Raw genomic sequence first — 57,671 nt, forward strand, 5'->3', positions numbered from 1 at the left:
TAGGCATAATGTGGAAAACCGTAATAAAAAGTTAAAAAACAATCTTATATTTGGAGAGTATATTAGTTAGTTAATATAAATTCCTAGGGGGAATAGGTTAAGTGCACATGTAAAAATGTGCACTTTTTTTTCTGTCTATTCTAATGAGAGAAAGAAATATACTTAAAAATATAAACAGTCCTGTTTTTAGTAAAATTGATTCTTATCAGTTTTTTTATGCCCTATTTAATTTAAATTGCCAAATGCGTTAATGGTTTCTAAAGCGCTTATAAAAGTTTTTAGATGATTCTATAATTAAAGCCTAAAAGCAAATAATGCAAACGCAGATAATACAAGCCATAAAAGATTTTGACATTACAGCACTCCATCAATTGCTAGACGATGACAAGTCTTACATGAATGTTACAAAAAACAAATTTATTAGTAGCTTAGAAAAAGGATTTAGAACAGCTAAGGCAAATGGATGTGAAGCTTTTGATGATGTTTTTTTCGGAATCTGTGAATACTGTAATAAAGGTTGTGAAGGCATGACATTTCTATCTGATTCAGGTTATTATTTAGATCTTTTTATTGAGACAAAAGATGAGATACATGTAGATGATATCTATGTTTGTAATAAGCTAACAAATGTTATAGATCTTAATAAAACATATAGTTTAGGTTTTTATTACTCAAAAGACGAGCTGGTAAAATTTAGACCTAGTGAAGATTATAAGTTGATAAAAGCTCAGTATCAACAATTGATAGCTGATTTAAAGGCATTTAAGAAGAATGTTCTATTTGACGATTTTATCATTTGGTTTGACAGTTTTAGTTCCTTAAGAACATCTTTACAGGATATCAGTATTTATCTTAAATTTCAATATAAATTATATAATGATGCAAGTGGTGTAATTGCTGATATTGAAAAAATAGCGAATATAAAATCAAATGAAGAGCATACTACAGAAGCTCTAATTAATTATAGTGATACACATACAGAGCGTGAAAAGCTTATATGGTTTTATGAAAACAGAAAAGATCACGATTTTATTAAAGGGCTTATAAATTTTGAAAAAATAAGAAAGGAAGGCTATATTATTTTAAAAACCCATGTTACAGAAGTTAAGATAGTAATAAAAGGTTATGAGTATATTATAGATTATTACATGAAGTTACAGCATTTTCATAATCTCATGGCCGAAAAATACAGTCCACTTCCAGAGCATTATAAGAAATCAAAAAATGGTTACCCTTGCGATTTATTAGTGTATTTAAAATTGCATAATAAGCATTTGGATATTGTTGAAAAATATCAAAAATAATTAGACTAAAGTTCTCATACTTCTGGAGTAGTAGCTTTAGAGTTTATCTTAACTTAGGTTTGATCATTTTTGGAAGAACAAAAAGGTTACAGCGTTATCTTCACTTTGTAAAGAGACCCAGGTATTTAGATAAAGCACAGTTTAAAGCCTTAATCGAACTTTATCCTAATTGTTATATTAATCACGGAAGAGAGCCTTTAGGTAATGGTATTTTTGAATGTTTGGGCAATACTATCTTTTATTGTTATCATCAGCCCATTCTTCATAGTTTTCGTACTGATCTTCATTAAGGATGTTCTTTAAGATATTAGATTCGACTTCAATACGTTTGTTTGCAGAGTGTTTTTCGAAAGAATCCTCTGTTTCAGAATCCCACCATTTGGTTAATGCTGTTTCGTAACGTTGTTGTTGCATATCGGTCATTTTAAACCTTGCATAGAGTTCCATTTGACGTTCAGGGCTGTTAAGGTTCCAGTTTTCGTTTATACTGTCTGTTTTTTCTTCGTAGGTATAAGTGTCTTCCTTGAAGTTTCCATCCGACTCATAGTTCCGCGTATCGGTGAGTTCTTCGTTCATTGGGTTTCTGGTCTCTAGAATGCTTTTCTCTGACGTTTCATTTTTACAAGAAAAAGAAAGTGTTACTAAGGTTATTGCAAAAATGTTATAAAAGTATTTCATTATGTTAGTCTTTAAATTCCGACTAAAAGTACAACCTATAGAATAGGGTTTTTAGCTCAAATCATTTAAAAGTTAGTGCATTAGGTTATTGTATTTGTTATTTAATCTTTTTCAATTTTAGAGATTAATCGTTTTGTTGTGACTCCATGTAGTAAAATGGATAGTAAAATGATCAATGCGACGATAGAGAATATGTGATTGATATCTTTAAAGTTACCATGTTTAATGGCATAAGTGAGGTAAAACACAGAACCGATACCGCGGATGCCAAAAAAGGATATGGCCCATTTTTTTTTAGAAGTGAGTTTAGCTTTGTACAAGCTAAAATAGCCTAAAAAGGGACGTGCAATGCACACTAAGAAAGTACCAAATGCTATTGTGGCAATGGAGTTGAAGTTAAGGATGCCACCGACTAAAGAGCCCCCAAAGAAAATCATCCAAAAGATAATAAGAAACTTTTCTACGTTAGTGATGAAGTCTAAGCTTGGGTCGCTTTCAGTTGTTTTGTTTTTAGTATGTTGGTGGTAGTGTGCAAAAAGGCCAGCCATAAAAACACTTAGAAAGCCATAGCCATCTAAAATCTCTGCGAGCCCGTATGAAATTAGGGTTAACGAAAGCGCTACGAATGCTTGGTGTACTTTTAAGAGGTTATATTTAGCTAGCTTACATGTGAAGTAACTGTAGGCGAAACCGATAGCGACCCCCACCAATAGCCCAACGGTAATTTTAAAAAGCATGTAGTACCACAGCCATTCTTTCCATTCTTGGATGCCTAAAGTTCCGTTTTGAGACCATACAATAGCTAGAAATACAAAGGGAAAAGCTAGGCCGTCATTGAGTCCGGCTTCTGCGGTAAGATTATACTGAACGCCTACATTTTTAGTGTCGATAGTTTGTTTTTTATTGAGTTGTATTTCTGACGCTAAAGCAGGGTCTGTAGGCGCTAAAACCGCAGCTAATAGTAAGGCCACCGGCCCATCAAACTCTAAAAGGTAATAGGCGATTAGAAAGACGACCAACATGAATAAAGGCATGGTAAAGCCGAGTAAGCGTAAGGGCATAAGCCACTCTCTCCATGAGTAGTTAAGTCCGATTTTTAGACCCGCCACCATTAAGCTGATAATGACGACTAATTCTGAAAACCTTAAAGTGATATCAATATCCCAGACGGGGTTTGGCCAAGGGAGCGGGGTTTTTAAATAATACAAAATGGCTCCTAATAGTAATAGGGGAATTGTGAAACTGATTCTGAATTTTTTTAATAAGATGGGAAGGAAACTCGCTAGAAGTGTTGCGATACCAATAATGAGCAAAACAGTGTAATAATTTTTCATGGTTGCTGTGTTTATCACCGTTAAATTTTGAAAACTTTAGGGTTTAGAATCTTATTTATTCATTGCGATTCAAAACTCTTTATATTTTTTTTAATCTATTGACTCAGTTCCGTTTTTTAGTGGCTTATTTGGTTAGATAGGTGGTGATTGTGAGGTTTTAGTAAATTTATTCCTCTTAAAAAGGTCTTTCATTTATTATAACTTCTTGCTTCTCTCTTGCTTCACTCTTGTTTTACTCTTATTTTATTCCTGTTTTATTGTAGCTTTTTTCTTGTTTAAGAGGTGCCTGATTGTTCTTATTGTTTTTGTTCTTTTTTAGTTTTTTTTTAGTTCTTTTTTAGTTCTTTTTTCGTTTTTAATGCGTTTTTAATGCGTTTTTAATGTGGTTTTAATGCGGTTTTTGGTGGTTAGCTGTTATTAGAATTGTTAGATTTCTGTTTCTTACATGTCTGACTTTTTAAATTACTAGTGGTCTGACCCGAGGCTTACCCGAGGTACACCCGACGCATACCCGACGTAGCTCTTGTTTGGAGTGTTGCTAAATGGTTGTTTGTGTCGGTGGTGCATTGTGAGGTTTTCATTTTTATAGAATTCTTAATTGGATTTCGGGTGTTGGTGTTATTTCTTCAGTTTAGGTTGTGTTTTTTATTTGAATTTTAGAACATTATTTTAAAATGGGCTGTTTTATTGTAAACACCTACAAATGAATTGTTTGTTTTTTGAACTGTTTTTTATGCGTCTGGTTTCTAGTTGTTAGGTAAAGTGATCGTTTACTAGCTGTAAGATTTGGATTTATAGTCGGCTAGTTTTAACCCATTCTAGATCGGTATTCTTCCTTAATTTACTTTATTATACTAAAAAGTTTTGGGTATTTACCGCGATATGTTATAGCTACTTTATGCCATAGGTTGTCCGTGTCTAAAATTTTAATTATTAATGAGAATAACAATTCATTTATTAGATTAAAGGGGACTTTGGATGGTTTGCTCTTTTTTGCTGGTGGTAGTGTGTAAAAAGGCCCGCCATAAAACCACTTAGAACACCCTAACCTTCCAAGATTTCTGCGTATCTGTATGAGATTAGGGTTAAAGAAAGCGCTACGAATGTTTGGTGAACTTTTAAGACCTTATATTATGCTAGCTTATATGTGAGAAGTCGCTGTAGGTGAAACCGAAAGGGACCTCCACCAATTAGGTGTTAAAAATCTTTATCTTTTTTTAATCCTATTAACTCTGTTTTGTTTTTTAGTGTCTAATTTACTTGTTTAAGTGTGAGTTATGGGTTTTAAGGTTTTTAAATTCCTTATATGATAAGGAGCGTTTTAAACCGTTGTTGCGCTATTCTTTAGAGAGTTGGTCTAAGAACATTTTAATGGACACCTCTGTAGGTATGTTTAGTTTTTTCTTTAATCGGCTTCGGGCTACTTTTACCGTATCTGGTGTTACATTTAAGATGGTGGCCGTTTCTTTTATAGACAAATTCATTTTAGTTAATAAGCAATAGCGAATTTGTGTATCTGATAGGTTTGGATATTTGTTTAGTAATTTAGCCGACATGGTTGGGTATTCAGATTCTATTCTTTTTGTAATAATAGATACATCAGAAGCAGATTTAATAAGGTCGTTTACTTTTTGCTTAGCAGCTTCTAACTTTGGTATTACTGGTTTTTTTATTTCGTTTAGTTCGTTTTTAATTAATGTTAGTGTTTCTATACGTTGTGATAATGCAATAGCAGAAGCTTCAAGTTCGTTTTCACGAAGTATAATTTTTTCTTCAAGTAATTTTTTCTCATTATTCATTAGAACTTCTATAATTTTTTCTCCTTTTTTATATTTTCTAAATAATAGAATACTTCCTAATAGTAAAATTATACTTGCAAGTATGGCACTAATAGTTAAATAATAGAGTTCCTGTTTTTTGTTTTTAATTTCTAACAACTCCATGTCGAAAAGCATTTGTTGACTTTTTTGTTTTTCTTTGAGGAGTTTTATGTTAGAGTCAATATAATTGGAAAGCGCTTTTTTTTCATTAGATCTTAAACTGTCCACTAATGCATCTTTTTTTTGATATATATCTACAGCTTTTAAATATTGCTTATTCTCTGTGTAATATTCAGCCAGTCTATCGTAGGAATCTTTTTTATATTCAGAGCCATGTGCAAGTTTAGAGGCTTCTTTTCTGTAGGTAATTGCTTTGTCTAGATTTCCTGCCGCATGATAGAATGTGCTTAAATAAGCCGTGTTATTAAAAATAAGCTGATAGTCTTTGTTTTCTAAGCAATATTTTCTCACAGCTAGGGCCGAGTCAATGGCCTTTTGGATATCGCCTAAGTTATAATAATCATTTGCTAACTTATTTTTAGTCCACCAGATTTCTGGAATGTCATTATTTTTTATGGCTAATTTTAATAGTTCTTTATGTAAAGGATAGCTTTTTTCAGGTCTTTTTTTGTGAACATAATTTGCAGAAATATTTTTTAATAAAAGCTTTTTTGTAAAATCGCCTACATTAACAGTATCTTTTAATAACGGGGTCAGTACTTCGAGTGCTTTATCGTATTGGAATTTGTGGTAGTAAATTTCAGCGATTGAGATGTTGTAGGCTATAAATAATTTTGTATCTCCCTTTGAAATTAATGGATAAACCTTAAAATAGCTTTTTAAGCCTTGTTCGGGCAATCCAAATCCATTAGCTAATATTTGCCCTTTATTTAAATAATATTGAGGAAGTTTTAATCTTTTAATTAGTAGGGTATCTTCTTTTATACTTTTTGTAGCCATTTTTGTTTCAAAAAGATCGGCATAATGTAAAACACTATCAATATTTGGTTTTGAATTTACGCCATAATACCACATTAATGATTTATAAGCGGAAAGTATGCCTTGGTCGTAAGATAGTTTTTTTGATTGTCTTAAAAGTTTGTTATGCACAAAATAAGCTTCTTCAGAAGCTTGTCCGTAAAATTGATTGTGTAAACTGTCTAAATCACTAATTTTAATTAAGGGTTCATTATTTTGCGCATAGCATGTGTTACCAAAAAGGAGGGTAAAAAAGAGTATGCTTGATTTTTTTAAGGTATTTAAAAACATAATTACTTTATGATTTTGTTCGTTTGAGATGCTAATTCTTCTCCAAAAAAAAGAGTTGTTATTTTTCTTTTTGAATCCAGAGATTATTTAAATCTTATAATGATAATAAAAGTTTATCATATAATTAAGGCATTTAAATTTATATGGATTTTTTTGTGATAATCATGATTTTGGAGTGATTTTTTATTGAAATCAATGCGTTTTTAAGCCTTATATTGAACTCTAATGTTTTTATTTTTTAGAGTCGTTCATATGTTAATTTTTTTGCTTGTCATTATTTTTTTAGGTAAGCACTACTTTAGTTGCCGTTGTTTTTTTTAAGATAAATTCAAGTAAAAGTCCGAAGTTTTACTTAATTCTCATTTATTTAGTAATATCTCGTTATTTTTTGTTGTAATTTATTTATTTTGTTAACAAGTTGTTTTTCAGGTTTTTGCGCTTATTTTTTTTTATTAATTTTAACATGATTACCTTTTGATAACCCTTAAAATTCAAAAATAAGGAAGATAATGTTCAACTTGAGCTTCATAAGTTTAAAATATTTAATTCTCTTTAAGAAGATTCCGTTTTTAAACTAAAAAAAAACACTAACTATTTAATCTTGACTTTATGAAAAAAATTACTTTTCTATTTATTCTAATGATTGCTTTTTGTTGGCAGTCTAATGCTCAATTTACAGAGAGCTTTGAAACCGAAATACCAGCGACATGGACTATTTTAGATCTTTCTAGTACAAATGGTTGGGTCTGGGATGATACACCAGAAGATGAAGGTGCGCAAGATGGTGTTGCTATTGCAAGGATTGAATCGGGATATGACGCTGCTAACGATGATTACTTAGTTACACCTCAAATTTCGGTGACTTCTGGTTTAAACGATAGATTAACATTTTATACCAAATCAAGAAGTGGTTTGTTTTCAGAGCCTTACGAGGTATTGTTGTCTACAGCCACAGCTACTGCTACGGACTTTACTGTAATTCTACAGTCAGAAAGCGAAGCTCCTGATGAATGGACTAAAGTGACTTTGGACCTTTCTTCTTATAATGGACAATCGATTTACGTTGCAGTTAGGACAACATCTTATAGTAATTGGGAATTATTTGTTGATAATTTTGTAAACGACACATTCCCTGCATGTATGGAGCCTACAGATTTAACAGTGATAAATACATCTAATGTCACGGCCGATTTAGCCTGGACAGAGAATGGTACAGCTACTTCTTGGAATTTGGAAGTTGTTGATATTACTGCAGGTGGATCTGTAACGGGTGCTTCAACTGTTAGTGGCGTTACTAACCCTTATACTTTATCTGGTTTAACGGCTAATAACGATTATGAATTTTATGTGCAAGCTGATTGTGGCGCAGAAGGGCCATCTATTTGGGTAGGTCCAATGGCATTTACGACGACTTGTGAAGCTTTTACAGCTCCTTACACTCAAAATTTTGAGAATGCTGGTGGTATTCCAGATTGTTGGACAATGTCTAGTGATTCAGGAGAAGAAGATTGGTTTTTTAGAGATTCTGGTCCAAATCATGTAGGCGATGGTGGTGACATAACAGGGGCTACACTATCAAATGGCTATTATGCTGTTTGTGATGCGTCGAGTAGCCATGGTCCTAGATATTTATTGAGTCCTATAGTGGATGTAAGTACATTAACAACACCAGAATTACGTTTTTATGAACTGAGTAATGCTGAGGATTCAAATAATGCACAATTAGATGTCGAAGTTTGGGATGGTGCTGCGTGGAATCTTATGGCAACATATAATACAAATACAGTGGATTGGGAATTGAAATCTATAGATCTAAGTGGTTTAACATTTACTGGGCCAACACAGGCACGTTTTACCTTTTCTGAACCTAATGGAGGTGGTGATGATGATATTGCTATTGATGATGTTATTTTTGATAACCCTATAGCTTGTATTTTTCCTGCAGATTTAACAGTTGCAAATGTTACGGCTACAACAGCAGATTTGGTATGGACAGAAACTGGTACTGCTGTAGCTTGGAATATTGAAATTGTTAATCTAACTGCAAGCGAAACTGCAACAGGTGTGGCAACACTATCTGAAGTTACTAATCCATATACAATAACTGGTTTATTGCCAAATACCAATTATGAATTTTATGTACAGTCAAATTGTGGTGCCACCGATGGAAATTCGTTTTGGATAGGACCAGTATCATTTCAAACGGATTGTAATGCGCTTACAGCGCCTTATACAGAAGGTTTTGATAATGGTGGTGCTATACCAGAATGTTGGAGAATGTATAGTGATTCGGGTGAGGAAGATTGGATTTTTCAAGATTCAGGATTAAGTCATGTTGGTGATCATGGTGTACTAATAGGAAGTACAGTGACAGGAGGTTTCTATGCCGCAGCAGATGCTTCTCAGGATCATGGTCCTAGATATTTGTTGAGCCCTTTAGTAGATGTAAGTACATTGACAACACCAGCATTAAGTTTTTATGAAATAAGTAATTCTGAAGATTCAGAAAATGCACAACTAGATGTCGAAGTTTGGGATGGTGCAGCTTGGAATCTAATGGCAACTTATAATACAAATACAGTAGGTTGGGAATTGAAAACTTTAGACATTAGTGGTTTAACGTTTACCGGACCAGCACAAGCGCGTTTTACATATTCTGAAGTTATTGCGCCTGGTGATGTTGACGATGATATTGCTATTGATGATGTTACTTTTGGAGAGGCGCCTGCTTGTATGGCTCCTACAGATTTATCTGTATCAAATATTACATTAACTACAGCAGACGTCGCGTGGACAGCTAATGGTAATGGTACTACTTGGAATATTGAAGTTGTTAATTTAACAGCAGGTGAAACAGCTACAGGAGTAGCAACAGTAACAGGAGTTACAAATCCTTATACTCTTACAGGTTTAACAGCTGATAACCATTACGAAGTTTATGTGCAGGCCGATTGTGGTGCAGAAGGAGTTTCTTTATGGGTAGGTCCGTATCCATTTGCAACTGCAATTATTCCTCCAGCTTGTGGTGGTCTTTTTGTAGATGGTGGTGGTAGCGATGGTAATTATTCGGAATCTGAATTTTCGTCTTCGACTATTCTTCCAGATTCAGCCGGAGAAGCCGTAACTATTACATTTACATATGTTGATATAGAGGTTGATACTTTTGGTACAGGTGAGCAAGATGGTTGTTATGACTATTTAACTATTTATAATGGGCCAGATAATACCTATCCTGTTTTAGCACAAACATTGTGTGGGCAAGACAGTAGTAATGGCGATAATACAATTGTAGCCGATAGTGAACTTCATGTTGGTGATTCTTTTACCTCTACAGATGCATCAGGAGCCTTAACTATTGAGTTTAGATCTAATCCTTATACTAATTTAACAGGTTGGGAAGCAACAGTGTCTTGTGCTACTTTAAGTATTGACGATCTGGTTAACGAATCTGCATTTACTTACTATCCTAATCCAGTTAAAAACACGTTGTCATTGAATGCTCAAAAAAGTATTGAAAATATAATAGTGTACAATATGTTGGGGCAAAAGGTGTTACATACAGCTCCTAATAGTATTGCAAGTGAGTTAGATATGTCTAGCTTAAGTACTGGTACTTATTTTGTTAAGGTTACTATTGAAAGTGTGACGCAAACGATACGCGTAATTAAACAATAAATTTATTAAAGCACACAGAAGCCACTTAATTTTACTATGTGGCTTTTGTTGTTTTTATTGATTTAGGGTTTAACAGTTGTCTGTTTAAAAATTGACTAATTTTTTTATCGCATTAAATAAAAAATAAAATGAAAAAGAATATCTTCAAACTGACCTTTTTAGCTTTCTGTTTGCTTGGGAGTTCAATAGCTTTATGTCAAACCATACCCTCACCAGTTGGGGTGTCTTGTTCTTCTAATAATTCTACTTACGTATTTACAGAAGAATTTGATGATTCTGATGGATGGGTAGGGGATATCACAACTAATAATATTGGTGGTAATTGGGAAGTGCCCGGTAATTCTGATAGTAGTGGAACTGGGCCAAGTTCAGCATTTAGCGGTTCACATTATATGAATTATGAAGCATCAGGTAATGTTAACCAGGCCTCATCATCAATAATTAGTCCCGTTATTGATCTTACTACAGCTACAGATGGGGCAGAATTGTCTTTTTATCTGCATGCTTATGGTGATAATATGGGAGAATTAGAAGTTGGAGTTTCTACTTCAATTTCGGGCCCCTTTACAAATGTATTTACATGGACAGGTGAATTACAGACTTCTAGTTCTGAAGCTTGGGTTCCGGTAGGTGTTAATTTGGATGCTTATCTCGGACAATCTATATATCTTAGATTTAAGAATACACGAATCACTCTTAGTAGTCGAGCAGACATGTCTATAGATTTAGTCCGTGTAGAAACCTGTGGGACATTTTGTATTTCACCAACACTTTCTCTTAACTATGTGAATTCTAATACTTCAAGTGCATCTGCTAGTTTTTATTGGGACGCAAATGATAGTGAAACGTCTTGGGAGTATGTTGTACAACCTTCAGGATCTGGTATTCCAGCTTCGGGTATAGCGTCTACAGTAACCAATATTATTGCAAATGATTTATTGTTTGGAACGGCGTATGAAGTATATGTAAGAGCAAATTGTACCAATGGGAATAGTATTTGGGCAGGACCCTTAACTTTTACGACGCCTATACAAACGAATTTTATAGTAGATTGTAGTGCAGGTCCTTTAGTAGAGTCACTGTGTTATGGAGATGGAGGCGTGACTAACCCTGAAGTATTTACTTTTACGAGTACAGATGGTACTCCTTTAACATTAACTTTTCAGTCTGGTTATGTTCAACAAGGCTGGGATCCATTGGTTGTTATTGATACCGATGGCTCTTCTATAGTTGCTTTTGAGGATTATTTTTTCGGTGACGAAGGTGATTTAACAGGTGTGACCTATACGTCTACAGGAAATAGAATTTCTTTTTATGTTGCTTCAGATGATTTTGTACCATCAAGTTGTGCTAATGGAGATGATCCTATGAGAGGCGGTATTAATTATACCGTTAATTGTGCTACCTGTACAAATTCAGAATCAACCTTTACAATTGTAGATGATTGTGATACTGGTGATCAGTTTTTATTAGATGTTAATGTTACCTCTTTAGGTACTGCTTCATCTTTAACCTTATCTAATAACATAGATTTAAATACGACCACTATAAATGCCGTTGGAACTTATCAAATTGGACCCTTTCCTTTCTTTACCGATGTCATCTATACTTTAAGTAATGACCAAGATATTAATTGTGTATATGATAGTTTACCCATAGTAGTAAGAGCTTGTCTTCCCGAAAATGATGAGTGTTTAAATGCTGAAATAGCAGTCGTAAATACAGGTGATGATTGTACGCTATTAAATTATGGGACTATATTATCTGCAACGCCATCTAATGTCTCAGGAACATCTTGTGAAGGAGACCCTGATGATGATGTGTGGTTTCAGTTTGTCGCTTTAAATGATATTCAAATCATAGAGTTTATAAATATTGTAGAAAACGAAGTATCTTCAGGTCTTAATCATGCCGTTTACGAAGGTGCTTGTGGGAGTCTTAATGAATTGTATTGTTCAGATTCAAACTCTAGTGTTACCCCTCAATTGACCATTGGTGACACTTACTATATTAGAGTATTCTCAGCAGGCTCTGAAGATGAAAACGTCACTTTTGATTTATGTATAAGAAAAGGTTTTAATAGTATAGAAGTAAGCGATAATGTATATACTGTAGACGAATTAGTACGCGATATCTTGTTTAATAGTCCCTGCGCTCAAGTCTCTAATATTACTTATTCTACAGGTATTAATTTTGATGATAGTCAGCCTAATGGTATTGGTTATTTCTCTATGGATGGTGATGGTTTTCCTTTTGAAGAAGGCCTATTATTAAGCACAGGACATGTTGTAGAGGCCGCAGGACCCAATGATGAATTAATAAATTCGGGAGGAACATCGTGGCTTGGAGATTCAGATTTAGACGATCTTTTAGGGGTATCCTCTAGAAATGCAACTATAATTGAATTTGATTTTGTGCCATTATCAAACACTATTAGTTTTGATTTTATGATGGCTTCAGAAGAATACACAGGAGCAACAGGCGGAACAGATGAGTGTACGTATTCAGATGCTTTTGCTTTTCTCTTAACGGATGCAGAAAACAATACCACCAATTTAGCTGTAATACCGGGGACTACAACACCGATTTTAACAACAAATATTCATCCAGAAAATGCGTCTTGTCCAGCGATTAATGAGGAGTATTTTGGAGAATACATCACTGAAGATTTACCACCAATGAATTTTAATGGTAGAACCGTTGTTTTTACAGCTCAATCTCCTGTGGTTATTGGTGAAACCTATCATATTAAATTGGTTGTAGCAGATGATGCAGATACACAATACGATACCGGTATTTTTCTTAAGTCTGGTAGTTTTGATATTGGAGAGTTAGACTTAGGTGATGATATTACTATTGAAGCAGGTACAGCAAGTTGTTTAAATGAACCTATGGTTTTAGACACCAACTTGCCTAATCTTGAACATTATTGGTTTAAAAATGGGTTACTTCTTGCTGATGCTACTGGATCTGTTATAACGGCTACAGAACCAGGAGTCTATACAGCGCAAGTCATATTTTCTAGTAACTGTATTCTTAGTGATGAAATTGTCGTTGAGTTTTTAGCTGTCCCAGTCGCTAATCCAGCCATTGATTTAATAGAATGTTCAACAACCAATCAAGCGCTATTTAACCTCGAAGAGAATGACAGTTATATTTTAGGATCTCAGAATGCTTCAGATTATACTATTAGCTATCATGTTTCAGAACAAGATGCTATAGATCAGTTAAGTCCATTACCATCTGTTTATAGTAATATTTCAAATCCTCAAGTTGTTTATGCGAGAATAGAAAATAATAATTCGGGATGTTTTTCTACAACCTCATTTTCTCTAATGACTACAGCTCCCTCACATACAGCATTGAGTGTAGATTTTATAGCATGCGATTTTGATAATGATGGCTTTGCTAGTTTTAATTTAGAGGATCATGATTTCGAAATTCTTAACGGTCAAGAAGCTTCTCAATATCATGTGTCTTATTACACCTCAGAAGCCGAAGCTATATCTGCTACAAATGCATTGTCAGGTTCTTATGACAGTACCGGCGAAACTCTTTTTGTAAGAGTAGAGTCTGTCGATTTCTCAGATTGTTATGTTACCAATAGCTTTGATTTAGTTATTGGCAATCAGCCGATAACCAATTTTTCATCAGATGTAGATTATGAAGTCTGTTCTAATGCTTCATCTCCCATAGATATTGAAGCCATTCCTGAAAATTATTCATTATCTGAAGTGTCTATAAGCTGGTATCGAGATGGTGGTTTAATAGCTGATGAAACTAGTTTGACTCTCCCTGTTTTAGAAGCTGGATTATATGAGATTGAAGTCCTATTTAATGCTACAGGATGTATAGGTGTTGCTGAGTTTACAATAATAGAGTTAGAGACTTGTGTTTTTCCAGAAGGTATTTCACCAGGTGTTACACCAGGTCAAAACGACACGTTTGACTTAAGTAGTTTTGGTGTCACTAAGCTAGAAATATTTAATAGATACGGAACACTTGTATATTCTAAAGATAATTATAGAAATGAGTGGCATGGTCAAACAAACGATGGGGATGATTTACCTGTAGGCACTTATTTCTACACCGTTATTTATGAAGGTGGAGCAAAATCTAAAAGTGCTTGGGTTTATATTAACAGATAATCAAAATAAAAAACTAATCGAATCAAATACTTATAATGAAAAAACTCACTATTATAGTGGTCTTGCTTTTAGCATTTAAAATGCACGGACAACAAGACCCTCAGTACACTCAGTACATGTATAATATGAACATAGTAAATCCTGCTTATGCTGGATCAAAAGAAAACCTTTCTTTTGGACTATTATACAGAAATCAATGGACTAAGATTGATGGGGGACCTGAAACAGGAACATTTTTTGGACATACACCACTTGGTAATAACCTAGGCTTAGGTCTGTCTTTAATCTCAGATCATATTGGGCCGGTTACAGAAACCAATGCTTATGTAGATCTTTCGTACACTCTAAAGCTTGGCGGTGAACACCGCCTTGCCTTTGGTGTAAAAGCCGGTGCTACATTTCATGATATCGGTTTAACAAGTTTAGATGTTGTAGATCCAACTGATGCATTCTTTTCTCAAGATGTTAATGAGGTCACTCCAAACGTTGGTGCTGGATTATTTTACTATACCGATAAATACTATGTGTCTTTATCTGCACCTAACTTATTATCATCAGTGCATTTAGATGCAAATGGTTATAAAATAGGATCTGAAACGCAACACTACTTCTTATCTGGTGGTTATGTGTTTGATATTTCACCTAATACAGAACTTAAACCTTCTGTAATGGTAAAATCTGCTTTTGATGCACCTACGTCTTTTGATGTTAACTTAAATGCTAGATTCTTTAAGAAATTTGAAATAGGAGCTTCTTACAGATTAGATGATTCGTTTTCTGGTTTAGTAAACTTTGCTATTACACCGTCTGTAAGAATTGGTTACGCATACGATGCTATAACATCAGACATTAAAGCGTACGCGCCTGCATCTCATGAGATCATGTTATTATTTGATCTTAATTTCCCAAAACGTGTTTCTCGTTCACCTAGATACTTTTAATCAGTTAAGCTAAAACAATTATGAAAAACTTTAATACATTATTACTTATTACGTTGATGAGTGGCTTTTGCTTAACTGCTCAAAACAAAGACACAAAAAAAGCAGATAAACATTTTGACCGTTACGAATTTGTAAAGGCTGTAGATGATTATAATAAGCTTGTTGAAAAAGGAAAAGCAGACAGCTATGTTTACGGACAATTAGCAGAAAGTTATTATAACATTTTTAATACCGTAGAAGCAGAACGCTGGTATGCTAAAGCTTTAGAAACTTCAAGTGATCCTGAAATGGTTTTTAAGTACTCACAAATGCTCAAGGCTAATGGAAAGTATGAAGCATCTAATGTGCAAATGGATAAGTTTGCAACCTTGCGCCCTGCTGATAATAGAGCTACAGCTTATAGAGCCAACCCTGATTACCTCCCTAAAATTTTAGAACAAGGTAAAAAGTTTAATGTGCAAAATGCAGATTATAACTCTGAACAGTCAGACTTTGGTGGACTAACGAATGATGGTAAATTATATATTACTTCTGGTCGTAATGATCATAGAAAAAACTATGGTTGGAATGATCAACCGTTTTTAGATATCTATACCATTACTAAAAATACAGATGGTACTTCACAGGAAGCTACATTAGCAAACGATGAGATTAATACCAAATATCATGAAGGTTTAGTCTCTTTTTCTCCAGATGGTAAAACAATGTATTTTTCAAGAGAAAGTTATTTTGAAAAAGACTACGAAAAAGATTCAATTAGCAGCGCTAGATTTAGTCAACTTTATTTATTTAAAGCCACTAAATTAGGTGATGATTGGGATACTGTAGAACCTTTAGCTATTAACAGTGAAAACTATTCTGTAAAAAATCCTTCAGTAAGTGCAGATGGTAAAACAATATACTTTGCCTCTAATATGCCAGGTGGATATGGAAACTTTGATATCTACAAAGCTCCTATTAATATAGATGGTACTTTAGGAGCACCTGTTAACATGGGACAAAAAGTAAATACTGAAGCACAAGAAATGTTCCCATACATTAGTAGTAACAATACCTTATATTTCTCATCTAACGGGCATTTAGGTCTTGGTGGATTAGATGTGTTTTACACAAAAGAAATCGATGGTAAAATGGCTACAATTCGTAATGTTGGCGTTCCTATAAACAGTAATACTGATGATTTTGCCTTTATAATTGACGAAGAAAATGACCAAGGTTTAGTATCTTCTAACAGAGCTGGCGGAAAAGGAAGTGATGATATTTATGAATTTAAAAAACTACAACCGCTTTGTGATGTATTAATTAATGCTACAGTTTTAGATGATAAAACACGTGAGCCAATTGCAGGTGCAACAGTAACATTATTTGATGCAGAAGGTAATAAGGTTGTTTCTAAAACATCAAACGCAGAAGGTCTTGTTGAATTCATGATAGAATGTGAAGAAAACACAGAATTGGAAGTTGTTATGGATGGTTTTGACAGTAAAAAAGTACAAGTCAAAGGCACAAATGAAGAAGAAAACAATGTTCAAATTTCTTTAGATCCTATCGAAAAATTAATCTTAGCTGAAACTATAGATTTAGCTCCGATTTTCTTCGAATTTGACAAGTCTAACATTACTGCACAAGCCGCATTTGAATTGGATAAATTGGTTCAGATTATGAACAAATATCCTGAAATGAAAATTTATGCAACCTCTCATACAGATTCTAGAGGACCTGAATCTTATAATACAGGTCTTTCTGATCGTAGAGCTAAAACTACGGTACAGTATGTAATCTCTAAAGGTATTGACGCATCTCGTATTACAGGTGAAGGTAAAGGTGAAACAGAACCTAAAGTAGATTGTTCTACTGGATGTACTAAAGCACAACACGCTGAAAACAGACGTTCTGAATTTATTATTGTAGATCCTCTACAACAATAATTAAAGCGATAAGTTGTGAAAGAAAAATTAGAACATCATCATCATCATCATCATCATTGGTTGAAATTTGAATTAATTGAATTCTGTAAGAACAATGAATTGTGTACTCAGGGCAATAAAATTCAGCTTAAAGAACGAATTGAAGCCTTTTTCAATACAAAAGAAAAAAATGAGATGTCTAAGTCTTTATTAAAAAACAAGCGCAGAATTATAAGAAAAAAATAAGTAAGTGTAAGGTTATTCGTCTTTTAACTTATTTTAATTCTAGGGTGCTTAAGCTTTCTAAGCTGAGCACCTTTAAATGATTAGCTTTCCATCTGTCACATTATTTATGTTATACTATACCACTAACTCATTTCGCTAACGGGGGGAGTGTATTTATTCCAATTCTATTAATAAGCGGCTTTACTATTTATTTTAAAATCAATTTAGAGTGAAAAAAATTATATGCATATTTATGTTTTTAGTTATTAAAGTAGGATTCTCGCAAGATCTTTTAATGCAAGATGGCACCTTTAATCGCTGTGCTCCAGATTTCTTTTATGATTCAGGTGGAGCATTAGATTCTTATTCAGATAATGAAAGTTATGTCACTACGATATGTCCAGAAAATAGTGGTGATCGTCTTAACGTTAATTTCGTCGAATTTTTAACACAACTTAATGTAGATTTTTTAACCATATATGATGGAGATGATGTGTCGGCTGATATTATTGGAGTATATACGGGGGTTTCTTCACCAGGTTTTGTTTCGGCATCAGAAAGTAATACTTCAGGCTGTTTAACTTTTGCGTTTACAAGTAATGAAACAGGAACTATAAATGGATGGAAGGCAGAACTATTGTGTATTACACCTTGTCAGGAAATTACGCCGTTAATTAATAATACAACACCTGCACCAAATGAATCTGGTGTAATTGGTATATTACCAGGGGAAACGGTTAATTTTTTAGGAAGCGCAATATTTCCTTTGGATGACTCAGGCGCCACTTATTACTGGGATTTTGGAGATGGAAATACAGCAACAGGAACAGAAGTTTCAAATACATTTTCAACTGATGGTACTTTTATCGTAATATTAACAGTTACCGATAGTAATCCATTAGGGTGTTCTGAAGTTACAACAATTCCTGTTTTTGTCATGGGGCCTAATGTCATAATAGATCAAACTATATTTACTCCAGAAGAATTAATAGCTGACGTGCTAATTAATAGTCCTTGTGCCTCTGTGTCTGACGTCACTTGGTCTACAGGCTCAAGTATTAGTAGCTCTCAGCCTAACGGTATTGGCTACTTTTTTGGAGATGGAATACGTTTTCCTTTTAGTGATGGGATTCTTTTAAGTTCAGGCGAGGCCAGTGATGCAAGAGGGCCTAACAATCTTGATTTAAGCAATGGTTCTAATGTTTGGGGTGGAGACGATGAATTAGATGCTGCTTTGGGTGTCAATTCTCATAATGCTACATTTATCCAATTCAATTTTATTCCTTTAGCAGATACTATAAGTTTTGAGTTTTTAATGGCTTCAGAAGAGTATGATATGGGCTCTTTTGAGTGTCTCTATTCAGATGCTTTCGCTTTTTTATTAACAGATTCCGATGGTAATGTTTCTAATTTAGCCGTAATTCCAGAGACCAACTTACCCGTATTGGTGACTAATATCCACCCCGATAATGGTGAAAGTTGTGGAGGGGCAAATGAGGACTATTTTGGGGAATATATACCCTACAATCAACCACCAATAGCATTTGATGGTAGAACCGCAGTATTTACAGCACAATCTGCTGTTGTCCCTGGAGAAAATTATACTATAAAATTAGTCATTGCTGATGATAGAGATAATAATTATGATTCAGGAGTATTTCTAAAAGCAGGAAGCTTTGATTTAGGAGGTGATTTAGGTGATGATATTACTATTGAAGCAGGTAGTGCACAATGTGGAGGAGCAGAAATTATATTAGATACCTCAGCACCTTTCGCAGATCATGTTTGGTATTACGCTGCAGATCCTTCAGAACCAAATAATAGAATAGAGATTGAAGGGGAAACAAGTTCTATGCTTACAGTGACAGAAACGGGTCTATACTCGGTAGATGTAGCGTTTGGGGCCATATGTCAATTTTCAGATTCTATTTTAGTTGAGTTTATAGAGAATCCAGTAGTAAATCTAGCTCCAGATTTGGTTATATGTAGTAGTACCGGTACTGAAGAGTTTGATTTGTCTGACAATAATGATCATGTATTAGGCGAACAAAGTTCTGAAGCATACACCGTTACCTACCATCTTACCGAAGACGATGCAATTGCTAATTTAAATCCGTTACCAGACCTTTACACTAACGTGTCTAATCCGCAAACTCTGTGGGTGCGTTTAGCCGATGTATCTCAAACATGTGCTGTAACGACCTCATTTGAGTTGTTTGTAGTTTTGGCTCCAGATATCAACGCTGTATTAGATTTAGAGACCTGCGATGATGAATTAAATGATGGATTAGCAACTTTTGAATTAGGCGATCAAACAGCTACAATTTTAGGATCACAATCTGCGGCAAATTTTGAAGTCACTTATTATTTAACAGCAGAAGATGCTGATTTAGGAAGCAACGCTTTACCGCTAACATATACTAATACTGTAAATTCACAACCTATTTATGTAAGAGTAGCGCGTATTGGAGATTCAGGATGTTATAATTCGTCAGCAACACCATTATTTAATTTAGTCGTTAATACCAGAGCATTGGCCACAGCTCCAATAGATTTAGACATGTGTGATGATGTTAGTGGAGATGGAGTTGCGACGTTTAACTTAAGTCATCAAGAAGCAACAATCTTAGGAGCACAAGATGCTTCTGTTTTTGATGTTAGTTTTCATGCTAGTCAAGATGATGCAGAAAATAATGTTGGAGTCTTACCAACGAGTTATGAAAATACAAGTTCACCAAATACACAAACGATTTATGTTCGAGTAGAAGATCCATTATATCCAAGTTGTTATGCAACGACATCTTTTAATTTAATAGTTAATTCATTACCTGTGATCACTGATCCATCAGCCTTAGAAGTATGTGACGATGGTACACCGGATGGTCTTACTGAAATGGATTTAAGTTTGAAGAATTCAGAAATCACAGGAGACAATCCAGATTATACAATTACTTACTATGCGTCAATAACAGAAGCAGAATCAGGTGCTAATCCATTACCAACGCTGTATACAAATACAAGTAATGGGCAATTTATTTTCGCACGCGTAGAAGATAACACTACAGGATGTTCTGTGACTACAAGGTTAGAATTAGTTGTACAACAAGCCCCTGTAGCTTATACCCCTCAACCATTTGTTTATTGTGATCCAGATAACGATGGATATGGGATATTTATGCTTAGTAATTTAGACGCTGAAATTACTGGAGGTGCTTCAGGATTAGATGTTACTTATCATGAAACACAAATCAATGCAGATACTGGAGTAAATGCGATAGATACCTCTTTTGATTATGAAAATATTGTTCAAGATGCTCAAACCTTATACGCACGTATTGAAAGTTCAACGATAACAACAGCCTGTGCAACGATTGTTGTCGTAGAATTGATAGTAGAAGAAACCCCACAATTAACAGTACCAAGCGCGTTAGAATTTTGTGATGACATATCATCAGCAGATGGTTCTATTAGTTTTGATCTTACGAGTAAAACGTCAGAAGTATTAAACGGTCAAGATGAGACGCAATACCTTCTTAGTTATTATACCAGTGAATCTGATGCAGAGTCAGGGACTGATGTAATTGCTAATCCTTCAGCTTATACTAATAGTGTTCCTTTTAATCAAATTATATGGATAAGAGTGGAATATCATACAAGTGCAGGAGGGTGTTATAAAATAACAAGTTTAGAATTAATAGTCAATCCTTTACCTGTCGCAATCCAGCCGACACAATTAAGTTTATGTGATGACTTAGGAGAAACACCAGGAGATGAGTTTACGGTTTTTGATTTAACCGTTAAAGATGATGAAATTACAGGAGGTAATGGAAGTTTGTCTGTAGCGTATTATGAAACTAATGCTGATGCACAGTCTCAAATCAATGTTATTGAAGACCCAACACAATATACTAATACCTCTGTAGATGGATTAAATGCGAACCCACAAACGCTTTATGCGGTAGTTACGGATACAAATACAGGTTGTGTAGATTATGTAACATTGACCATCCGTGTATTACCAAACCCAACGCCAACACCAAGTGAGGATATTCCAAATCTTGAATTGTGTGATGCTGTGAATACCGGTGATGGTGTAGCGGTTTTTGATTTAACAGAAAATGAAGTTTTAATCCTAAACGGAGAAGCAGGTGTAACGGCAAGTTATTATGAAACTCAGGAAGATGCGAATACTGACTCTAATGAAATACCCGATCCAACACAATACACTAATATAGATACGCCAGAACAAGAGATCTATGTAAGAATAACAAGAAACAGTACAGGGTGTTATTCGTTAGTAGACTTTACTATTGTAGTGCATCCTTTACCAGCAGTAGTTCCTGTTACAGATATTGTACAATGTGAATTGTTTACTGACGGAATAGATAGTTTTGATTTAGCCACAAAAGATGAAGAAGTCTTAGGCGGTCAAGATGCTACAGAATTCAGCGTGAGTTATCACGAAAGTTTAGCTGATGCAGAAGCAGGAGAAAATGGGTTATTAAGTCCTTTTAGTAACACAAGTAACCCACAAGAAATCTTTGTAACAATCACCAATACTGCAACGGGTTGTTCAATCAGTACACAAAGTTTTTATATTGAAGTTGATGAGGCGGCACAAGCTAATCCGGATACGAACCCAATATTATATGACATATGTGATGATGAAATTGATGGGGATTACACCAATGGTAGTGCTCAATTCGATTTAACGACAATGGATGCAGATATCTTAGATCTTCAAGATCCTTTAAATTATATCGTAACTTATTATGGAACTCAAGAAGATGCTGATTTAAAAGAGAATCCATTACCAACGTTGTATGAAAACACGGTAAATCCGCAAGTAATTTATGCAAGAGTAGATAATGACACCCCAGATGCGATAACGGGTAACGACACCTCTATATGTTATGCTGTAGCCGAATTAACCCTAGAAGTTAATCCATTACCGGATTTAGATTTAGACGATAGTTATGTCCTTTGTATCAATACAAACGCTACAGAAATCTTAGAGCTTTTAGTTATAGATACTTATTTATCAGCTGCAGATTATAGTTTTGTATGGTATTTTAATACAGTAGAAATGGCAGGGGAAACAGGACCGAGTATAGTTCCATTAGAAGAAGGAACCTATAGCGTTGCTGTTACTGATATCAGTACATCAAGTGAGACTAATTGCGTTATCAGTGATAGCACAGAAGTTATAGAAAGTGAGCCGCCAAGTGTAACCATAGAACTCTTAACACAAGCTTTTGCCGATAACCATGTTTTAGAAGCCACAGCAGTAGGGATCGGAGTCTATGAATACAGTTTAGATGGTGGTCCATGGCAAGACTCAGGTGTGTTTAGTAACGTATCATCAGGAGATCATGAGATCACTGCAAGAGATAGAAACGGATGTGGATTGAGATCATCATCTAAGTTTGTACTAGATTATCCATTGTATTTCACCCCCAATGGAGATGGAGCTCATGAAACTTGGAACATTGAAGGTATTGGTGATAGTGCTGAGATCTATATCTATGATAGATATGGTAAGTTATTACAACAACTAAGTCCAGATGGTGATGGCTGGGACGGCACGTATAACGGTAAACTGATGCCAACAGATGGATATTGGTTTACAGTAGAATACGATGAGCCAAGTACAGGCGAACGTAAAGTATTTAAAGCTCATTTTACATTGAAACGCTAAAGTAAATTTAAATTAAGAAAAAGCCTGAACATTTAATTATGTTCAGGCTTTTTCTATTTATTTTAAAACGTTAACAATTTGCGCTATAAAGAATAGCCACTTTTCTGGCTACTACCTAAACATTATTAGTAACTGTTGCAGGTTGAACGCGTGTTGAAACTCCGTTTGATATTGTTGATAGGGGCTTGGTTTTATTTCTCTATGGCTTATGGAAGTCCTTGGGCGTTTATGAATGCGCTACCGATGCCACACTATTTCTAATTTATCATCAGGGTGGGGCAGATTCTAACAAAAATGAGTTGTTTAAATGCATTATAAAACAATAAGAATACCTAATATATTTCCTCCTTAATCTTACTTCATAGTGGCTTCATGGTGGCTTCATGGTGGCTTCATGGTGGCTTGATCGTGTTGTTTTTTGTGGTTGTACGATTTGTTAAAAAGCTATTGGTCTGCCCCTCGGTTTACCCGAGGTACAACCGACGCATATTCGATGTTGTTCTTGGTTAAGGTGTTGGTAAATCGCTTTTTTGTGTTGTTGGTAAATTTGGTGGTCTTCATTTTTATTGAATTCTTAATGGGATTTCGGGGTGTGGTGCTAATTCTTCAATTTAGGGGCTGTTTTTTTGTTTCAATTTTAGAACATTATCTTAAAAAGGTGTGTTTTATTGTAAAAGGCTATAAATGAATTGTTTGCGAATTAAAATATTTTTTATATGTTTGATTTCTAGTCGTTTGGAAAAGTGATCGTTTGCGCGCTATAAGATCCGGATTTATAGTCGGCTAGATTTAACCAATTCTAGATTGGTATTTCGTCCCTATTTACTTTATATCCCAAAATCGTTTTGGGAATTCAATCCGATATGCTATAATTATAAAAACATGAAGGTCATAAGCTGTTATTATGCGTTTAAGTTAATAATATAATGGATGAAGTTATCTTATGTAAGTTGTTTGAAATACATTGTAAGTGAATATAAAATTTGAGAATTATGGATAATGAATTTGCAAAACATGAAAAGGATTATATGAAAACCTATGAGGAAAAAGGCTATACAGCGGGCTTTCATTTTAAAGAAGGTAAGTTATTAGGAAATGATTCTTCTAACGTATATGAACCCGCAGATCTTACTATAGTTGCTGAACACCGGTATGAAGGTATGAGTGATCCTTCGGATATGTCAATTTTATATATTATTGAAACCAATAAAGGAGAAAAAGGGACCATGTTGTTAGGATTTGGACCAAATTCCGATTTAGAATTATCTGAATTTTTTAATAGCATCCCAGAATCTCAAATATCTGATAAAGCCAATATTAATTTAGATGAAAATTGATAAGCACTAGGAACTTTTAATCAGAAAAAAATCCAATAGCTTAGTTATTGGATTTTTTTATTGTACTTAAACTGTTTTAAGTAGTGGGTTATGATAGTTTAATCTTCTTTTAATTTGTTGGCGCGTTCTCGACGTGTTTCATTTTGCTTCCCGTATTGGTTGTAATGCTCTTCTTTTAATGCCCCTTTTTCATCTGTTGCATTTTGATGTAAACGCTTCTCGTGTTCTGTTTCTTGATGGTCTTTTTTATCTTTCTTCATGGTTTAATGTATTTAAATTAGTAATCGATTGTTTTTATAAATAATTGTTATCTAAATTAATATTCTATAACTGCTATGGCGTTGTGTGTTTTGATGCCGTTTCAATGTAATAATGAATTGGTTTAAATGAGCCACCATTGCTATCTTCGGCAGAGCAAGCTGTAAGACCAACCAATAGATCCATCTCTGCTTTAAATTGGATGTAATCACCAGCTTTAGATGTAGGAGGTAGAACTGATAGCTTACCATTGGTATTAAACTGTACATTCATAAAAATATTAAAGGCCGTTGGTATGCTGTCTCGATCAATACCAAACGGTTTTAAATGATGCTGTAAATTACCAAGACAACTAGGATGTTCACCTTTGTAATTGTACATAATTTTAAACGTTTCAGGGCTGCATGGAGCCAATAGAAAATCGTTACGTCCATTGGTGTCTTCTAAGATGTGCATCATTTTGTGCGACCGATTAGACCAGAGAACGTTTCCTTTGGTGAGCAATAAATTTTCTTCAAAGTCTAAGGATTTTCCAGAGGATAATTTCTCATTATAATCGTCAGCATTAAATAGAACCATATCACTCACTTGTTTGCCCATAGGATCTATTACTGTAAGGATGTCATTCTTGTTGAGTTTGAAAGCTGCACCCGATTGTTTATCGATAACATTAATTAATGGTTTCATACTATTTTAGTGTTTTTTCTTTAGTAGTTTTATGAAAAGGACATTTCCAAGTACTGTCTACCGCTCTGCCACTGTACTGTTTAGTTTCCGATTCTTTTCCAAAATCTTTAAGTACAGGGTTGATATGTCCTTGTAATTTTTTATCTCGTTTTCTTATCCGCTTTTTGACCTTTTTATAGGTCCCCATGGCTCGTAACTGCTCAAATTGAGAATGTAGATTAAAAACAATAGTAGGGTAGGGACTTTGGCGTGCCTTGCGAGAACTTTGCGGATGAAGTCCGACAATATAAAAAGCACTCCCTTTTAAACTAAAACTAAAATTAGGATCTTGAGGGTTATCACTTACCGAAGTGTCCCATTCGCAATCGTCTAAAGCATGCAATTGTTGAAGGGTATGCCACAACGCTTTTTCGAAATCTAATTCAGAATCATAATGATCAAACGGAAAGACCGCTAAAAACGATTCAAATAAAGGAGACTCAAAATCATATTGGTCAATAAAAGACTCTAAATCGTTTAATAGCAATTTTAAACCATCAATCTGTTGAGAAGAACGGTATACATTGAGATGGTACTTGTCTGTCATAAATAAGGTCTTAGCCATAACACAAGGATGTTTTTGTGTTAGTATAAAATCCTTATAATCTTCATCTATAGCAAGGTATAAAGGATGGTTTTTTGGAATTGTATTCATAACAAAATCTTATTAATTATACTGTATACTCAAATTTAAGAGGGATAAAAACAAAGGATTTACTCTATTAATATTATAATTAGCTCATTTCAAGATGTGTTGATAAGAGGAGCGTTGAACAAATCATTTGAGCTATTTTGTATGGTAATTGGATTAATAAAGTTATCAGAGTAGTCTTAATTTTACCTTCTAATTCAACTTTATATATTATGACACTACAAGACATTCTTTGGTTAATACTCTCGGTATTAGGAATATTTACAATTATAATTGTGATTACTCGCGTTTTTGGACTTAGAACATTTGCAAAAATGTCTAGCTTTGATTTTGCATCTACCATTGCCGTGGGTTCCGTGTTAGCCTCCATTATTCTTAATACAGATTATTCACTTTTAAAAGGTGGTATTGTTTTAACGACCATCATTGCATTTCAGACCTTGTTTTCTTTTTTAGTGCGTAAGAATAAATTTATGAAGCAATTATTTACCAATAAACCACAGATTATAATGTGGAATGGCAAAATTTTATACAAGCAGTTAAAAAGCTGTAATGTGGGAGAAAGTGATTTAATAGCTAAATTAAGAGAAGCTAATGTGCACGATTTTAACGAGGTTAAAGCTGTTGTTTTTGAAAGTACAGGTGATGTATCTGTAATTCATAACGATGAAAATAGGGCTGTTGAGTCTAGAATGTTATCTGATGTAAATACAGAAAGTTTGTAATGTAACTTTATTAGTCTTAATAATTTTATTTAGAGAAATGAAACGGATAGCAACTTCATTTCTCTTTTTTTTGTACCTAATTTTTAGGTTAATAGGATTTTAATAAACTCTAGAAGTACTATAACTTTTAGTCTATGTTCTTAATTTTAAGATAACATTAGGGTTTAAAATTTTAAATATTAGTAATAGTAAAGTAATACCGTTAACGCTTAGTTAGCGGTAAGTTAATCAAACGGTTTTTATTAATTAACATGTTTTTAAGAGTCTGAAGGTAGATTTGTGGACACAGTATAACCACTAAAAAAACCTTAAATTATGAACAAAATTATTAAACTATTTTTATTAGCATTTGTTATCACAGCATCAGGCGCGCTTGTTGTAAGTTGTGAAGTTGAAGACGGAAAAGATGGCATTGATGGTGTTGACGGAACTGATGGATCTGACGGTACTGACGGAGAAGATGGTAGCGGTGCTTCTGTTTATTTAACGGCATCTAAGACGCCTAGTTTTTTAAAGGTTACGGATCAGTTTATCAACCTAAGAATTTCTACACTTTTAACTTCAGAAGATATTATTCCAAACACTCCTAATTTTATTTATGGGTCTATGGCCGATGGAGCAGGACTAATTAATAATGGTGATAATACCTTTACTTTAATTAATAATATTGAAGCTGATTATTCTATCGCTAGAATTTTATTAAATGAAAACTTAAGACCATATAATGGGGAGTATATATTAAACGCTACAGCAACGGCAGAAACAGCAATGTGCTCTGGTACTTTAGTGACGCCAGAAGAACATGGCTTTGGACCATTATACCTTTCAGGAGGAGAATGGGGTGGAGCTTCAAAAGGAGTATTTGCAGTAGATCCTACTAAAAGTGCTGAGGATGCTAGTGTAGGGGAAACTTTAGCTGCGTTAGGCCAGTGGTCTACAGAGAACGCTGTTCCAATCGGAAAAGATGCTTATGCAGATAAAACAGTTGTTTTTATTGGCGATGATCATGCAGATAACTCAGTACCTTCTGGTCAATTAGGAATGTATGTTGGTGATCGTGGAGATTTATATGGTGGTCAATTATACGGATTAAAAGTAACTGCTGCAGGTATCGATTTTGAAATGGATATGGTACAAGGAACATCATATAGTGCTGAATTTGTTTCTTTAGATGAAACAGAAATTAATGCTTTAGATGCGGAAGCAAAAACGAAAGGTGTTATGGGATTCTCTAGATTAGAAGATATTGATTGGAGAAGAGGTTCTGCTGCAAATCAAAGAGAAATATATTTTTGTGTTACAGGGCGTATCTCAGCTAGTTTAACAGGAAAAGGATCTGCTTTAGGTCGTGTGTATAAAGTAACATTAAATGAAACAGATCCAACAGGTCCTGCAACAATTACTTGTGTTTTAGATGGTGATATTGTTGGTGGTGTAGCTGATGGATTCCATTCTCCAGATAATATTTTAGTGACTGAAAACTATGCTTACATTCAAGAAGATCCTAATGGATATTTAGATACTTCAATTAATGGTTATGCTAAGCTTTACCAGTACAACTTAAATACAGGAGAATTAAAAACAGTTTTAGAAGCAGACCAAGCAAGAGCTGAAGATTTAGGATATGGTTCCACTTCAAGTACTTGGGAAATTACAGGTATGATTGATGTTACTGATGTGGTAAATAATGGAGAAAACACATTTTTAGTAATGACACAAAATCATGGCTGGAATCCTGCTGACGGAACGTCTTTTACAGATCCATTAGCTAATCCTAACTTATCTAATGCTAAAGAAGGTTCAATGCTTTACGTTATTAAAGGTTTAGATAGATAATAAAATAAAAGCATGAATAATAAAATATTTATGAAAGCTAAGACATATACATTTTGTATATGTCTTTTGCTTTTCATTACGGTGTCGTGCAAAAAGCATACGGAACCCGTAAATATAGATTCAACAGATAAAAAAATAGCTTCGTTTTATAATTCTGAATTAGAACGTTGTATTACTTTTTTAGATTCCATCTTTATATCTAAAAATGCAGAGGAGCGTATTGCTTATTATAAGCAAGCACGTAAGCATTTTAAAGCAATGGAGCCTGTATTGGCTGCTATAGATAAAAATAATTTTAAATCTTTAAATGCTCCAAATATCTTGCAGGTACAAGAAGAGGATTTGACGGATGTAAAAATTAGGAATCCATTTGGTTTTCAGGTGGTTGAAGAGTTGTTGCACGAAGAGGAAGGGGATGATGCAGCATTACATAATGCGTTAACAATTACGTCTGATCGGTTGAAGTTGTTACAACGTAATACCCATATTAAATTAAAAGATTATCATCTTATTTGGTTGCTTAGAGATCAAATTATGAGAACTGCAGCTACTGGTATCACAGGATTTGATTCGCCTGTTTTAGGACAAGCATTAACCGAAAGTCAATATACCACTCAGACACTTATAGCGTTGATAGATATCTGTAAAGCTAAGTTTAGTTCTAAAGAAATTTATGAAGACTTAAGAGCTTCTTTTAAAGAAGGGATTGTAGCTCTGGATTCGGATTTTGATACTTTTGATCGTTTTAATTTTATAAAAAATCATACAGATACGCAATTAAAATTATTAGTAAAAACTCAGGAAGATTGGGAAGTGAATTTTCCATTTGAAATGGCGATTTCTAATACTGCTTCTTCCTTTTTTGGAGCTAATACGGTGAATGTTCTCTATTTTTCAGACTATAAGAGCGATACGCTTCACTTAAAACAGAAGGAGATCTTTGGAAAGGCACTTTTTAATGACCAAGTACTATCAAGAAGTAACAATATGGCTTGTGCAAGTTGCCATATTAAAGAAAAGGCTTTTACCGATGGTAGAAAGACTTTTGATGACCGACAAGTAAGAAATTCACCAACGCTTACCTACAGTGCGTATCAACAATCTTTTTTTATGGATGGTCGAGCTGCGAGTTTAGAAGGGCAAGTAGTAGGTGTCGCTGAAAATCATGATGAATTTAATTTACCGATGGATTCTATAGTACGTCGTGTATTAAAAAATCCAGCATACAAAGCAGCTATAGATAGTTTGTATGGCAACAAGCGTATTGATTTTAATATACGACATGCTATTGCGAGTTATGTGCGTAGTTTAAATGGTTTTAATTCTAAATTTGATAAGAATATAGAAGGCATCGAGTCCTCTTTAACAGCAGAAGAAAAGCAAGGATTTAATCTGTTTATGGGGAAGGCTGCTTGTGCCACTTGTCATTTTCCACCATTATTTAATGGTACTGTACCACCTCATTATAATGATACTGAGGTAGAATTGATTGGTGTACCGGGAACAAATGATACGATTAATGCTGTTATTAGTGATGATTTAGGACGTTATAATGTGTTTAAAACCAATCAGAGAAAGCATTTTTTTAAAACACCTACCGTTAGAAATAGTAATGTAACAGGTCCTTATATGCATAATGGTGTTTATAATACTTTGGAAGAAGTGGTTGATTTTTATAATCGTGGTGGAGGAAAAGGAATAGGGATACATGAAGAATTTCAAACCTTACCTTTCGATGAATTAAATCTTACTAAGGCAGAACAAGAGAACTTAGTGGCATTTATGAAAACCTTAACCGATGCTGATTTTATAGAAAAATAAGTTGTAATTATTACGCTTGACTTGGAATGCGTTATCGCTTCATATCACTTTACATAAGTGATATGAAGCGATTTGTTTTTAGGATTGTTGAGGTTTTGGGGGTGGTAGAATTTTATAGATTAAAAACCATATGACCATAAACGAATTACCAGGCACTTATACTATTATTGGAAGCAACCAAGATGAAGACGGTATCGCTTACAAAGGGCTATTAGAATTAGCCTTAAATCAAAACAATAGGATAGAGGCGACATGGTTGATTAATGATAGCCGAGAGCAATTAGGTACTGGGTTTTTTAAGGACAATATCTTGATTATTAATTTTAATTACAAAGGAGATGATGCTCGTACTTATAAAGGAGTTGTGGTATACAAGTGTATCACTAAAGACCTATTAGATGGCTTTTGGTCTGAGAAGCATGGCAATCCATTGTATCTTGGTGAGGAAGGTTGCTATAGGGTAGGGACTGAACAGCTTGAGTTGGTTAATTGAGGTTTTGTTTTTTTTCTGCTACGTGTAGCCGCTTAGTAAACTTATGAAGTTAGCGGCGTTAACGCGTAAGTTAGGAACCCTAATTAGATTTACAAAAGAGATTCACAACTACACTGCAATTGGGGTATAGATGTACGACTATTATAACTTACATTACGTGTATAACGTTATGTCGCCCTATTGAAAAAGGAACTGAGGGTACAGTCGCGTTTTTCCTTGAACTAAAAAAAAACTATATTTAACGTTTTGGCTATAAGCTAAGGATTCACAGGTAAACAAAGTATGAAGCGTATTTTAGGGGGCATCGTTATTCTTTTTAGTATGATTCTAAGTGCACAACAAACCGAACGCTTAGACAGCTTGTTAATTGCGGGCATTACCGCTCGAAGCAATAAGGATTACGCGACCTCTTTAGAGCTATTAACAGAAGTACGTACCGTTGCCGAAGACAACCATTGGTACAAGCAGCAGTTTTTAGCTTTAAATAATATTGGAGCCAATTACTATTCCATGTTAGATTACGGAGAAGCGCTAGACTATTATTTAGAAGCCTACACCATTGCCTTAAAACACCTCGATGAGAATGAGGAAATGACGGTATTGAACAATATCGCTATTCTGTACAGTAAAGAAGGAGAGCCAGAGAAAGCTGAAGCCTATTTTTATAAGGCGTATCTTATGGCAAAAGAACACGACGATACAATTAAAACAGGACTTTACGCTGTTAATTTAGGGCTCTCAGCAAATGAGCTCAATAAGCCAGATGAAGCCTTAGTGTATTTAGAAGAGGCGAAAGAACATCTTAAAGGTCATGCGAATTTAATACTTATGGTCGATATTGCATTGGCTGAAAACTATTATAAGCGTGGAGATTTAGAGACAGCCGAAACCATAGCCAAAACAGTATTGCCGAGTTTAAGTGCTATAGAATTTACAGAAGAAAAAATTTCTACACTTACCGTATTATCTAATGTGTATCAGGAAAAGGGAGAGCTTTCTACCTCCATTATCTATGCTGAAGAGGCGCTTGAAGTAGCGACAAATCTAGATCTTAAAATCTCAATGTATGAACAGTTGGCTAAATTGTACAAAGCCCATGGCTTAATGGATGCAGCGCTAGTTGCTAAAGATTCTATCATAGCGCTGAATGACACCTTGTCCACCATTAAGAACGGCCGCTTTTTTGAAGCCAATAAAGTAAAATTTGAAATTGCCAATTACCGCCGAGAATTACAGCAAAGCAGTGCCGAGCAACGTGAAGAACGTGCACGACTTTATACCTTGTTGGGCTTTTGTGCTTTGGTTATTATGTTAATATCTTGGGCCTTACGGAATAGTTTTATAAAGAACAAACAACGCAAAATACTACATGACAGAAGTCAAGAAATTATAGCCTTAGAACTCGAAAAAGAAAAGAGTGATAATTTGGTGTTAGAAAAGCAATTGCATGCTAAAGAAGCCTTTTTATTGTTAGAACAAGAAAAGCTTAAAAACGAAATTGAAACGCAAAACCAAAAGTTGGCAGCCAAAGCCTTACAGATTTCCAGTAGAAATGAATTGTTAAAGGATGTGATTAATTCGTTGTCTAGCCAAACCGAAATTTCCAAGAATGTTTTTCTAACACGCAAAATAAAAGAGCTAAAAAGTTTGCTAAAAAATGATAATGAATGGGAAAGCTTCTTAAAACATTTTGAAGAAGTCAACCAAAATTTTATTTCAGAACTTAAACGACGCCACCCAGAATTAACAGCAAATGACATTCGTTACATCAGTTATTTGTATATGGATCTTACAAATAAAGAGATTTCGTCGCTCTTTAACATCACCGCTGTCGCCTCTAGAAAGCGCAAAGAACGTATAAGTCAGAAAATGGGACTCTCAGAGAGTTTGGATTTATATCGTTATTTGTCAGGTGTTTAGGTGTTAATGTCACACTTTTTATTTTTACTGTCGCACTAATTGTTTGAAAAATTTAGTAATTGTAATTAGTATTGGAGAATATTGAAGTTCACTAAAACAATTCATTATGACTAAAACAATTACACGATTTTTATTGGTACTCGTCTTTGCAGTGCAGTGCACTTTTGCTCAAGTTGAAATTACAGGGTCTACAGACTACGGTAGAATATTCGACCTTACGTATGATGCTCATATACCCAATAAGATTTACGGCATTACTTTAGGGAATCATATTGTAGTTTCGGAAGATAACGGTGCCACTTGGTCTCTTTTTTATACCTTGGATTTAGTGGATAACGCACTCGTAAGTCAATTAAAGTTGTCTGCAGATGGCTCGGCTTTAACCTTTTTACTCTATGCGCCAAACACAACAGAAAATACTGTTTTGGTTTATGACTTAGCTTTAGATGAGGTTGTTAGAACTATTCCGGTACCTAATCAAGACGAATTCGCACATGTATCCTCTTACGATTTTTATGATGGCAATATGGATGTGCTTATTATGGATACTAATTTTCCTGTAGGATGGGATAGGGAATCTAAAGTGTTTTATACTGCTGACGGTGGAGTAACATGGGATATGATTTATTATACCAACGATTATGATACGGTTTTTTTAAGTAAGGTCGCCATAAGTCCTTCAGATCCTGACACTGTATTTTTAGTTAGAGCAAATGGTAGTACCGAAATTGATGGAGGTTTATATGTATCTTCAGATGCTGGTACAACGTATACAGAAACCTTGTCAGGTAATGTTTTAAGTACTTTAGCTTTTGATCCTTCAGATGATCAAACGATCTATGTCGGTACAGGTATTAGTTTTGGAGCGACACCAGAAAATTTATTTAAATCTACGGATGGAGGCGCAACGTTTAGTGTAGTGCCAATTGCTTGGACAACAGGTATATTAGAAGATATTATAGCTATTAAATTTAACGAGAATAATCCGTTGCAAATCATTGTTTTAGAAGAAAATGAAATCGTGATTTCTGAAGACGGAGGTGTTACCTTTGTCAACTATGTTTATCCATATGATAACACCGATAGTTATTATTACGGTTTAAATGTCAGCTATAACCCACATAACTCCGATGAGATTGTAATCAGTTCTAACTATATTCCATTGTTCTCCAACGATGGCGGTGAGACGCTCAGTGCTATTGCTAATCCTTACTTTGTAAGTACAGGTACTAATGCTATTTTTTCAGATGTTAATACGTCTAGTTTATACTACGGAGTACAACAAGGTTGGGTACATAGAGACCTAACCACAGGAGTAGATACACCTTACAATTTGATGCCTTTAAATTCATATTCTACAGGTGGTACAACCTATTTTATTGATAACTATGTCGCTAATCGCATCTATAGTTTTACGTCAAGTTTTATAGGAAGTAGTTTTAATATAAGTACAGATAATGGGGTAACCAGTACGCAATTACTAAGTGTATTTACCAATAGAGTGTCGGCTTTAGCAACCTATCCTTCTAATACCGATGCGATAATTGTGGCTTTTGCAGGTTATGATCCAGGTGAAACCCAATTAAAAAAGATTGATTTTAGCGATATAAATGCCGTTGCAGTTACAGATATTGTTATGCCTTCGGTAGATTTTATTAACAGTATTGTAATCGATGCTAGTGGGACTATCACTTTACCTATAGGAACTGTGGTTTACCGTTCTACAGATGATGGTAGTACTTGGGAAGCCTCAACTACAGGTTTAGAGGTATTTGATGCTTATGATGTGATTTTCGATCTAGAAGAGGATCCGTTAACACCAGGAACATTTGCTATTGCGTCATCAAAAGGTATCTTTATGTCTGAGGACTCTGGGGTGACCTGGACTCAAAAATCAACCGAACTAGTTAATAAAATAGCCTTTTCAACAGAAACAGTAGGAGCTATGGTTGCTACTAAGTATACTAGCGACTTCACAGTGTTTGAATTGTTTTCTTCTACAGATTATGGGGAGACTTGGGATGTAATTTACAATGAACAATTGTTAAGTATCAGGTCGTCTTCTGCATCGTACAGGTTCGAAGATGCTGCTGTTACAGTATATGTTGGTACGTTTGATATAGGACTTATGGAATATAGTATAGATCTAGAGGTGCTAGGAACACCTGACTTTACAGAAGATGATAATAAGATGGCCATTTACCCTAATCCGACGTCAGGAGTGCTTCACATTCAATTAAAAGATGCTTTTGTTGCTCAAGCTACTGTATATAACTTGTCTGGCTCAAGGGTGATGGACTTTAAAGGAGCAGCAACACTTGATATTTCTAAATTAGCAGCCGGAATTTATGTGTTACGTGTACAAGATTCTAACAATATCGTTGCTTTTAAACGTTTTGCTAAGCATTAATTACTAATTATCCCCTTATTACTAATTGTGCTGCGAGAAAGCCCTCATTATTAATTTATGAGGGTTTTTGATATATATGCGCGTAAGTATTTATTAATATCTTTCTTTCACATTTAGTTTTAATTGGATGTAGATATAAAAGTATCTCCGTAGTAATGTTTTACTTTTTTATAAGTCCATAATGCTGGCGTATTGTTATGGACTTTTTTTATGCTTTTGCGCTTTTGTTTTACTCGTTTAGCTTCTCTGAATCTTCGCAAGGTGAGCTGTACAATAGTAGAAGTCCATAATGTTAGGGCATTGCTTTGGGCTTTTTTTATGCTTTTGCGCTTTGAAGCGCGCTTCAGCGCAATGCATAAAAAAAGTCCAGCACTTCCGTGCTAGACTTTTACTGTTGTAGCGAGAACGAGATTTGAACTCGTGACCTCTGGGTTATGAATCCAACGCTCTAACCAACTGAGCTACCTCGCCATAAATAACAATTAAATAAGATAAATTAAGTAAAAAAAACATCTTTATAATTGCGGGTGCAAAGATATAAAGATTTCTGAATACAGCAAGCAATAAAAACTAAAAAAATAAAATTAATTTAAAAAGTTTAAAACTCAAGTTTAATTGTATATATTGAGCACATAATACAAGTACTAATATGGACGACAAAGAAAAATTTGAAATGGAGTTTGTGATTCAAGCATCACCAACTCTAATTTATCAGTATATCTCAACACCTTCTGGCTTATCAGAATGGTTTGCTGATAATGTAAATTCTAGAGGAGAGCTCTACACTTTTATATGGGATGGCTCTGAAGAACAGGCAAAAATGTTAAGTAAAAAGAGTGGTGAACGCATTAAATTCCGTTGGTTACATGATGATGAAGACGGAGCAACATGTTATTTTGAAATCCGAATTCAAGTAGATGAAATCACTAAAGATGTGTCTTTAATGATTACAGACTTTGCAGAAGAAGATGAAGTTGAAGAAGGTAAAATGCTTTGGTCTAATCAAATCTCTAGTTTAAAACAAGTTTTAGGTTCAGCATAAGAACTAAATAACTATTCTATTATATATTTGTCTCGATTTAGTTTTAAAACTAAATCGAGATTTTTTATTTAATACTGTAATTCTAGTAAGAATACTATAATTATTAATTTTTTAAGGATTGTCTCTTCAGCGGGACTTTAGAAGTGTTTTTTTATGATAAATTTTAATGGAACTCTGCTTTCTCAATCAGAAGCTAAAATCACAATTGCAAATAGAGGATACAAATATGGCGATGCTCTTTTTGAAACTCTAAAAGTTGTGAATGGTAAAATCTTTTTTTGGGAAGATCATTATTTTAGACTGATGTCTTCTATGCGTATTCTGAGAATGAATATTCCTATGAGTTTTACAATGGAATTTTTAGAGTCAGAAGTTCTGAAGACTTTAGAAGCTAATCATTTATTAGAATCTGCAGCACGTGTTCGTATAAACGTGGATAGAGGTGAAGGTGGTAAGTATTTGCCTTTAGAGAGTACTCAAGTTCAGTTTAATATTAGTGTAGAAAAGCATGATGATCCATTTTATTCTATAGATCCTGAAGCAACTTGTGTTGTTGATTTATATAAGGATTATTTTATTGCTCCAGGATTATTATCAGGATTAAAGTCTAATAACAAAGCTATTCAAGTTATTGGTAGTATTTATGCTAAAGAAAATGATCTTGATAACTGTTTAGTTTTAAATACTAATAAAAGTATTATTGAAGCTTTAAACGGGAATTTATTTTTAGTAAAAGGAGATAAGATTAAAACACCACCATTAGAAGAAGGCGGACTTAAAGGCGTAATGAGAAAGCAAATTTTAGAACTTTTAGCTAAAGATCTAAATCTAATTATAGAAGAAACATCAATCAGTCCTTTTGAACTTCAAAAAGCGGACGAATTATTTATTACTAATGTGATAAAAGGAATTATACCTATTACTAAATATCGTAAAAAAACTTATGGTAGTGATTTTTCTCAGAAACTCGTAGTAAAATTAAATGCAAAGTTAAGGCTGTTATAAGTAATTACTGATTTACGATCAAATGAAAATTAGCTAAATAACCATCTAAAAGTCTGTTTTAAATAAATCAGCAATATGTTTTTATTTACTTAGTAGTCTATTAGGTTTAAAAATCTATTTGTGTATCGTTTCTTAATTTGGGTTAAACTGTAAGTTAATTATAACTCGGGTTTTCTGGTGCATTAGACCAAATACTATAATCTCCACCAAGCTCTATCATTTTTTCACGCCAAAAGGTATTGCATGATTTTGAAATAATTTCCTTGTTATAGATGTTTTCTGAAACTAACCAAGCATTAGATTTTAATTCATTATCTAATTGTTGTTCATCCCAACCCGAATATCCTAAAAAGAAACGAATATCTTCTGTAGAAATTTCATCGCGATTAATAAGGTTTAATACAGTATTAAAATCTCCACCCCAAAAGATACCATGAGATATTTCTACACTGTTAGGTATAAGCTCTGGTGATTTATGGATGAAGTAAAGGTTGTCTTGTTCTACAGGTCCTCCATTATATACTGGAAAGTCAGATTCGGTGCCTTCAATAAGGTCTTTAAGATTATATTCTAAAGGTTTGTTTAAAATAAAGCCAACAGATCCTAAAGCATTATGGTCTGCTAAAAGTATCACGGCGCGATTAAATGAAATATCACCGATAATAGAAGGTTCGGCAATTAGTAAATCGCCTTTTTCGGGTTTGTTCATCTTAGTTTTTCTAAAGTTAGTTCACTAAATCTATGTTTTTTTTGTTAAAAATGCAACTAATAGCCAGTTTAAATTAAAGCAAAAAAAAACCTGCTCATTGAGCAGGTTCTATATTTAAAACAAAAATTGTCTTAGTTTACAGCGTTACTTAAGTCAGAACCTGCCTTAAATTTCACTATATTTTTAGCTTTAATTTTTATAGTTTCTCCTGTTTGAGGATTTCTTCCGTCTCTTGCAGCTCTTTTAGATACTGACCAAGAACCAAACCCTACTAAAGAAACTCTGTTTCCTTTTTGTAAAGATCCTTCGATATCAATTAATAATGAATCTAATGCTTTTTTAGCAGCTGCTTTTGTAATGCCAGCATTTTCTGCCATTCCATTGATTAAATCTGTTTTGTTCATAAATATTAAGTTTAAATTGTTTAAATTTTAGATTCACAAAGTGATAGTACTTTAAAAACCTTACACAAAATTATTAGGATTATTAAGCTATACAAGTAATAACAAGGGAAATACAGCTTATTGTTAATAACTTCTGTTATTTGTTAATAAAGGGTATGTGTTTTATCGGATTTATTGTCAAACCAATGATAATAAGGGTTTACAAGAGTTTTGATGTGTTTGAAAATTCAAATCCATTTAATAATGATTTAACATCCATTTTACGTTTTCCTGGTAGTTGAATTTCTAAAATCTTAATATAACCTCCTTTGCAAGCCACTTTTAATTCGTCTTTAGAAGCGAATAAAAGTCCTGATTCAAAATCATGCTCTTCTTCAACTTTTTTAACCCCATATATCTTTACAGATAAAGGCTTTTCTTCATTATTATCTAAGTAACACCAAGCAGCCGGAAACGGATTTAAGCCTCTTATTTTATTGTATATCGTATCAATAGATAGAGACCAATCAATTTTACAATTATCTCTATTTAATTTATAGGCTGTTTTTAAATCTTCGGTTTGTGGTTGTATAGTAGTTGTTATAGTATTATTTTCAACTTGTTCTACCGTTTTAACCACTAAGGCGCTTCCTATAGTCATTAAGGTGTCGTGTAATTCACCAACGGTAGTGCTGGTTCCTATTTCTGTGATTTCACTTTTAATAACAGCTCCTGTGTCAATTTTTTCATCTATAAAAAATGTTGTAACTCCTGTTTTTGTTTCGCCATTAATAATTGCCCAATGTATTGGTGCAGCTCCTCTGTATTGAGGAAGTAAAGATGCATGAAGATTAAATGTGCCATATTCTGGCATTTGCCAAACAACTTTTGGTAACATTCTAAAGGCTACTATAATTTGTAAATTAGCTTCTAATGCTTTTAATTCTTCTAAAAAAGATTCAGCTTTTAGATTTGTAGGTTGTAATATGTTTAAATTTTGTGCTAATGCAAATTCTTTTACTGCAGAAGCTCTTAATTTTTGTCCTCGTCCTGCTGGGCGATCTGGTGCTGTAATAACTCCAACCACATTATAATTATGGTCAATTAATGCTTTTAATGTGGCAACTGCAAAATCGGGCGTACCCATAAATACAATTCGTAAATCACGTTTATCTGTCATGCTAGTATATAAGTGTTAGCGTGTGTTAATTTTATTTTTTTTAATGCTATAAGTTCTGACAGACTTTGTAAAAGATCTTGTTCAGAACATTTAATTTGATGTAATAATTCTCTAGAACTTAAAGCTCCTGTTTCTAAGGTTTTTATAATTTTAATTGCAATACTGTCATTAGAACCTTTATGTCTTTTTGAAGCTTTTGAAGTACAAACGGAACAAATTCCACAAGCCTTATTAGACTTTTCTCCAAAATAGAGTAGGAGTTGTTGACTTCTACAAACCAAATCATTCTTAATATAATTTATAACCGATTCAATTTGTTGATGCTTTAAAGTATGTTGATGATTTATTGTTTTTGCAATAGGATTGATGGTAATATCGTCTTCCCGTGGTTTCAAAAATGTAACTTCAGAGTCTGTATCGGCCATTTGAAGGCTAATAACGTCATCTTTTTCTAAGCGTTGTAACTGAGCAATGACTTGCTTTTCGGCAAGTTTAGCTTTATTGATTACTAAGCTAAGGTTCACTTTTGTATCATAATCAAAAATACCACCATAGGTTCTTAATAATACTTTAACCAAAATATTTAAATCGAGGTGCGTTTCTAAATATTTAAATAGAACGGCATTAGTTGTTATAAACCGAATTTTAGTTCTAAAATTATAGTGCTGTGTTAAAGTGATGATGGCATTACGATCTAACAATAATAAAGTATTGTAAGTCATTGTTGTATTTAGCTTGTAATGACTACAAAAAGATCTAAAATCGAATTGATGAATGGTGTTTTCTCCTTCACCATAAGAGATCTGAAAATAATTACATAATCTATTGTAAACTGTTTTTACGAATTTTACAGAAGGTAAAGTACTTAAAAACTGACTACGTAAATGTTCTTCGTCAATATGTTGTTTTAGTATAAAAGCATGTGCTAATTCTCCATCTCGTCCTGCACGTCCTGCTTCTTGATAATAACTTTCTAAACTTTCGGGTAAGTTAAAATGAATAACGGTTTTTACGTTGGCTTTGTCAATTCCCATTCCAAAAGCAGTAGTCGCAACCATAATCTGTTTTTGACCATGACTCCACTCATACAAGCGTTCTTGCTTTTCTTTATTGGTAATTCCACCATGATAAAATGTAGATGAAAATCCTTTAGAATTTAAGTAATTATGAATATTAGTAGTTGCTCTTCGATTTCGGACATAAATAATAGATGATCCCGAATAGGTTTTTAACAAATAATCGAGTTGAAATAATTTATCGTCCGTATGCATTACATTGTAAGCAATGTTTGGTCTAGCAAAAGAGGCTTTAAAGATATTAGGATTTATAAAATCGAGATTAGCAACAATATCATCAACCACATTATACTTTGCAGTTGCCGTTAAAGCAATACAGTTAACGTGCGGGTGCATTTGTCGTAATACAGTAATGTTTTGGTAAGCGGGCCTAAAATCATTTCCCCATTGGCTAATACAGTGCGCTTCATCTACAGCAATTAAATTGACTTTCATTTGCTGAATTCGATCTTGAACAAGAGATTGTTGTAAACGCTCAGGTGAAAGATATAGAAACTTATAGTTTCCGTAAATACAGTTGTCTAATTGCGTGTCTAAATCTTTGTAAGACATACCAGAAGTTAAAGCAATGGCTTTTATTCCTTTTGCTTTTAAGGTATTAACTTGGTCTCGCATTAAAGCAATTAAAGGAGAAACAACAATACAAATACCATCTTGTATTAAAGCAGGAATTTGAAAACAAACAGATTTACCTCCACCTGTTGGCAATAAAGCAAAGGTGTCTTCTCGGTTTAAAACCGAATTAATTATTTCTTCTTGATACGGTCTAAATGAAGTATGATTCCAATACCGTTCTAAAACTTCTAAAGGATGCATTACTGCAAATTTAAGGACTTTAGAATAAAATCTACTCTAGTTTCTACAGTTCCAAAAGGCACATCAATTAAATTGTAACCAAAACGCTCATATGTTTTTATTAAGTGATGATGAATTTCTATTGCTTCTTCAAAACTTTCATAGCGTTCGCTATCACTTGTAAATATTTCTTGCCAAGGTGATAAAATAAAGATAGAATCGTATTTATGACTGTCACAAGTTTCTACAAAATGGTCCGGATATGTGTCACCAATATAATCCATGTAAGCAATAACATCGGGTAAGCCTCGGTCTAAAAACACAATAGATTCTGTTTCTTTAGCAGCATCTTTATATTGTTTAGTTCTACCTTCTAACAGTTTTTGACTAAATAGAAGTGGTTCTGTTAAAAAAAGCTGCTCAATACCGTCTTTTCTAGCGTCTAAAATTACTTGTCTAGATATTTCATCATAGCATGTTAAGTCACGATTTTTTAATTCGTCAATAATGGTGGTTTTCCCGGTTCCAGGTCCACCAGCGATAATTATTTTTTTTGGATTCAAATTGGCAATATTTTTGATAATATAAATAAAATATAAAAATGTAAAGTTAAGCGTATCTTTACAACTGAAAAATTTCAATATGGATAATTCTAAAAAAACAGATGAGTTTTACGAAAAACTAAAATCTCAACTTTATGATACGGCTACTTGGCCATCGACATATTTATACAAATTCATTGTACTTACTAAAAGTCCAGGTGTTAATCATATAGATAGCTTATTTGACAACTTAGGTGCTGTAATTACCACTACAGAATCTAAGAACGGTAAATACACCAGTGTTTCTATAAATGTAAAAATGAAAACTCCTGAAGCTGTTATTACTAAATATAAAGAAGTGACAGAAAATGTAGAAGGCGTAATTTCCTTATAATATTTCTTTTAAGCTTATTATTTTTTTGTACTTTGCAACCAAACCTAGAAGACTACGGGTTTAAATTTATACACTACACTTTTTACATTTTATAATTTTGATTGACGATTTAGAATACAACACAGAGCGCGAGCATTTAATTATTCCAGAGTATGGACGTCATCTACAAAAGATGATTAATCATGCTAAATCTCGCGAAACGAAAGAAGAACGTAATAAATTGGCGAAAGCGATAATTTCTGTCATGGGAAATATACAGCCACATTTAAGGGATGTTCCAGATTTTCAGCATAAATTATGGGATCAATTGTTTATCATGGCTGACTTTGAAATTGACGTTGATGCACCTTATGGTGAACCTTCAAAAGAAGTTATTTTAGCTAAGCCAGAACCTTTAAAGTATCCTCAAAATTATCCAAAATATCGTTTCTACGGAAATAATATAAAAACGATGATTGATGTTGCTGTAAGTTGGGAAGATGGTGAGTTAAAGGAAGCTTTAATGTTCACGATTGCAAATCATATGAAAAAATGTTTCTTAAATTGGAATAAAGATACAGTTGAAGATGCTGTTATTTATAACCATTTATATGAGCTTTCTGAAGGTAAAATAAACTTAAAAGAGAGTGAAGAAGATTTAAGCGATTCTACAAGTTTAATGCGTACCAAATCTAAATATGGTAGCAAAAGCAACACTAACAAAAAGACCAATAGTACTACAAGTAAGAAAAAATATACTAATAACAGAAAACGTTACTAATAACGCATGAGTACATTTAAAATTGAAGGAGGTCACCAACTTAAAGGTAAAATTCAACCTCAAGGAGCCAAAAATGAAGCTTTACAAATCTTATGTGCAGTGCTTTTAACTGCAGAAGAAATTAAGATAGATAACATTCCTGATATTATTGATGTTAATAAACTGATTGCTTTATTAAAAAAGTTAGGTGTAAAAATCAATAAACTAGACAAAGGATCTTATACATTTAAAGCAGATGAGGTTAATCTAAAATATTTAGAGTCAGCCGAATTTAAAGAAGACGGAAAAGGTTTAAGAGGTTCTATAATGATTGTAGGTCCTTTATTAGCTCGTTTTGGTAAAGGATATATTCCAAAACCAGGAGGTGATAAAATAGGTCGTCGTCGTTTAGATACTCATTTTGAAGGATTCATTAATCTTGGAGCAAAATTTCGCTACAACAAAGAAGATTTATTCTATGGTGTAGAGGCAGATAAGCTTAAAGGGACTTACATGCTTTTAGACGAAGCATCTGTTACAGGAACTGCAAATATTGTTATGGCTGCAGTTTTAGCTGAAGGAATTACAACAATTTATAATGCGGCTTGCGAACCTTATTTACAACAACTTTGTAAAATGTTGAATCGTATGGGGGCCAAAATTTCAGGTGTTGGTTCTAATCTTTTAACCATTGAAGGTGTTGATCGTCTTGGTGGTACAGAGCATAGAATGTTGCCAGATATGATTGAGATTGGTAGCTGGATTGGTTTAGCTGCAATGACAAAAAGTGAATTAACAATTACTAACGTAAGTTGGGACGATTTAGGTGTAATACCAAGTATTTTTAGAAAAATAGGAATTACGGTTGAACGTCGAGGTGATGATATTCATATCCCAGCACATACAGATGGTTATGAAGTTCAAAGTTATATAGATGGTTCTATATTAACTATTTCAGATGCACCATGGCCAGGATTTACGCCAGATTTGTTAAGTATTGTATTAACGGTTTTGACGCAAGCAAGAGGAAGTGCTATTGTACACCAAAAAATGTTTGAAAGTCGTTTGTTCTTTGTCGATAAATTAATAGACATGGGAGCCAAAATCATACTTTGTGATCCGCATAGAGCAACAGTTATTGGTCATGATTTTAAGTCAACATTAAAAGCAACAACAATGACTTCTCCAGATATTAGAGCCGGAGTTTCTCTGTTAATTGCTGCATTATCTGCAAAAGGAACATCTATTATTCATAATATTGAACAAATTGATAGAGGTTACGAAAATATTGATGAGCGTTTAAGAGCTATTGGAGCGAGAATTGTACGTGAAGAAGGAAACTAGAAAAAATATAAAATAATAAAAAAGCTTCAGGTATCAACTTGAAGCTTTTTTTTTTTTGCTTAGAATTGAAAAAATAAAAAAAGCTCTGAAACTAAACAGAGCTTTTAAAAATTGTTGTTTTATATTGTTATTTAGCTAAGACATTTATTGTCTTATTTATAGAGGTAGTGAATTTATCATTTTTTAATGGAATAAAAAATTAAATAACCAAAAATATGTTAATTTAGTGCGGTTTTATAAGTTTTCAAGCATCGCTCTCTAGCTTCTTTGTGATCTACCATTGGCTGTGGATACGTTAGTTCTTGGTAATCTGGAACCCATTTTTTTAGATATTCATGCTTTTTATCAAATTTCTGAATTTGAGTTGTAGGATTAAAAATTCTAAAATAAGGAGCTGCATCTACACCACAACCAGCAACCCATTGCCAATTACCAACATTACTTGCCATATCATAATCGTGTAGCTTTTCTGCAAAATAGGCTTCTCCTAAACGCCAGTCCATTAATAAATGTTTACAAAGAAAACTACCAACAAGCATGCGTATTCTGTTGTGCATAAAACCAGTTTCATTAAGTTGGCGCATCCCTGCATCTACTAAAGGATAACCGGTTTGTCCTTGGCACCACTTTTTAAATTCTTCTTCATTGTAACGCCATTCAATACGGTCGTATTTGGGTTTAAAAGCTTGGTTTACCGTATGTGGAAAATGCCAAAGTATTTGTGTAAAAAACTCACGCCAAATAAGTTCTTGCCAAAATATTTCATTGGTTTCTGCAATGGCTTTTTTTACCATTTTTCGGATACTTACAGTTCCAAACCTTAAATGTGGACCTAATTTAGACGTAGAATCTTTTGCTGGGAAATCTCTAGTTTCCTCGTAATTCTGAATTAAATGAGGTGTAACTTCAAACGGTTCTATCTTTTGGTTAGAGGTTTCAAATCCTATGTCTGATAAATTTAAATTAGGTAATTTATCATTTTTAATTAAACGATCTAAATAAGGATTGGTATCAAATATTTCTAAATCTATAGTTTTAAACTTCGCTTTCCATGTTTTCATATAAGGTGTGTAAACCAAATATGGATTGCCATCTTTTTTTACAACGTCATCTTTTTCAAAAATAACATGGTCCTTGTAAGTTTTAAATTCTATTCCTTGTTCGTCTAATAAGGATTTAATATGATTATCTCGCTCTTTTGCATAGGGTTCATAATCATGATTAGTATAGACTGTATTAATATTATAATCTTTGATTAATTGCTTATGAATAGCTTCTGGTTTACCATGATAAAGCGCTAAACTGCTGCCATATTTATCTTGTAGAGTTTGTCTTATATTTTGAAGTGTTTCATAAATAAAAGTAACGCGAGCGTCATTTTTTGGCAAGTGATCTAGTATTTCTGAATCGAATATAAAAATAGGTAATACTGGTAAATCGCCTTTTAACGCTTCAAAAAAACCGTGATTATCGTCTAGTCTTAAGTCGCGTCTAAACCAAAAAATATTTACTTTTTTACTCATATAAATTCCGCTTTATTAATTGAATTTTTACCCTTCGTATTTACCAAACAATTCTTCTAATTTTTTGGTTCTATAATTAAATATTTCTTCTAATTTAGGTTTAACCAATATGGGATGAACGAGTTGTCCTAAAATTCCCATAGGAACTTTGTAATCTATAATATCTTCCATTTCAACACCACCTTCAATTTCTTTAATAAAATGCTTATGATGCCAAAGCGCATAAGGTCCAAAACGTTGCTCGTCTACAAAATATTCATGGTCTTTAACATGTGTTATTTCTGTGACCCATTTTGTTTTAATTCCCAATACAGGCGTAACTATATATTGAATAATTTGACCTGAAAACATAGGTCTATCTGCACCAGAAAGGATATGAAAGCCCATATAATCTGGAGTTATTGTTTTTAAGTTTTCTGGACTTGAAAGAAATTCCCATGCCTGATCAACGGTGATTGGTAATTTTTGTTTTTTATGTAAGGTGTATATTTTCATGGTAATTTTATTTAATGATACGCCTAACATCTGTTTAGTTAAACGATGTTTAGAGGCTAGTTATTAAAAAGAACATAACCATTTAGTGATGTTGCAATGCAAAGCCAAATGATATATGGAAGTAATAAATATTTTATGTATCGTAGTTTGTCATCTCCAAAAGTGATAAATAAATAGATGATGACTAAGGTTAGTAAAATGATATTTATGAATGCAAATGTTGTTAAATGTTGGTTGAAAAAGAGGTAATTCCAACTCACATTTAAAAGTACTGCTATGGAGTAAATAGTCATAACAAATTTTGAATGTCTAATGGAAAATAAAAAGCTTAAATAAATTGAAAAACAAAGCATAATTAATGTCCAAGCCGCTCCAAAAACCCATCCAGGTGGCGTCCATGGTGCTTTATTGAGGTTAGAATACCATTCTCCGGTAACTGCGTCTCCCATAAACCAACTGCCAAGAGCTAATCCGCCAAAATTGATAATTAAGAATAATAAAAAGCTATATATTTTTTTCACAATAGTTTAATTTAGATATTTTGTAATTCGAGAACTCAAAGGGTTTGTGATAGAATAAAAATAATTTAAAAATTCACCTTTCTCGTCAATAAGATATTTTTGAAAATTCCATTTAACTGTAGAATTTTGCTTTCCGTTGCTATTTTTATCTGTTAACCATTTATAAAGCGGATGTTGATTTTTTCCTTTGACGTCAATTTTTTCAGTAATTAAAAAGGTAACACCATAATTAACTTTACAAAATTCTTGTATTTCACTTGCGTTTCCAGGTTCTTGTTTTCCAAACTGATTGCAAGGAGTACCTATAATAACTAAGGAGTCTTTGTAGGTGTCTTGTAAGTTTTGTAAATCTTTGTATTGCGCTGTGAATCCACATTTAGACGCTACATTAACAAACAGTATTTTTTTGCCTTTAAATTGCTGTAAATTTATCGGAGTTCCTTGTAGACTGTTAATCTTTATATTGTATATGTTTTTTATTGCAGACGACATATGATTTTTATATCTAGTATTATAAAGATAATTATTTTTGTATGCTGTAAGTAAGACTTTAACATAACACTAATTAAGAAAAATGCGGTTGTTGGCAGATCATCATTTGTGCTAACAACAATTATTTCTTTTTCTTAAAGATACTATCTAATACGGTGTTAATTCCTAAAAATAAAAAAAGTATGGCTCCAATACAAAGTATAAAAGCAATGATAAGCAATGGGATATAAAGTGGTTTTTCACTGTTGGATAGTGCTAAATGCAACAATGTTGGGCCGGCAAACATAAGACCTAAACAGATTGCTAATCGTTTTAAGCCTTTTGCTAAAATGTCTCTGTCTGTGCTATGATCTTCTTCCATGAGTAATGCTATCTCTAACGTTTTTATGTTGACTTAATAATGTGGATGCTTCTGATTCTGAAATGTTAAGTTCGTTCATTATCATTTGCTTAGCTCTATTAACTAACTTATCGTTACTAAGCTGCATATCTACCATTTTGTTTCCTTTTACCTTTCCTAATTGTATCATTACTGTTGTAGTAATCATATTAAGAACAAGTTTTTGGGCCGTTCCTGCTTTCATTCTTGAACTTCCTGTTAAGAATTCTGGTCCTACAATAACTTCAATAGGAAATTGAGCTGTTAAAGATAAAGGACTGTTTTGGTTACATGTAATACAGCCTGTTATAATATTTTGTACGTTACATGTTTCTAAAGCACTAATAACATAAGGCGTGGTGCCTGAAGCTGCAATACCGATAACGACATCTTTTTCTGAAATTTGATATGTTTCTAAATCTTTCCAACCTTGAGTGGTTGAATCTTCTGCATTTTCTACTGCTTTTCTTATGGCTTTGTCTCCGCCAGCTATAATTCCTACAACTAAATCATGTGAAACTCCGAAAGTAGGAGGGCATTCTGAGGCATCTAAAATTCCTAAACGGCCGCTTGTACCAGCTCCCATATAGAAAAGACGACCTCCATCTTTTAATTTATTAACGATTTGAAAAATAAGAGCTTCTATTTGTGGTAATGCTTTTTCTACGGCTAAAGGAACACTTTGATCTTCTTTATTTATAGAATTTATAATCTCGTTAATAGACATATTTTCGAGATTATTATAGTTTGAGTCTTGCTCTGTTGTTTTTATAAAATTCATGCCTTAAAGGTAAGAAATAATTTTGGCGGATAGGTTGCATTAGCGGTAGTAACGGCATCCTTTTTACAAAATTTATAAAGTAATTAGTATTGCGATACAATCTATAAATAGGCGAACTATTTTTAATAGCGGCTAAGTAATTTGTAAAAAGATATAGTGGATAACGCGACCCACCCTAAGGTGGGTAATGCCCAAAAAAATAATTTATTCTACAGTATAAATAACTTCATCTACTTCTGATAATCTGAAATAACCATAAGGGTAATTATCAGGATTGGTTGTATTAACACAATTTCCACGAACTGTTGCGGGCTGCGTTTGAAAAGGTCCTCCGCCAGAATCTCCTCCTTGTTGTAGCAGAATGTACATGAAATTGTAAAACTGACTAGAGATGCCATAATTTCTTATGGTTACAATATCTCCGGATTCTAAATCTTCTTCTGTGTAAAAGCCGAAAATTTGATTACCATCTGTAAAAGTATCATCATTAACATTTAAGTCTGGAACGACTGGGATATCACTAATAAATTCAAATAAATAATAATTATCAATTTCAGCAGGGTCGGTATAATAGGCTTTAAGCTCTATATCGTCACCCGAAAATCCTCCTTCATTATTTTGTTCTATATAATCTATAGGAACTACGTCTGTTAAAGTCTCGGTTGCAGTATAAGTTTCACCGTTGTAATTTATAGTTAAGGTATAAACGTCATCTATTGTTGGGATGAAAGTACTGTTATTGTAAATGCCTGTATTGTCTGTTTCTATAAAATTGAACGTGTTGCCAGAGGTGTCTGAAATCTGTATGGTTGCACCGTTTGCAGGAGGGACTGTTTCGTCGAAAAAAGGTGCTGACAAAGTTAGCTTTATACTTTGTTCGTTACCTGTGGTGCCTTTAAAATAGTTGATAGATGCTTCTATAACCAATCTAGGTTCTGCAGTATTTAAATCGACGTCAATGACATCTTCGCAATTAGTAAAAAGGATTAAAATGAGACTTATATATAGTAATCTTTTCATGATTTAAAATTTGAAATTATAAGAAAATGATGGCACGACACCAAAAATAGATAAACGTGTAGCTTCATTAGTGCCTGAGTTTCTGTTTTCGCTAAAGGAAATACTTGCGGCATTTTTTCTGTTATAGACGTTGTATAATCCGAATACCCATTCGCCTTTAAAGTTTTTAGTGCTTTCTGGATTTGGATTGTAATTAACAGCTAAATCTAAACGGTGATAGGAGGTAAGCCTGCTAGAATTTCGGGTTTCATAAGTTGGAATAATGATATCGTTATATTGATATTGTCCGTTTGGATAAGTGCTTGGTTGCCCAGTTTGAAAAATAAAATTAGAACTAAATGACCATTTTTTGTTTAACTCATAACTGCCTGTAATAGAAATATCATGTGTTTTATCGTAAGGTGTGTTGTACCATTGTCCGTTGTTAATTCCAGTTTCAATGGCTGTTCTTCCAGGTGTTCTTTGTTCTGATTTTGATAATGTGTAAGCAACCCAACCTGTAAACTTGCCTTCATTTTTTTTGAAAAGAACCTCTAAACCATAAGCGCGCCCTTCACCATTAAGAATCACTTGTTCTATAGCGTCGTTTGCAATTAAATCGGCACCATCAATGTAATCAATTCGATTTTCTATGGTTTTATAAAAACTTTCGACTTCTAAGGAATAAGCATTGTTATTGAATGTTCTAAAATACCCTAAAGCAACTTGATCTAATAACTGGGGTTTAATGTATTTTCCACTTGGAGCCCAAACATCTAAAGGAGTTGGTGAGCTTGTGTTAGATAGTAAATGTAAATATTGACTCATACGATTATAACTTGCTTTTACCGAAGATTTGTTATTTAATTGATAAGCAATAGCTAAACGAGGCTCAAGGTTTGCAAAAGATTCTATAACATCATTTTTACTAAAGTTTTCAGTACCTATAGGATTTGCTTTTTCATAAATGCCAAAGGTTTCATTAAATATTAATGGGCTATCGTTTTCATATACATTTAGTTCATCTTGCCCTAATCGGTGAAACATACTTAATCTTGCTCCATAGCTAACCGATAATTTATCACTTATTTTATGTTCTGCATCTATGTAAATGGCATTTTCGAATGCATATTTATCAATAAGTTTATATGGGTTAATACCCGAATCATCATTAATAGGTTGAATATCTCCTGGGTTAAATTTGTAATACATACTATTTAAGCCATATTCTAGTTTAAAATCATTACTGATGTAATGTTTGAAGTCGTATTTAAGGTTGACGTTTTTTATACCTGAAACCCAGTCAAAGCCAACGAAATCTAATTTTAATCCGTAGTAATAGTCTGAATAAATAAGTGATAAATTTGAAAATATTTTGTCTGAATAAAGATGATTCCACCTAAAGTTAACTACAGAATTCCCGAATGTATTCTCGAAAGTGTCAGAAAACTTAAAAACATCACGGCCAAAATAACCCGAAAGATAAATGTTGTTATTATCGTTTATATTGTAGCTTAATTTTGTGTTGACATCATAGAAATAAGCAATATTATCTAAGTCAAAAAGGGGGAGGAAAAGATGTGCATAACTGCTACGGCCACCAATTAAAAAGGAACCTTTGTCTTTTTTAATTGGACCTTCAGCTAATAGACGGCTAGATATAAGTCCAATTCCACCATTCATATGAAAAGACTTACTATTCCCTTCTTTCTGATAAATATCTAGGACAGAAGATATACGGCCTCCGTATTTAGAAGGTATTCCGCCTTTATATAATTTAATGTCTTTTATGGCATCAGGGTTAAAAACCGAAAAGAACCCAAAAAGGTGAGACGAATTAAAAATTGTAGCCTCATCTAAAAGAATAAGATTTTGATCAGCAGCACCACCTCTAACATTAAAGCCTGAAGAGCCTTCGCCAGCATTGGTAACACCAGGTAAGAGGGTGATAGATTTTATAACATCGACTTCTCCTAAAACAACAGGCATGTTCTTTATCGTTTTTATGGATAAAGAATTAACGCTCATTTGCGGTTTTTTAATGTTTAATCTTTCAATGTTATCAGTAATAACAACTTCATCTAAACTTTCAGTAGTTTCGTCAAGTTTATAGTTTTTTGTAAGGTTATCATTAAGGATTAACGTTTCTGAAATTGTTTTAAAGCCTAAGTAACTTATTTTTATGTTATAGGTTCCGGCAGGTAATGTAATAGAGTAGAAGCCGTACTCGTTGGTAACAGTTCCGGTTTGTTGCTCGGGAATAATGACATTAACACCAATAAGTGTTTCGTTACTTTGGTTATCTGCTATTGTACCGCTAAGTGTGAAATTTTCTTGAGCTTGAAGTAGAATAGGGAAGAGTAAAAAAAGATAAAGGATTCTTTTGAGAACTAATATCATAATTTATGAATGAGATGGGTATTTTACGTTTGACGATTAGCGTAACTTTTTGTTACATAATATTAAAAATAAATAAAAAAAGCTTCCCGAAGGAAGCTTTTTAGTATAACAATAATATAATATTAGTTACGCGTTTATAATAGTATTAAAAGCTTTACTTGGACGCATAGCATTAGAAATCAAATCTTCATTTGGAAGATAATATCCTTCTATATCAACAGACTCACCTTGACAATCAATAAGTTCTTTAACAATCTCTTCTTCTTTAGAAGATAAAGCATTGAAGATACTTGTAAATTCAGCTTTTAAATCAGCATCTTTATCTTGGTTTGCTAAAGCTTCTGCCCAATAAAGTGCTAAATAAAAGTGACTTCCTCTGTTGTCTAATTCATTCACTTTTCTTGAAGGTCCTTTTCTGTTTTCTAATAATTTATCAGAAGCATCATCTAAGGTTTTACCTAAAATACTTGCTTTATCATTAGAGTTTACTTGAGAAAAATGCTCTAAAGAAACAGCTAATGCTAAAAATTCACCTAAAGAATCCCAACGTAAATGATCTTCAGAAATGAATTGTTGAACATGCTTAGGTGCAGATCCACCAGCTCCTGTTTCAAATAATCCACCACCATTCATTAATGGCACAATAGATAGCATTTTTGCACTTGTACCAACTTCTAAAATTGGAAATAAATCTGTTAAGTAATCTCTAAGTACGTTTCCTGTTACAGAAATAGTATCTTTTCCTTCTTTAATTCTTTTTAAAGTAAAGTTTGTAGCATCAATTAAAGAAAGAATTCTAATATCTAAACCTTCAGTATCATGATCTTTAAGATATAAGTTTACTTTTTTAATTAATTCAGCATCATGTGCTCTTTTCTTATCTAACCAGAAAACAGCAGGTGTCTGTGAAGCTCTTGCTCTTGTAACGGCAAGTTTTACCCAGTCTTGGATTGGTGCATCTTTAGCTTGGCACATTCTCCAGATATCACCTTCTTCTACTTTATGAGTTAAAAGCACTTTGCCTTCTGCATCAATAACTTCTACTTTACCTTTAGAAGTAATCTCGAAAGTTTTATCGTGAGAACCATATTCTTCAGCTTTTTGAGCCATAAGTCCTACGTTTGGTACAGTTCCCATTGTTGTTGGATCGAAAGCGCCATTCTTTTTACAGAAATCGATTGTTGCACTGTAAACACCAGCATAACTACTGTCTGGTATTACTGCTTTAGTATCTTGTTGTTTCCCTTCTGCATTCCACATCTGACCAGAAGTTCTAATCATTGCAGGCATTGAAGCATCAATTATAACATCACTAGGTACATGAAGATTTGTAATTCCTCTTTCAGAATTTACCATTGCAACATCTGCTCCATGAGTTAATGCAAAACGAATATCTTCTCTAATAATGTCTCTTTTTTCTTCTGGAAGTTCGCTTAATTTTTCAAGTAAGTTACCAAATCCATTGTTTACATCGACACCAATTTTTTCAAAAGTTTTCCCATGTTTTTTGAATAAATCATCAAAGAATACACGTACAGCATGACCAAAAATGATAGGGTCTGACACCTTCATCATGGTTGCTTTCATGTGTAAAGAAAACAAAACACTTTTATCTAAAGCATCTTCTACTTGTTCTTCTAAAAATTCAATTAAGGCTTTTTTACTCATTATCGTTGCATCGATAATTTCACCTTTTAATAAACCTAAATCACTTTTTAAGTTTGTTTTATTTCCTTTAGCGTCTGTATGTACAATGTTAATTGAAGTCGCTTCGTCTAAAGTTACAGATTTCTCATTATGAGCAAAATCTCCTTTAGACATTGTTGAAACATGTGTTTTAGAATTTGGAGACCAAGCCCCCATACTATGTGGGTTTTTCTTAGCGTAATTTTTAACAGCTTTTGGAGCACGTCTGTCAGAGTTACCTTCTCTAAGTACTGGGTTTACAGCACTTCCTTTAATTTTATTGTAACGCGATTTAATTTCTTTTTCCGCATCGTCTTTTGGCTCATCTGGGTAACTAGGGATTTTAAATCCTTTAGCTTGTAATTCTTCAATTGCAGCAATAAGTTGTGGTACTGATGCACTGATATTTGGTAATTTTATAATGTTTGCTTCAGGTTTTTTAGCTAATTCGCCTAATTCTGCTAAAGCATCTGTTACTTTTTGATCGTCTGTTAAAAAATCAGGAAAAGTAGCTAAAATTCTAGCTGCTAATGATATATCTTTTGTTTCTATAACAATACCTGAAGACTTTGTAAATGCTTCCACAATCGGTAAAAATGAACGTGTTGCTAAAGCTGGTGCTTCATCCGTTTTTGTATAAACAATCTTTGCTGTTTTCGTCATAAGTCTTGATAATAAAAATGAATATAATTGTGCTCGAAATTGAGCTGAGCAAATATACGAAAACGTTTGATTTTTACACGTATAAGATTGTTACTTAAGAGTGTTTAATTTTATGAAATTAGCAAATAAACTCTTAAAATATTAAATTTAGTCTTTTATCTTAATATTATAGCTGTATAATAAACCTGAGATATTTTCTTTAGAAAAAGAAGCTTGTTTTACTTGATTTGTTGAAGGATTAATAGCAAAATTAAAAGCCGTTGAGAAATCTGATTGTACAATATTTGTTAATTGAAATATAGATTGTTTTAGATCACAATCATTAAAAACGACTTGTTTAGCTTCACATTCTGTAAAATCTACTTGTTGCATTGTACAAGAGTTAAACTTAGTATGGTTTATTTTTAATTGATAAAAGCTACTTAGATTTAGAATGCAATTGGTAAAATTAAAGGATAACAAAAAAGTGTTACAGTTTTGAAATAGAACGCCCATAATCTTACAACCCTTAAAAGTTATAGCGCTAAAAGTGGTGTTCATTACGTTGGCATTACTAAAATTGCAGTCTGTAAAATCGCATTCTAAAAAAGTGATATTTGAAAGGTCTGAATTTTCAAAATTACAATTAGTAAATGTACAATCTGTGTATTCTGTTTTTGGCAAGGTTTTTTTTGTATAATCTATTGCCTTAAAATGCTGTTCGTCTATGGGAGGTAGATTCATATTACAAGAATACGAAAACAATTTGGTAAGTAAACTTAGTAGGTTATGTGAATTTACTAGGATATTATTCTAACATCAATTTGCAATATATTAAAAACAAAAAGCCATATCACTCAGAAATATCTGTGTTATATGGCTTTTTTAGAAACAGTACTTACAAGACCTTATAGCTTTTGCTATTTCAGTTGTATGGACAATGTCATCAACTTTTTTGGTTCAAGAGCTTCTGTTTCCAATTCGAAACATTTCATACCTTTCAAAATGTATTGACTTGATATGACTTTGTTTCTTAGGTTTGTTTTTCTTGATGCAATATCTATGTTCTTCAACTAAATGAATATTAGAATAAAGCATTGCTCATTTTTAGTGTTTATTTTCAATCACACTGAATTTTCTGAGCTTTCCACTTTAATAATATAATCTACTACTAAAAGTATGTTATTATTAAGTTTCATGGTCTATTGCTAAAATACCTGTTTGCGCAACTGCAATGTAACCTCAAAAAACAACCTCAATACATAAAGAACGAATCTTCGATAACAATTAAATACTAATTAAAACTATTCTTCAAAACCAATCAGTTCATGTTTTTAATTGTTATACTAATTTATATAAATTTTATAGATTTCTTTATTTTTTTAACATTTTATATATCAATAGTTTATGAACTGTACTTATTAACAAAAGTTAATAACCCAAAAAAGCCTTCTTTTCAGAAGGCTTTTTTATTGTAATATATAAGTTGGAATTATCTTCTAACTTCTTTGATTCTTGCTTTTTTACCAGTAAGACCTCTAAAGTAGAAAATTCTAGCTCTACGTACTTTTCCACGTTTGTTAACTTCTACTTTTTGTAAAGCAGGTAAGTTAACTGGGAAGATACGCTCTACTCCAATTGTTCCAGACATTTTACGGATTGTAAACGTTTCAGAAGATCCACTTCCTTTACGTTGTAATACAACACCTCTAAAAAACTGTGTACGTACTTTTTCACCTTCTCTAATTTCGTAGTATACTGTGATTGTATCACCAGCACTAAATTCTGGAAAGTCTTTACGGGTTACAAATTCGTCTTGTACAAATTTTATTAAAGAACTCATTTTATTTTATTTATAATAGTTTGATTTAAAGCAACATTCACGGTTCTCGCCAGAGGTTGGTCTAAATTGGTTTGCAAAAGTAATGATATTTATAATATAGACAATACTTTAGTGCATTATTTTTATAATGATAAGACAATTACAACCTCATGGTTTCTTTTTTGAAAACTCTGTTATAGCAAGGATTGTTAATCCTACAGTAAATATTAAATAAGATAAACTCTGAATGATGTTAGAAACACCTTGTAACAGTAATAAAGTATCCATATTCCCTCTGCTTGCAAAAACGTTAAGAATTATATTTCCGATGTAAGTAACAAATACTAAGATAGTACCTATTAAAATGATCCATGTTGCTAGAGTCTTCTTCTTTATAAAAAGAATAATTGAGGCCATTAATATAATAAGAGTTGAAAAAACACTAATAATTGAACCTATTGTAAAAAGCATTTCAGTAGAACTAAGCATTCTATATAAATTTAGTAATTAATCTTCTAAAAGGTCTGGTCGTCTTTCTAAAGTTCTTTTATAAGCTTGTTCTTCTCTCCACTTTTCAATTTTAGGAAAATTTCCACTAAATAATACTTCAGGAACTTTCATTCCATCATATTCTCTAGGTTTTGTATAAATTGGTGGTGCTAATAAATTATCTTGAAAAGAATCAGTTAGGGCAGAAGTTTCATTTCCTAAAACACCAGGAATTAATCTAATTACTGCATCACATAAAACAGCAGCGCCTAATTCACCTCCAGATAACACATAATCTCCGATAGATATTTCGCGAGTTATAAATTTATCGCGTACACGCTGATCTACTCCTTTATAATGTCCGCATAAAATAAGAATGTTTTCTTTTAAAGACGTTTGGTTCGCTATACTTTGGTTAAGCTGCTCACCATCTGGCGTCATATAGATAAGCTCGTCGTAATGACGTTCTTTTTGTAGTTTAGAAATACATTTATCTATAGGCTCTATAGTCATTACCATACCTGCACCTCCTCCAAATTGAGTGTCGTCAACAGATTTGTAACCACCAGTAGCGTAATCTCTTAAATTATGAAAGTGTACTTCCACTAGACCTGCTTCAATAGCACGTTTTAAGATTGATGCTTCAAACGGACTTTTTAAAAGTTCTGGTAATACAGTGATAATATCTATACGCATAATTCAATTATATAAGGATGCGAAGATATATAATTGGTGCGATTAATATCTCTATATTTTATAGAGATTGTTTAAAGTGTCTGTATTATAGGCTTCTTGTTATTTTGTTTCAAGACTTTTTTGGATTCTTAATCCAAAATCATCTACTTTTTTCCAATTTGTGTATTCTATAGGTTGGACAGATTTTGTGGGACCCCCAGTTAATTTCATGATTAATTTAATCATTAATCGATCAATTAAAGGATATGATTTATAATCTAATTTCCCTGCAAATACTTCTAAAATATCGGGTTTCCAATCAATAGTGTTTAAAAACTTAATAAGATAAGGGTTTGTATTAGCAGAATTTTTATCTTCTTT

General features: G+C 33.3%; 44 protein-coding genes and 1 tRNA gene (1 of these 45 only partly in view). 19 read left to right on the forward strand and 26 right to left on the reverse strand.

All coding sequences use genetic code 11. From position 1 onward, the window contains the following. Window positions 1-314 precede the first annotated feature (314 nt). Window positions 315-1,304 (forward strand): hypothetical protein, encoded by a 990-nt coding sequence (locus tag HSX10_RS11905; protein WP_173588447.1) that lies wholly within the window; start codon window positions 315-317, stop codon window positions 1,302-1,304. 231 nt (window positions 1,305-1,535) lie between these two features. Here HSX10_RS11905 and HSX10_RS11910 read toward each other — a convergent pair whose 3' ends face one another. From HSX10_RS11910 to HSX10_RS11920, 3 genes are all read right to left on the reverse strand, one after another. After that, window positions 1,536-1,982, reverse strand: coding sequence for a hypothetical protein (locus HSX10_RS11910; RefSeq protein WP_173588448.1), 447 nt, complete (start codon window positions 1,980-1,982; stop codon window positions 1,536-1,538). A gap of 101 nt (window positions 1,983-2,083) precedes the next feature. Continuing rightward, window positions 2,084-3,316, reverse strand: coding sequence for a cation:proton antiporter (locus HSX10_RS11915; RefSeq protein ID WP_173588449.1), 1,233 nt, complete (start codon window positions 3,314-3,316; stop codon window positions 2,084-2,086). Between the two features lie 1,337 nt (window positions 3,317-4,653). Then, entirely contained in the window at window positions 4,654-6,405 is a 1,752-nt protein-coding gene (locus tag HSX10_RS11920) for a tetratricopeptide repeat protein (protein ID WP_173588450.1), read from the reverse strand. A 609-nt stretch (window positions 6,406-7,014) separates the two neighbouring features. Between HSX10_RS11920 and HSX10_RS11925 the strand changes: the two genes are divergently transcribed. The 7 genes from HSX10_RS11925 (at window position 7,015) to HSX10_RS11955 (ending at window position 24,336) form a co-directional block, all read left to right on the forward strand. Further along, window positions 7,015-10,080, forward strand: coding sequence for a T9SS-dependent choice-of-anchor J family protein (locus HSX10_RS11925; protein ID WP_173588451.1), 3,066 nt, complete (start codon window positions 7,015-7,017; stop codon window positions 10,078-10,080). Window positions 10,081-10,208: 128 nt separating this feature from the next. Then, complete coding sequence (locus tag HSX10_RS11930; protein WP_173588452.1) at window positions 10,209-14,228, forward strand: choice-of-anchor L domain-containing protein; 4,020 nt, start codon at window positions 10,209-10,211, stop codon at window positions 14,226-14,228. Window positions 14,229-14,263: 35 nt separating this feature from the next. Beyond that, window positions 14,264-15,169 (forward strand): PorP/SprF family type IX secretion system membrane protein, encoded by a 906-nt coding sequence (locus HSX10_RS11935; RefSeq protein ID WP_173588453.1) that lies wholly within the window; start codon window positions 14,264-14,266, stop codon window positions 15,167-15,169. A 20-nt stretch (window positions 15,170-15,189) separates the two neighbouring features. Then, a complete protein-coding gene (locus tag HSX10_RS11940; protein ID WP_173588454.1) occupies window positions 15,190-17,097 on the forward strand; it encodes an OmpA family protein in 1,908 nt (635 codons plus the stop codon). Window positions 17,098-17,112: 15 nt separating this feature from the next. Continuing rightward, window positions 17,113-17,322 (forward strand): SAP domain-containing protein, encoded by a 210-nt coding sequence (locus HSX10_RS18755; RefSeq protein WP_173588455.1) that lies wholly within the window; start codon window positions 17,113-17,115, stop codon window positions 17,320-17,322. Between the two features lie 208 nt (window positions 17,323-17,530). Next, window positions 17,531-22,999, forward strand: a complete 5,469-nt coding sequence (locus tag HSX10_RS11950) for an FIDD domain-containing protein (RefSeq protein ID WP_367651271.1) — start codon at window positions 17,531-17,533, stop codon at window positions 22,997-22,999. A gap of 992 nt (window positions 23,000-23,991) precedes the next feature. After that, window positions 23,992-24,336 (forward strand): hypothetical protein, encoded by a 345-nt coding sequence (locus HSX10_RS11955; RefSeq protein WP_173588456.1) that lies wholly within the window; start codon window positions 23,992-23,994, stop codon window positions 24,334-24,336. 98 nt (window positions 24,337-24,434) lie between these two features. On the opposite strand, the gene HSX10_RS11960 is transcribed toward HSX10_RS11955, so the two are convergent. The 3 genes from HSX10_RS11960 to gntA all read right to left on the reverse strand — a co-directional run bounded on the left by HSX10_RS11960 (window position 24,435) and on the right by gntA (window position 25,975). Then, window positions 24,435-24,596 (reverse strand): hypothetical protein, encoded by a 162-nt coding sequence (locus HSX10_RS11960; protein ID WP_173588457.1) that lies wholly within the window; start codon window positions 24,594-24,596, stop codon window positions 24,435-24,437. A 73-nt stretch (window positions 24,597-24,669) separates the two neighbouring features. Continuing rightward, entirely contained in the window at window positions 24,670-25,281 is a 612-nt protein-coding gene (locus tag HSX10_RS11965) for a DUF1989 domain-containing protein (RefSeq protein WP_173588458.1), read from the reverse strand. Between the two features lies 1 nt (window position 25,282). Continuing rightward, window positions 25,283-25,975, reverse strand: a complete 693-nt coding sequence (gene gntA, locus HSX10_RS11970; protein WP_173588459.1) for a guanitoxin biosynthesis heme-dependent pre-guanitoxin N-hydroxylase GntA — start codon at window positions 25,973-25,975, stop codon at window positions 25,283-25,285. 209 nt (window positions 25,976-26,184) lie between these two features. Here gntA and HSX10_RS11975 point away from each other — a divergent pair, with 209 nt between their 5' ends. From HSX10_RS11975 to HSX10_RS12000, 6 genes are all read left to right on the forward strand, one after another. Then, window positions 26,185-26,697, forward strand: a complete 513-nt coding sequence (locus HSX10_RS11975) for a DUF421 domain-containing protein (protein ID WP_173588460.1) — start codon at window positions 26,185-26,187, stop codon at window positions 26,695-26,697. 315 nt (window positions 26,698-27,012) lie between these two features. Continuing rightward, a complete protein-coding gene (locus HSX10_RS11980) occupies window positions 27,013-28,533 on the forward strand; it encodes an alkaline phosphatase PhoX (protein ID WP_173588461.1) in 1,521 nt (506 codons plus the stop codon). A 12-nt stretch (window positions 28,534-28,545) separates the two neighbouring features. Then, the gene (locus tag HSX10_RS11985) at window positions 28,546-30,354 is read left to right on the forward strand and encodes a cytochrome-c peroxidase (RefSeq protein WP_254453238.1); all 1,809 of its coding nucleotides are present in this window, start codon (window positions 28,546-28,548) and stop codon (window positions 30,352-30,354) included. A 130-nt stretch (window positions 30,355-30,484) separates the two neighbouring features. Next, entirely contained in the window at window positions 30,485-30,847 is a 363-nt protein-coding gene (locus HSX10_RS11990) for a hypothetical protein (protein WP_173588462.1), read from the forward strand. A 282-nt stretch (window positions 30,848-31,129) separates the two neighbouring features. Continuing rightward, window positions 31,130-32,767 carry a tetratricopeptide repeat protein gene (locus HSX10_RS11995; protein ID WP_173588463.1) on the forward strand — a complete coding sequence of 546 codons (1,638 nt, stop codon included), beginning with the start codon at window positions 31,130-31,132 and terminating at the stop codon, window positions 32,765-32,767. Between the two features lie 106 nt (window positions 32,768-32,873). Further along, the gene (locus HSX10_RS12000) at window positions 32,874-35,177 is read left to right on the forward strand and encodes a T9SS type A sorting domain-containing protein (RefSeq protein ID WP_173588464.1); all 2,304 of its coding nucleotides are present in this window, start codon (window positions 32,874-32,876) and stop codon (window positions 35,175-35,177) included. Window positions 35,178-35,574: 397 nt separating this feature from the next. Here HSX10_RS12000 and HSX10_RS12005 read toward each other — a convergent pair. Next, window positions 35,575-35,648, reverse strand: a tRNA-Met gene (locus HSX10_RS12005). Between the two features lie 178 nt (window positions 35,649-35,826). Between HSX10_RS12005 and HSX10_RS12010 the strand changes: the two genes are divergently transcribed. Both HSX10_RS12010 and HSX10_RS12015 read left to right on the forward strand, forming a co-directional pair. Next, entirely contained in the window at window positions 35,827-36,219 is a 393-nt protein-coding gene (locus HSX10_RS12010; protein WP_173588465.1) for an START-like domain-containing protein, read from the forward strand. Window positions 36,220-36,372: 153 nt separating this feature from the next. Then, complete coding sequence (locus HSX10_RS12015) at window positions 36,373-37,224, forward strand: aminotransferase class IV (protein WP_173588466.1); 852 nt, start codon at window positions 36,373-36,375, stop codon at window positions 37,222-37,224. 154 nt (window positions 37,225-37,378) lie between these two features. Here HSX10_RS12015 and HSX10_RS12020 read toward each other — a convergent pair whose 3' ends face one another. The 5 genes from HSX10_RS12020 to HSX10_RS12040 form a co-directional block, all read right to left on the reverse strand. Continuing rightward, complete coding sequence (locus tag HSX10_RS12020; RefSeq protein ID WP_173588467.1) at window positions 37,379-37,933, reverse strand: YqgE/AlgH family protein; 555 nt, start codon at window positions 37,931-37,933, stop codon at window positions 37,379-37,381. 131 nt (window positions 37,934-38,064) lie between these two features. Continuing rightward, entirely contained in the window at window positions 38,065-38,337 is a 273-nt protein-coding gene (locus tag HSX10_RS12025) for an HU family DNA-binding protein (protein WP_173588468.1), read from the reverse strand. A 199-nt stretch (window positions 38,338-38,536) separates the two neighbouring features. Next, window positions 38,537-39,496 carry a methionyl-tRNA formyltransferase gene (fmt, locus tag HSX10_RS12030; protein ID WP_173588469.1) on the reverse strand — a complete coding sequence of 320 codons (960 nt, stop codon included), beginning with the start codon at window positions 39,494-39,496 and terminating at the stop codon, window positions 38,537-38,539. Continuing rightward, window positions 39,493-41,388, reverse strand: a complete 1,896-nt coding sequence (locus HSX10_RS12035) for a RecQ family ATP-dependent DNA helicase (RefSeq protein ID WP_173588470.1) — start codon at window positions 41,386-41,388, stop codon at window positions 39,493-39,495. Before HSX10_RS12035 ends, fmt begins: the two co-directional genes overlap by 4 nt. Continuing rightward, window positions 41,388-41,930 (reverse strand): AAA family ATPase, encoded by a 543-nt coding sequence (locus HSX10_RS12040; RefSeq protein ID WP_173588471.1) that lies wholly within the window; start codon window positions 41,928-41,930, stop codon window positions 41,388-41,390. Before HSX10_RS12040 ends, HSX10_RS12035 begins: the two co-directional genes overlap by 1 nt. A 79-nt stretch (window positions 41,931-42,009) precedes the next feature. Between HSX10_RS12040 and HSX10_RS12045 the strand changes: the two genes are divergently transcribed. The 3 genes from HSX10_RS12045 to murA all read left to right on the forward strand — a co-directional run bounded on the left by HSX10_RS12045 (window position 42,010) and on the right by murA (window position 44,386). Further along, the gene (locus HSX10_RS12045; RefSeq protein WP_173588472.1) at window positions 42,010-42,303 is read left to right on the forward strand and encodes a DUF493 family protein; all 294 of its coding nucleotides are present in this window, start codon (window positions 42,010-42,012) and stop codon (window positions 42,301-42,303) included. A gap of 97 nt (window positions 42,304-42,400) precedes the next feature. Continuing rightward, window positions 42,401-43,063 carry a DUF4290 domain-containing protein gene (locus tag HSX10_RS12050; RefSeq protein WP_173588473.1) on the forward strand — a complete coding sequence of 221 codons (663 nt, stop codon included), beginning with the start codon at window positions 42,401-42,403 and terminating at the stop codon, window positions 43,061-43,063. A gap of 6 nt (window positions 43,064-43,069) precedes the next feature. Beyond that, entirely contained in the window at window positions 43,070-44,386 is a 1,317-nt protein-coding gene (gene murA, locus HSX10_RS12055; RefSeq protein ID WP_173588474.1) for a UDP-N-acetylglucosamine 1-carboxyvinyltransferase, read from the forward strand. A 218-nt stretch (window positions 44,387-44,604) separates the two neighbouring features. Here murA and HSX10_RS12060 read toward each other — a convergent pair whose 3' ends face one another. From HSX10_RS12060 to hemG, 14 genes are all read right to left on the reverse strand, one after another. Continuing rightward, complete coding sequence (locus HSX10_RS12060; RefSeq protein ID WP_173588475.1) at window positions 44,605-45,909, reverse strand: cryptochrome/photolyase family protein; 1,305 nt, start codon at window positions 45,907-45,909, stop codon at window positions 44,605-44,607. Between the two features lie 27 nt (window positions 45,910-45,936). Next, the gene (locus tag HSX10_RS12065) at window positions 45,937-46,404 is read right to left on the reverse strand and encodes an SRPBCC family protein (RefSeq protein WP_173588476.1); all 468 of its coding nucleotides are present in this window, start codon (window positions 46,402-46,404) and stop codon (window positions 45,937-45,939) included. 56 nt (window positions 46,405-46,460) lie between these two features. Further along, the gene (locus tag HSX10_RS12070) at window positions 46,461-46,925 is read right to left on the reverse strand and encodes a TspO/MBR family protein (RefSeq protein WP_173588477.1); all 465 of its coding nucleotides are present in this window, start codon (window positions 46,923-46,925) and stop codon (window positions 46,461-46,463) included. Window positions 46,926-46,931: 6 nt separating this feature from the next. Beyond that, window positions 46,932-47,417, reverse strand: coding sequence for a glutathione peroxidase (locus HSX10_RS12075; RefSeq protein WP_173588478.1), 486 nt, complete (start codon window positions 47,415-47,417; stop codon window positions 46,932-46,934). Between the two features lie 121 nt (window positions 47,418-47,538). Next, window positions 47,539-47,778 carry a DUF6095 family protein gene (locus tag HSX10_RS12080; protein WP_173588479.1) on the reverse strand — a complete coding sequence of 80 codons (240 nt, stop codon included), beginning with the start codon at window positions 47,776-47,778 and terminating at the stop codon, window positions 47,539-47,541. Continuing rightward, entirely contained in the window at window positions 47,762-48,577 is an 816-nt protein-coding gene (gene murQ, locus HSX10_RS12085) for an N-acetylmuramic acid 6-phosphate etherase (protein ID WP_173588480.1), read from the reverse strand. Before murQ ends, HSX10_RS12080 begins: the two co-directional genes overlap by 17 nt. Window positions 48,578-48,781: 204 nt before the next feature. Further along, window positions 48,782-49,597: a DUF4249 domain-containing protein gene (locus HSX10_RS12090; RefSeq protein WP_173588481.1), complete on the reverse strand. Its 816-nt coding sequence runs from the start codon at window positions 49,595-49,597 to the stop codon at window positions 48,782-48,784. 3 nt (window positions 49,598-49,600) lie between these two features. Further along, on the reverse strand, window positions 49,601-51,976 hold the full coding sequence (locus HSX10_RS12095; RefSeq protein ID WP_173588482.1) for a TonB-dependent receptor: 2,376 nt from the start codon (window positions 51,974-51,976) through the stop codon (window positions 49,601-49,603). Window positions 51,977-52,102: 126 nt separating this feature from the next. Then, on the reverse strand, window positions 52,103-54,325 hold the full coding sequence (locus tag HSX10_RS12100) for an NADP-dependent isocitrate dehydrogenase (RefSeq protein ID WP_173588483.1): 2,223 nt from the start codon (window positions 54,323-54,325) through the stop codon (window positions 52,103-52,105). A gap of 147 nt (window positions 54,326-54,472) precedes the next feature. Further along, window positions 54,473-55,048 (reverse strand): pentapeptide repeat-containing protein, encoded by a 576-nt coding sequence (locus HSX10_RS12105; protein ID WP_173588484.1) that lies wholly within the window; start codon window positions 55,046-55,048, stop codon window positions 54,473-54,475. A gap of 748 nt (window positions 55,049-55,796) precedes the next feature. Next, on the reverse strand, window positions 55,797-56,147 hold the full coding sequence (gene rplS / locus HSX10_RS12110) for a 50S ribosomal protein L19 (RefSeq protein ID WP_173588485.1): 351 nt from the start codon (window positions 56,145-56,147) through the stop codon (window positions 55,797-55,799). A 147-nt stretch (window positions 56,148-56,294) separates the two neighbouring features. Continuing rightward, window positions 56,295-56,615, reverse strand: a complete 321-nt coding sequence (locus HSX10_RS12115; RefSeq protein ID WP_173588486.1) for a hypothetical protein — start codon at window positions 56,613-56,615, stop codon at window positions 56,295-56,297. An 18-nt stretch (window positions 56,616-56,633) separates the two neighbouring features. Further along, complete coding sequence (trmD, locus tag HSX10_RS12120) at window positions 56,634-57,311, reverse strand: tRNA (guanosine(37)-N1)-methyltransferase TrmD (protein ID WP_173588487.1); 678 nt, start codon at window positions 57,309-57,311, stop codon at window positions 56,634-56,636. 99 nt (window positions 57,312-57,410) lie between these two features. Then, window positions 57,411-57,671, reverse strand: the 3' portion of a protein-coding gene (hemG, locus tag HSX10_RS12125) for a menaquinone-dependent protoporphyrinogen IX dehydrogenase (RefSeq protein WP_173588488.1). It continues 279 nt past the right edge of the window; only the last 261 of its 540 coding nucleotides appear in the window; its start codon lies beyond the right edge, outside the window — the gene reads right to left on this strand; its stop codon occupies window positions 57,411-57,413.

Source organism: Winogradskyella undariae (assembly GCF_013285155.1).
Classification (GTDB): domain Bacteria; phylum Bacteroidota; class Bacteroidia; order Flavobacteriales; family Flavobacteriaceae; genus Winogradskyella; species Winogradskyella undariae.

Excerpts from the sequence above, each read along its gene's own strand:
- HSX10_RS12075 (WP_173588478.1), bottom strand. The coding sequence starts at position 47,417 with ATGTCGTCTGCAATAAAAAACATATACAATATAAAGATTAACAGTCTA.
- HSX10_RS11990 (WP_173588462.1), top strand. The coding sequence starts at position 30,485 with ATGACCATAAACGAATTACCAGGCACTTATACTATTATTGGAAGCAAC.
- trmD (WP_173588487.1), bottom strand. The coding sequence starts at position 57,311 with ATGCGTATAGATATTATCACTGTATTACCAGAACTTTTAAAAAGTCCG.
- HSX10_RS11935 (WP_173588453.1), top strand. The coding sequence starts at position 14,264 with ATGAAAAAACTCACTATTATAGTGGTCTTGCTTTTAGCATTTAAAATG.
- HSX10_RS12035 (WP_173588470.1), bottom strand. The coding sequence starts at position 41,388 with ATGCATCCTTTAGAAGTTTTAGAACGGTATTGGAATCATACTTCATTT.
- HSX10_RS12020 (WP_173588467.1), bottom strand. The coding sequence starts at position 37,933 with ATGAACAAACCCGAAAAAGGCGATTTACTAATTGCCGAACCTTCTATT.
- HSX10_RS12025 (WP_173588468.1), bottom strand. The coding sequence starts at position 38,337 with ATGAACAAAACAGATTTAATCAATGGAATGGCAGAAAATGCTGGCATT.
- HSX10_RS12065 (WP_173588476.1), bottom strand. The coding sequence starts at position 46,404 with ATGAAAATATACACCTTACATAAAAAACAAAAATTACCAATCACCGTT.
- HSX10_RS11955 (WP_173588456.1), top strand. The coding sequence starts at position 23,992 with ATGGATAATGAATTTGCAAAACATGAAAAGGATTATATGAAAACCTAT.
- HSX10_RS11925 (WP_173588451.1), top strand. The coding sequence starts at position 7,015 with ATGAAAAAAATTACTTTTCTATTTATTCTAATGATTGCTTTTTGTTGG.
- HSX10_RS12090 (WP_173588481.1), bottom strand. The coding sequence starts at position 49,597 with ATGAAAAGATTACTATATATAAGTCTCATTTTAATCCTTTTTACTAAT.
- HSX10_RS12010 (WP_173588465.1), top strand. The coding sequence starts at position 35,827 with ATGGACGACAAAGAAAAATTTGAAATGGAGTTTGTGATTCAAGCATCA.
- HSX10_RS12015 (WP_173588466.1), top strand. The coding sequence starts at position 36,373 with ATGATAAATTTTAATGGAACTCTGCTTTCTCAATCAGAAGCTAAAATC.
- HSX10_RS11980 (WP_173588461.1), top strand. The coding sequence starts at position 27,013 with ATGAACAAAATTATTAAACTATTTTTATTAGCATTTGTTATCACAGCA.
- HSX10_RS12115 (WP_173588486.1), bottom strand. The coding sequence starts at position 56,615 with ATGCTTAGTTCTACTGAAATGCTTTTTACAATAGGTTCAATTATTAGT.
- HSX10_RS11930 (WP_173588452.1), top strand. The coding sequence starts at position 10,209 with ATGAAAAAGAATATCTTCAAACTGACCTTTTTAGCTTTCTGTTTGCTT.
- HSX10_RS12060 (WP_173588475.1), bottom strand. The coding sequence starts at position 45,909 with ATGAGTAAAAAAGTAAATATTTTTTGGTTTAGACGCGACTTAAGACTA.
- HSX10_RS12045 (WP_173588472.1), top strand. The coding sequence starts at position 42,010 with ATGGATAATTCTAAAAAAACAGATGAGTTTTACGAAAAACTAAAATCT.
- HSX10_RS12080 (WP_173588479.1), bottom strand. The coding sequence starts at position 47,778 with ATGGAAGAAGATCATAGCACAGACAGAGACATTTTAGCAAAAGGCTTA.
- HSX10_RS12000 (WP_173588464.1), top strand. The coding sequence starts at position 32,874 with ATGACTAAAACAATTACACGATTTTTATTGGTACTCGTCTTTGCAGTG.
- HSX10_RS12105 (WP_173588484.1), bottom strand. The coding sequence starts at position 55,048 with ATGAATCTACCTCCCATAGACGAACAGCATTTTAAGGCAATAGATTAT.
- HSX10_RS11960 (WP_173588457.1), bottom strand. The coding sequence starts at position 24,596 with ATGAAGAAAGATAAAAAAGACCATCAAGAAACAGAACACGAGAAGCGT.
- HSX10_RS11940 (WP_173588454.1), top strand. The coding sequence starts at position 15,190 with ATGAAAAACTTTAATACATTATTACTTATTACGTTGATGAGTGGCTTT.
- fmt (WP_173588469.1), bottom strand. The coding sequence starts at position 39,496 with ATGACAGATAAACGTGATTTACGAATTGTATTTATGGGTACGCCCGAT.
- HSX10_RS11975 (WP_173588460.1), top strand. The coding sequence starts at position 26,185 with ATGACACTACAAGACATTCTTTGGTTAATACTCTCGGTATTAGGAATA.
- murA (WP_173588474.1), top strand. The coding sequence starts at position 43,070 with ATGAGTACATTTAAAATTGAAGGAGGTCACCAACTTAAAGGTAAAATT.
- HSX10_RS12100 (WP_173588483.1), bottom strand. The coding sequence starts at position 54,325 with ATGACGAAAACAGCAAAGATTGTTTATACAAAAACGGATGAAGCACCA.
- HSX10_RS11915 (WP_173588449.1), bottom strand. The coding sequence starts at position 3,316 with ATGAAAAATTATTACACTGTTTTGCTCATTATTGGTATCGCAACACTT.
- murQ (WP_173588480.1), bottom strand. The coding sequence starts at position 48,577 with ATGAATTTTATAAAAACAACAGAGCAAGACTCAAACTATAATAATCTC.
- HSX10_RS11920 (WP_173588450.1), bottom strand. The coding sequence starts at position 6,405 with ATGTTTTTAAATACCTTAAAAAAATCAAGCATACTCTTTTTTACCCTC.
- HSX10_RS11905 (WP_173588447.1), top strand. The coding sequence starts at position 315 with ATGCAAACGCAGATAATACAAGCCATAAAAGATTTTGACATTACAGCA.
- HSX10_RS11995 (WP_173588463.1), top strand. The coding sequence starts at position 31,130 with ATGAAGCGTATTTTAGGGGGCATCGTTATTCTTTTTAGTATGATTCTA.
- gntA (WP_173588459.1), bottom strand. The coding sequence starts at position 25,975 with ATGAATACAATTCCAAAAAACCATCCTTTATACCTTGCTATAGATGAA.
- rplS (WP_173588485.1), bottom strand. The coding sequence starts at position 56,147 with ATGAGTTCTTTAATAAAATTTGTACAAGACGAATTTGTAACCCGTAAA.
- HSX10_RS11985 (WP_254453238.1), top strand. The coding sequence starts at position 28,546 with ATGAATAATAAAATATTTATGAAAGCTAAGACATATACATTTTGTATA.
- HSX10_RS12095 (WP_173588482.1), bottom strand. The coding sequence starts at position 51,976 with ATGATATTAGTTCTCAAAAGAATCCTTTATCTTTTTTTACTCTTCCCT.
- HSX10_RS11910 (WP_173588448.1), bottom strand. The coding sequence starts at position 1,982 with ATGAAATACTTTTATAACATTTTTGCAATAACCTTAGTAACACTTTCT.
- HSX10_RS11965 (WP_173588458.1), bottom strand. The coding sequence starts at position 25,281 with ATGAAACCATTAATTAATGTTATCGATAAACAATCGGGTGCAGCTTTC.